Origin of the sequence: Planktothricoides raciborskii GIHE-MW2 (genome assembly GCF_040564635.1) — a bacterium.
Lineage (GTDB): Bacteria > Cyanobacteriota > Cyanobacteriia > Cyanobacteriales > Laspinemataceae > Planktothricoides > Planktothricoides raciborskii.
On record NZ_CP159837.1, the window covers coordinates 4,615,536 to 4,673,206 of the forward strand.

Annotated in this window: 48 protein-coding genes and 1 pseudogene (2 of these 49 cut by a window edge); 23 read left to right on the forward strand and 26 right to left on the reverse strand. The window is 43.5% G+C overall.

What is annotated here, in order from left to right; all coding sequences use genetic code 11:
- The 5 genes from ABWT76_RS19885 to ABWT76_RS19905 form a co-directional block, all read right to left on the reverse strand.
- Window positions 1–179: the beginning of a DNA phosphorothioation system restriction enzyme gene (locus tag ABWT76_RS19885; RefSeq protein WP_197285233.1), read on the reverse strand. The gene continues 1,204 nt to the left of window position 1, outside the view; 179 of the gene's 1,383 nt are visible here — the first part of the coding sequence; the start codon lies at window positions 177–179; its stop codon lies off the left edge, out of view.
- Window positions 180–614: 435 nt separating this feature from the next.
- On the reverse strand, window positions 615–803 hold the full coding sequence (locus tag ABWT76_RS19890) for a hypothetical protein (RefSeq protein ID WP_354634842.1): 189 nt from the start codon (window positions 801–803) through the stop codon (window positions 615–617).
- Between the two features lie 10 nt (window positions 804–813).
- Window positions 814–1,065, reverse strand: coding sequence for a hypothetical protein (locus tag ABWT76_RS19895; protein ID WP_354634843.1), 252 nt, complete (start codon window positions 1,063–1,065; stop codon window positions 814–816).
- On the reverse strand, window positions 1,066–1,191 hold the full coding sequence (locus tag ABWT76_RS19900) for a hypothetical protein (protein ID WP_255353158.1): 126 nt from the start codon (window positions 1,189–1,191) through the stop codon (window positions 1,066–1,068).
- Between the two features lie 47 nt (window positions 1,192–1,238).
- Entirely contained in the window at window positions 1,239–1,481 is a 243-nt protein-coding gene (locus ABWT76_RS19905; RefSeq protein WP_156331580.1) for a hypothetical protein, read from the reverse strand.
- Window positions 1,482–1,563: 82 nt separating this feature from the next.
- On the opposite strand from ABWT76_RS19905, the gene ABWT76_RS19910 reads away from it, so the two are divergent.
- A complete protein-coding gene (locus ABWT76_RS19910) occupies window positions 1,564–1,878 on the forward strand; it encodes a caspase family protein (RefSeq protein WP_190877268.1) in 315 nt (104 codons plus the stop codon).
- Between the two features lie 649 nt (window positions 1,879–2,527).
- Here the strand turns inward: ABWT76_RS19910 and ABWT76_RS19915 are convergent.
- On the reverse strand, window positions 2,528–3,595 hold the full coding sequence (locus ABWT76_RS19915; protein WP_354634845.1) for a glycerate kinase: 1,068 nt from the start codon (window positions 3,593–3,595) through the stop codon (window positions 2,528–2,530).
- Window positions 3,596–3,599: 4 nt separating this feature from the next.
- On the reverse strand, window positions 3,600–3,932 hold the full coding sequence (locus tag ABWT76_RS19920) for a DUF565 domain-containing protein (protein ID WP_054465282.1): 333 nt from the start codon (window positions 3,930–3,932) through the stop codon (window positions 3,600–3,602).
- A gap of 368 nt (window positions 3,933–4,300) precedes the next feature.
- On the opposite strand from ABWT76_RS19920, the gene ABWT76_RS19925 reads away from it, so the two are divergent.
- Window positions 4,301–6,178, forward strand: a complete 1,878-nt coding sequence (locus ABWT76_RS19925) for a glycosyltransferase family 39 protein (RefSeq protein ID WP_354634846.1) — start codon at window positions 4,301–4,303, stop codon at window positions 6,176–6,178.
- Between the two features lie 58 nt (window positions 6,179–6,236).
- On the opposite strand, the gene ABWT76_RS19930 is transcribed toward ABWT76_RS19925, so the two are convergent.
- From ABWT76_RS19930 to ABWT76_RS19945, 4 genes are all read right to left on the reverse strand, one after another.
- A complete protein-coding gene (locus ABWT76_RS19930; protein WP_354634847.1) occupies window positions 6,237–7,022 on the reverse strand; it encodes an ABC transporter ATP-binding protein in 786 nt (261 codons plus the stop codon).
- A 56-nt stretch (window positions 7,023–7,078) separates the two neighbouring features.
- A complete protein-coding gene (locus tag ABWT76_RS19935; protein WP_054465279.1) occupies window positions 7,079–7,894 on the reverse strand; it encodes an ABC transporter permease in 816 nt (271 codons plus the stop codon).
- Window positions 7,895–8,106: 212 nt separating this feature from the next.
- Window positions 8,107–9,141 carry an ABC transporter substrate-binding protein gene (locus ABWT76_RS19940; RefSeq protein ID WP_354634848.1) on the reverse strand — a complete coding sequence of 345 codons (1,035 nt, stop codon included), beginning with the start codon at window positions 9,139–9,141 and terminating at the stop codon, window positions 8,107–8,109.
- A gap of 291 nt (window positions 9,142–9,432) precedes the next feature.
- Window positions 9,433–11,019 carry a phosphate ABC transporter substrate-binding/OmpA family protein gene (locus ABWT76_RS19945; RefSeq protein ID WP_354634849.1) on the reverse strand — a complete coding sequence of 529 codons (1,587 nt, stop codon included), beginning with the start codon at window positions 11,017–11,019 and terminating at the stop codon, window positions 9,433–9,435.
- Between the two features lie 856 nt (window positions 11,020–11,875).
- On the opposite strand from ABWT76_RS19945, the gene ABWT76_RS19950 reads away from it, so the two are divergent.
- Complete coding sequence (locus tag ABWT76_RS19950) at window positions 11,876–12,874, forward strand: NF038130 family PEP-CTERM protein (RefSeq protein ID WP_054465277.1); 999 nt, start codon at window positions 11,876–11,878, stop codon at window positions 12,872–12,874.
- Between the two features lie 307 nt (window positions 12,875–13,181).
- Here the strand turns inward: ABWT76_RS19950 and ABWT76_RS19955 are convergent, their stop codons facing one another.
- Both ABWT76_RS19955 and egtD read right to left on the reverse strand, forming a co-directional pair.
- Window positions 13,182–13,433, reverse strand: coding sequence for a hypothetical protein (locus ABWT76_RS19955; protein WP_322096541.1), 252 nt, complete (start codon window positions 13,431–13,433; stop codon window positions 13,182–13,184).
- Between the two features lie 679 nt (window positions 13,434–14,112).
- Complete coding sequence (gene egtD / locus ABWT76_RS19960; RefSeq protein WP_190877276.1) at window positions 14,113–15,135, reverse strand: L-histidine N(alpha)-methyltransferase; 1,023 nt, start codon at window positions 15,133–15,135, stop codon at window positions 14,113–14,115.
- 460 nt (window positions 15,136–15,595) lie between these two features.
- On the opposite strand from egtD, the gene ABWT76_RS19965 reads away from it, so the two are divergent.
- Window positions 15,596–16,423 carry a DUF4058 family protein gene (locus tag ABWT76_RS19965; protein ID WP_190877278.1) on the forward strand — a complete coding sequence of 276 codons (828 nt, stop codon included), beginning with the start codon at window positions 15,596–15,598 and terminating at the stop codon, window positions 16,421–16,423.
- 136 nt (window positions 16,424–16,559) lie between these two features.
- On the opposite strand, the gene panD is transcribed toward ABWT76_RS19965, so the two are convergent.
- Both panD and ABWT76_RS19975 read right to left on the reverse strand, forming a co-directional pair.
- Entirely contained in the window at window positions 16,560–17,039 is a 480-nt protein-coding gene (gene panD / locus ABWT76_RS19970) for an aspartate 1-decarboxylase (RefSeq protein WP_054465274.1), read from the reverse strand.
- 251 nt (window positions 17,040–17,290) lie between these two features.
- A complete protein-coding gene (locus ABWT76_RS19975; protein WP_190877280.1) occupies window positions 17,291–20,581 on the reverse strand; it encodes a HEAT repeat domain-containing protein in 3,291 nt (1,096 codons plus the stop codon).
- A 750-nt stretch (window positions 20,582–21,331) separates the two neighbouring features.
- Between ABWT76_RS19975 and ABWT76_RS19980 the strand changes: the two genes are divergently transcribed.
- Entirely contained in the window at window positions 21,332–21,817 is a 486-nt protein-coding gene (locus ABWT76_RS19980; RefSeq protein WP_054465272.1) for a YbhB/YbcL family Raf kinase inhibitor-like protein, read from the forward strand.
- Between the two features lie 262 nt (window positions 21,818–22,079).
- Here ABWT76_RS19980 and ABWT76_RS19985 read toward each other — a convergent pair whose 3' ends face one another.
- Window positions 22,080–23,042, reverse strand: a complete 963-nt coding sequence (locus ABWT76_RS19985; protein WP_054465271.1) for an N-acetylglucosamine kinase — start codon at window positions 23,040–23,042, stop codon at window positions 22,080–22,082.
- A 222-nt stretch (window positions 23,043–23,264) separates the two neighbouring features.
- Here ABWT76_RS19985 and ABWT76_RS19990 point away from each other — a divergent pair, with 222 nt between their 5' ends.
- Window positions 23,265–25,877: a M1 family metallopeptidase gene (locus ABWT76_RS19990; RefSeq protein WP_354634851.1), complete on the forward strand. Its 2,613-nt coding sequence runs from the start codon at window positions 23,265–23,267 to the stop codon at window positions 25,875–25,877.
- A gap of 60 nt (window positions 25,878–25,937) precedes the next feature.
- Here ABWT76_RS19990 and ABWT76_RS19995 read toward each other — a convergent pair whose 3' ends face one another.
- Entirely contained in the window at window positions 25,938–26,921 is a 984-nt protein-coding gene (locus ABWT76_RS19995) for a WecB/TagA/CpsF family glycosyltransferase (protein WP_354634852.1), read from the reverse strand.
- 453 nt (window positions 26,922–27,374) lie between these two features.
- Here ABWT76_RS19995 and ABWT76_RS20000 point away from each other — a divergent pair, with 453 nt between their 5' ends.
- A complete protein-coding gene (locus tag ABWT76_RS20000) occupies window positions 27,375–28,043 on the forward strand; it encodes a CDP-alcohol phosphatidyltransferase family protein (RefSeq protein ID WP_054465269.1) in 669 nt (222 codons plus the stop codon).
- 253 nt (window positions 28,044–28,296) lie between these two features.
- Here ABWT76_RS20000 and ABWT76_RS20005 read toward each other — a convergent pair whose 3' ends face one another.
- Window positions 28,297–30,018, reverse strand: coding sequence for a hypothetical protein (locus ABWT76_RS20005; protein ID WP_054465268.1), 1,722 nt, complete (start codon window positions 30,016–30,018; stop codon window positions 28,297–28,299).
- Window positions 30,019–30,069: 51 nt separating this feature from the next.
- On the opposite strand from ABWT76_RS20005, the gene ABWT76_RS20010 reads away from it, so the two are divergent.
- The 3 genes from ABWT76_RS20010 to glmU all read left to right on the forward strand — a co-directional run bounded on the left by ABWT76_RS20010 (window position 30,070) and on the right by glmU (window position 33,772).
- The gene (locus tag ABWT76_RS20010) at window positions 30,070–30,990 is read left to right on the forward strand and encodes a tRNA (5-methylaminomethyl-2-thiouridine)(34)-methyltransferase MnmD (protein WP_054465267.1); all 921 of its coding nucleotides are present in this window, start codon (window positions 30,070–30,072) and stop codon (window positions 30,988–30,990) included.
- A 200-nt stretch (window positions 30,991–31,190) separates the two neighbouring features.
- Window positions 31,191–32,183: a two-component system response regulator gene (locus ABWT76_RS20015; RefSeq protein ID WP_054465266.1), complete on the forward strand. Its 993-nt coding sequence runs from the start codon at window positions 31,191–31,193 to the stop codon at window positions 32,181–32,183.
- A 164-nt stretch (window positions 32,184–32,347) separates the two neighbouring features.
- On the forward strand, window positions 32,348–33,772 hold the full coding sequence (gene glmU, locus ABWT76_RS20020) for a bifunctional UDP-N-acetylglucosamine diphosphorylase/glucosamine-1-phosphate N-acetyltransferase GlmU (protein WP_054465265.1): 1,425 nt from the start codon (window positions 32,348–32,350) through the stop codon (window positions 33,770–33,772).
- Between the two features lie 438 nt (window positions 33,773–34,210).
- Here the strand turns inward: glmU and ABWT76_RS20025 are convergent, their stop codons facing one another.
- Both ABWT76_RS20025 and ABWT76_RS20030 read right to left on the reverse strand, forming a co-directional pair.
- A complete protein-coding gene (locus ABWT76_RS20025; RefSeq protein ID WP_054465263.1) occupies window positions 34,211–35,158 on the reverse strand; it encodes an isoaspartyl peptidase/L-asparaginase in 948 nt (315 codons plus the stop codon).
- A gap of 92 nt (window positions 35,159–35,250) precedes the next feature.
- Window positions 35,251–35,430 carry a DUF2256 domain-containing protein gene (locus ABWT76_RS20030; RefSeq protein WP_072160690.1) on the reverse strand — a complete coding sequence of 60 codons (180 nt, stop codon included), beginning with the start codon at window positions 35,428–35,430 and terminating at the stop codon, window positions 35,251–35,253.
- Between the two features lie 527 nt (window positions 35,431–35,957).
- Between ABWT76_RS20030 and ABWT76_RS20040 the strand changes: the two are divergent.
- A pseudogene (locus tag ABWT76_RS20040) lies at window positions 35,958–36,390 on the forward strand (transposase); the annotation flags it as partial.
- A gap of 323 nt (window positions 36,391–36,713) precedes the next feature.
- On the opposite strand, the gene rpiA reads toward ABWT76_RS20040, so the two are convergent.
- Window positions 36,714–37,424, reverse strand: a complete 711-nt coding sequence (gene rpiA, locus ABWT76_RS20045; RefSeq protein WP_054465262.1) for a ribose-5-phosphate isomerase RpiA — start codon at window positions 37,422–37,424, stop codon at window positions 36,714–36,716.
- Window positions 37,425–37,583: 159 nt separating this feature from the next.
- Window positions 37,584–38,297: a class I SAM-dependent methyltransferase gene (locus ABWT76_RS20050; RefSeq protein ID WP_354634853.1), complete on the reverse strand. Its 714-nt coding sequence runs from the start codon at window positions 38,295–38,297 to the stop codon at window positions 37,584–37,586.
- 66 nt (window positions 38,298–38,363) lie between these two features.
- On the opposite strand from ABWT76_RS20050, the gene ABWT76_RS20055 reads away from it, so the two are divergent.
- The 9 genes from ABWT76_RS20055 (at window position 38,364) to ABWT76_RS20095 (ending at window position 50,099) form a co-directional block, all read left to right on the forward strand.
- Window positions 38,364–39,617 (forward strand): glycosyltransferase family 4 protein, encoded by a 1,254-nt coding sequence (locus ABWT76_RS20055; protein WP_354634854.1) that lies wholly within the window; start codon window positions 38,364–38,366, stop codon window positions 39,615–39,617.
- Between the two features lie 198 nt (window positions 39,618–39,815).
- The gene (locus ABWT76_RS20060) at window positions 39,816–41,501 is read left to right on the forward strand and encodes a glycosyltransferase family 4 protein (RefSeq protein ID WP_354634855.1); all 1,686 of its coding nucleotides are present in this window, start codon (window positions 39,816–39,818) and stop codon (window positions 41,499–41,501) included.
- Window positions 41,498–42,328: a substrate-binding domain-containing protein gene (locus tag ABWT76_RS20065; RefSeq protein ID WP_054465259.1), complete on the forward strand. Its 831-nt coding sequence runs from the start codon at window positions 41,498–41,500 to the stop codon at window positions 42,326–42,328. Before ABWT76_RS20060 ends, ABWT76_RS20065 begins: the two co-directional genes overlap by 4 nt.
- 41 nt (window positions 42,329–42,369) lie before the next feature.
- Entirely contained in the window at window positions 42,370–44,457 is a 2,088-nt protein-coding gene (locus tag ABWT76_RS20070; protein ID WP_354634856.1) for an ATP-binding protein, read from the forward strand.
- Between the two features lie 418 nt (window positions 44,458–44,875).
- Window positions 44,876–46,063 carry an ABC transporter substrate-binding protein gene (locus ABWT76_RS20075; protein ID WP_190877289.1) on the forward strand — a complete coding sequence of 396 codons (1,188 nt, stop codon included), beginning with the start codon at window positions 44,876–44,878 and terminating at the stop codon, window positions 46,061–46,063.
- A gap of 432 nt (window positions 46,064–46,495) precedes the next feature.
- On the forward strand, window positions 46,496–47,446 hold the full coding sequence (locus tag ABWT76_RS20080) for a branched-chain amino acid ABC transporter permease (protein ID WP_054465257.1): 951 nt from the start codon (window positions 46,496–46,498) through the stop codon (window positions 47,444–47,446).
- Window positions 47,447–47,555: 109 nt separating this feature from the next.
- On the forward strand, window positions 47,556–48,503 hold the full coding sequence (locus ABWT76_RS20085) for a branched-chain amino acid ABC transporter permease (protein WP_190877291.1): 948 nt from the start codon (window positions 47,556–47,558) through the stop codon (window positions 48,501–48,503).
- Window positions 48,500–49,330 (forward strand): ABC transporter ATP-binding protein, encoded by an 831-nt coding sequence (locus tag ABWT76_RS20090; RefSeq protein WP_054465255.1) that lies wholly within the window; start codon window positions 48,500–48,502, stop codon window positions 49,328–49,330. The genes ABWT76_RS20085 and ABWT76_RS20090 overlap by 4 nt, the downstream gene beginning before the upstream one ends.
- Before the next feature lie 16 nt (window positions 49,331–49,346).
- Window positions 49,347–50,099, forward strand: a complete 753-nt coding sequence (locus tag ABWT76_RS20095) for an ABC transporter ATP-binding protein (protein ID WP_354634857.1) — start codon at window positions 49,347–49,349, stop codon at window positions 50,097–50,099.
- Between the two features lie 419 nt (window positions 50,100–50,518).
- Here ABWT76_RS20095 and ABWT76_RS20100 read toward each other — a convergent pair whose 3' ends face one another.
- Window positions 50,519–51,883, reverse strand: coding sequence for a bifunctional cobalt-precorrin-7 (C(5))-methyltransferase/cobalt-precorrin-6B (C(15))-methyltransferase (locus ABWT76_RS20100; RefSeq protein WP_054465254.1), 1,365 nt, complete (start codon window positions 51,881–51,883; stop codon window positions 50,519–50,521).
- Between the two features lie 297 nt (window positions 51,884–52,180).
- On the opposite strand from ABWT76_RS20100, the gene ABWT76_RS20105 reads away from it, so the two are divergent.
- A complete protein-coding gene (locus ABWT76_RS20105; protein ID WP_322096540.1) occupies window positions 52,181–52,648 on the forward strand; it encodes a DUF2358 domain-containing protein in 468 nt (155 codons plus the stop codon).
- Window positions 52,649–52,719: 71 nt separating this feature from the next.
- The gene (locus ABWT76_RS20110) at window positions 52,720–53,562 is read left to right on the forward strand and encodes a carbonic anhydrase family protein (RefSeq protein WP_354634858.1); all 843 of its coding nucleotides are present in this window, start codon (window positions 52,720–52,722) and stop codon (window positions 53,560–53,562) included.
- A gap of 226 nt (window positions 53,563–53,788) precedes the next feature.
- On the opposite strand, the gene ABWT76_RS20115 is transcribed toward ABWT76_RS20110, so the two are convergent.
- The 3 genes from ABWT76_RS20115 to ABWT76_RS20125 form a co-directional block, all read right to left on the reverse strand.
- Complete coding sequence (locus ABWT76_RS20115; RefSeq protein ID WP_054465344.1) at window positions 53,789–54,556, reverse strand: YebC/PmpR family DNA-binding transcriptional regulator; 768 nt, start codon at window positions 54,554–54,556, stop codon at window positions 53,789–53,791.
- Between the two features lie 188 nt (window positions 54,557–54,744).
- A complete protein-coding gene (locus tag ABWT76_RS20120) occupies window positions 54,745–55,722 on the reverse strand; it encodes an adenylate/guanylate cyclase domain-containing protein (RefSeq protein ID WP_054465252.1) in 978 nt (325 codons plus the stop codon).
- 189 nt (window positions 55,723–55,911) lie between these two features.
- On the reverse strand, window positions 55,912–56,658 hold the full coding sequence (locus ABWT76_RS20125; RefSeq protein ID WP_054465251.1) for a DUF3120 domain-containing protein: 747 nt from the start codon (window positions 56,656–56,658) through the stop codon (window positions 55,912–55,914).
- Between the two features lie 129 nt (window positions 56,659–56,787).
- Here ABWT76_RS20125 and ABWT76_RS20130 point away from each other — a divergent pair, with 129 nt between their 5' ends.
- Window positions 56,788–57,671, forward strand: the 5' portion of a protein-coding gene (locus tag ABWT76_RS20130) for an undecaprenyl-diphosphate phosphatase (protein ID WP_082348766.1). It continues 199 nt past the right edge of the window; the window shows 884 of its 1,083 coding nt (coding positions 1–884); it begins with the start codon at window positions 56,788–56,790; its stop codon lies off the right edge, out of view.

Here is a 57,671-nt window from a genome sequence, read left to right on the forward strand (position 1 = left end):
AGTTCGGTGGCGATCGCTAATGCGGTGATGGTTTTGCCGCTGCCGGTGGCCATTTTTAAAGTGCCACGACCCTGGTTAGCAAACCAACTGGCAACCGCTTGTTTTTGGTAATTTCTTAATTGAATTGTTTCAGGAATTTGTGGGCATCCTTGGGGGGGATTAACTGATGGTTGATTCACGGGTATATTGCCTGATTGATGAGGGAAGATGCAAGGGGTTATTTCATGGTACTGTAAATTAGGCAAAGAAACCGGGGCAAGAAACCCGGTTTCTGGGGGCGGGGTTTTTGGGTTGTTTGACTTCGGCAAATAAGAAACCGGGGCAAGAAACCGGGGCAAGAAACCGGGTTTCTATGACATTTGTTTGTTGGTGGCTTTCGATGGTCTAAAGAAACCCGGTTTCTGGGGTTGGGTGGCAAAGTTTGACGCAAGAAACCCGGTTTCTGGGGTTGGTGGCAAAGGTTGTCGCAAGAAACCCGGTTTCGGAGAAGAAGAAACCGGGTTTCTATTTTAATGTGGGTTTTCCGCAAAGTTTGTCGCAAGAAACCCGGTTTCTGAATTCTCGGTTAAATCGCAATAAGACAAATGTCACGATAGAATTTCCTCCATCAGTTGTTAGGGGGTCACAGGTTGACACTTTCCTTCAGCAAATTCTTTTTGTGCTTCTTGAACATCTTTTACTTTCTCGGATCGGCGCTGTTCTCTAATCCGATTTTGTAAAATATTAATCAGATTTTCTTGGTCTTCTAGGGGAAGGCGATCGCAGGCTTCCAATATGTCCGCAAAGGTTGTTTCTCTCATCATATTGGGTAAGTTATATTTTTTCTTCTGGTAGGGGTTCAAAAAACGCATCTCCCAGTTTTCCTGGAAGGATTCCAGGGGTACGCGGTTCGACTTCGCTTACCGTAAGTGTTTGGGGATTCTCTGAGTTTAATCTTAAACGGAAGTTATGAATAAAATCATAAATTTCTGTGAGATTTTCTGCGGGAATATCTTCTAGTTCTTGGATAATTTTGTCTATTAACATAAAGAATAAATTATTTTCTGTTTTTTTGAATATTTTCATTTAGCTGGTTTTTTTACCATTTCCGATTTTGTAAATTTGTAAAATATTAATCAGATTTTCTTGGTCTTCTAGGGGAAGGCGATCGCAGGCTTCCAATATGTCCGCAAAGGTTGTTTCTCTCATCATATTGGGTAAGTTATATTTTTTATGATAGCCGAGAAATCAATATTTTTCTAGTTTTGGCGATCGGCCAAGAAAGGCGATCGCGCATCCGTTGCCCATCCGTTGCCAATTGCCCATCCGTTGCCCATGACGCAAAGAAACCGGGGGAAGAAACCGGGGCAAGAAACCGGGTTTCTATGACATTTGTTTGTTGGTGGCTTTCGATGGTCTAAAGAAACCCGGTTTCTGGGGTTGGTGGCAAAGGTTATCTGAAGAAACCCGGTTTCTGGGGGTGGGTGGCAAAGGTTAAGCAAAGAAACCCGGTTTCTGAATAGTTGTAGGCAATATCAGAAAAAAATGACACTATATATATAAGGTGTGATGGAGCAAAAGACAATGACAGCAATTTTCCAGCAAGGTTTTGCCCTCGTGGTGGGGGTGGGCGGAGATTTACCGAATACCATCGATGATGCCAAAGGTTTGGCGAACATTCTCAAAGACGAGGGACGATGTGCCTATCCTACAAACCAAGTCAATTTATTAGTCAGCGAAGCCGCAATTCGCGAAAATATTCTCTCTGGATTAGATAATTTAGCCCAGACCAGCAACCCAGACGCTACAGTAGTGATTTATTTTTCTGGTCATGGCTATCACGTCGAGACATCCATCGGTAGTCAATATTATTTAATGCCTTTCTGGTGTCAGGACTGAGAAAAAATCATCCTCTTACTCAAACTGTTTGGCGGAATTATTTGCGGTTTTTGCAGCAGGTGGTGAGTGAGAATCGTTAAGGGGAGTTGTCAGCAGGGAGTTTGGCGATTATGGCGGATATGGAGGAGTGAGGAGGTGTGGGGAGTGTGGGAGGCCGCCATCGAGGTGTGGGAGGCCGCCATCGAGGTGTGGGGAGGTGTGGGGAGTTCATGCAAAGAAATCGGGTTTCTATTTTAATGTGGGTTGGGTGGCAAAGGTTGACTGCGTAAACCACACCCGTCGGGGATTAAAATCCCCGCCTCATAGCGTAAGTCGGTTAAAACCGACTAATCATGCTTGTAGCGATGAAAAGTTCAGTCGGTTTTAACCGACTTGCGCTATTAGCCAGGGAATTTATTCCCTGGCGGTTAATGTGGTTTATTCATTTAAAAAACGCTGTAAGAAACCGGGTTTCTATTTTAATGTTGGTTGGGTGGGAAAGGTTGTCGCAAGAAACCCGGTTTCGGAGAAGAAGAAACCGGGGCAAGAAACCGGGTTTCTATGACATTGGTTTGTTGGTGGCAAAGGTTATCTGAAGAAACCCGGTTTCTGGGGTTGGGTGGCAAAGGTTGACCAAAGAAACCCGGTTTCTGGGTTTGGGTGGCAAAGGTTAAGCAAAGAAACCCGGTTTCGGAGAATAAATTTGCCCGATGGATCGATCGCGATTAATGGTAATGACTAAATCCACCCATTGCGGATTTTTGATTAAGGGTTCAATAAATAACTCTGGATGTAAGGCTTGCCAAAAATAGTAAACAAATTGTTCAATTTCTGCATCACTCATCCCCGATTTACCGCTGGCAATCATCTCATGTTCGGCCTGTTTTCGCCATGCTAAACTTAAGCGATAATCCACCGGGTAGAGGACAATTAAACTATCTAACCGCTGCCAAAGAGGTAAATATTCTCGTAGTCTTTGATTATTATCTTGGGCAAAAAGGCGATCGCTTTCTGTAATAATTGGCCACGGGGCATTGTGCCAAATATCGCCCTCTACGGGACGAACTCCCACAAACCAACCCTCAAATAAAATAATTTCTGCACCATCAATTTTTTCAGGAGTGGTGCGATCGCCTGCCCCTTGATAAGCTGACTTATCAAACCGAGGAATCTCTATAAAATTTGGCGAATTTGTTTCTAATTTTAAAGGTTGCTGACGCAGTTTATCCAGCACTTGCAAACCCAATTCTACATCGTGGGTTCCTGGGGGGCCACGCCAAATTAATCGGGGGTCTAATTCCCGCAATTTTTGCCGTTCTGCATAAGTTTTATATAGGTCATCAATGGATAAACTTAAGGTGCGATTGCCTAATTCACGGAGAATCAAACTCAGCATTTTGCCCATTGTGGTTTTGCCCGTCCCCTGACCGCCTAAAATGCCTTGAATTAAGGGACGGTTTAATATTTTTTGCTTTGCCGCTAATTGCATAGCCAAAGGAATCCACAAATACCATAAAGTAGTCACGGGCAAATAGCCAAGAATATGGCCAACTTCTCCCACCACTGCCTCAAATAAATGCGATCGCTGCTGAAGCAGTTCCGTAATATTTTCTGGATCGATTCCCAACCCTAAACAACGTTTTTCATCCTGCAATTCCCAGGCTTCTAGCTGTTGCCATTCTTCCGGGTTGGGGCGGCGTCCCAGGGTCGCCCAATTTTGCAGAATTTGTGACCCCACTTTCTCAAGATGCAAGTTTAAAAGCCTCCAAAAATAAACAATACATAACACCAATTTTAAACCAGTTTATGGTTTGCAAAAATAAAGATTTAGTCCATTCGCTGTTAGACCGATAAATCAACCGACTATAGCTTTCAATAATAATCAAGAAAACCGCCGCCATTGTTACATCCAAATTTGCCCTTTGACCGGCGATACTGGCAATAAATTGTCCGGCGATAAAACCCAATAAAAACGCCAATAATTGTATAGAAGTTCGGCGCCAGGGATTCTTTAACCATTCATCTAAGCGATTTAAAGTTACATCTACCAGTGTATTTAGACGAGTGTTTTGCATAATTGGCGATTCCAGCATTGACCTAAATTCAATTCACCTATATTATACTATATTTATGGCATCCAGAGATACAGCCTGCTCAGAAATAATTCTATCGAATCTCAAAGTCCCTCTCCCTTTTTGGGGGAAAAATTTAGGGTGAGGACAATGTGTTAAGTAGGGGCGAATGGCCATTCGCCCCTACTCGTGAACAAGCTGTAGTCCGCTTTAAAATAGTAGTAGCGCATCTATTCTAAATTTGTCCGTTGGGTTTCGTGGACGGTGAACCCAACCTAAGATTACTATGGCAACCGTATTTGGTATGATAAAATTAAAGGTCATGGTGGGCATTGCCCACCCTACTATCTGAAGTAATTTCTAAAATAAGTATGGTTAAACACAAAAAAAATATCGGATTAATTTTAGCAATAATCTGGTTAACTGTGATTGGGGCGATCGCTTTTTTATGGAATTTAGGGGCGATTAACTTAATTGATGAAACTGAACCATTATTTGCTGAAGCCTCTCGCCAAATGATTGTCCGGGGGGATTGGATTACTCCTTATTTTAATGAGCAAACCCGGTTTGATAAGCCGCCATTAATTTACTGGTTACAAGCGATCGCCTATCTGTTAATTGGGGTGAACGAATGGGCGGTAAGGTTGCCCTCTGCTTTATCAGCGATCGGGCTAATTATTCTACTATTTTATACCCTAAATAAATTTGCTAATTCTGAGAATAAAGCCAGGTTTTTCCAGAAAATTTTACCCTTTTTCGGGTCAGGAATGCTGGCTTTTAATCTAGAAACTATTGCCTGGGGTCGTAGCGGTGTTTCTGATATGCTGCTCACGGGCTGTATGGGCGGTGCTTTATTAGCATTTTTCCTGGGATATGCAGAAACAAAACCGGCAACTATTCACCATGAGAATAAACCCGAAAAGTCAGAGGTAAATTTATGGTATTTAGCCTTTTATATTTTAATTGCTTTAGGGATTTTAGCCAAAGGTCCGGTGGGAATTGTCTTACCCGGACTTATTATTAGTTTATTTTTACTCTATCTCGGTCAGTTTAAGTCAGTTTTAGCCGAGATGCAAGCGATTCGAGGACTGCTGATTATTTTATTCATTACCCTGCCTTGGTATATTTTAGTCACCTGGGCAAATGGACAAGAATATATCGACAGTTTTTTTGGTTATCATAACTTTGAAAGATTTACCAATGTGGTCAATCGACATAGTGCTCCGTGGTATTTTTACTTTATAGTTGTGTTACTTGGATTTGCCCCTTGGTCATTATATTTACCCTTAGCGATCGCCCGTTTGAAGTGGTGGCAAAGAAATTATTGGCAGCGACAACCCCGCATTCAACAGTTAGGTTTATTTGCCCTTTGTTGGTTTGTGGCGATTTTTGGTTTCTTTACCGTTGCGGCGACAAAACTGCCTAGTTATGTCTTGCCTTTAATGCCTGCGGCAGCCATTTTAGTCGCTTTGTTGTTCACTACAAATTACCCGGATAATAAAGTTAGTGAGTCTTCAGAAAAGTTAGCTTTTCCCAAATCTATTCTAATTAATGGTTGGATTAATTTAGTATTTTGGCTGCTGTTAGCCCTTGCTTGTTTCTGGGTTTACAGTTTCCTGAATACTGACCCAGCGATGCCCAATTTTCCGCAAGCTTTACAAGCATCAGGAGTCCCAACTGTAGGAGCAATTATTTTAGGTGCGATCGCCTTGATTATTGGCTTATTTTTGCTATTTTCAAATCAGATAATTGCTGCTACTTTACAGCAATTAAAAAAACAAAAAACATCGGTTTCAGCAGGACAGGGGCTTTTACCCGGTTATGGACTGTGGGCGATTAATTTTATCGGCTTTTTGGCATTTTTCATCTTTGCCCTGATGCCCACTTTGCTGATATTTAATGCAGAAAGACAGCAACCTGTCCGAGAAATCGCGGCTATTGTAAAAGAGATTAGGCAGCCCGAAGAAGAAATCGTGATGATTGCCTTTGAAAAACCAAGTTTAGTTTTTTATAGTCATCAGCCGGTGACATTTTTTCGCCGGTCTACCGACGCCTTGAATTACTTAAAAGCTAAAGGGAAAAAAGCAGTAACTCCCACCTCAGTATTAATCGTCGGCTGGCCGAATAAACTCAATGGGGCGGGGTTGCGATCGCCTCACTATAAAGCCTTTTATGAAATCACGCCGTATCAGTTAGTTCGCGTAAATCTAGAGATATTTCGCCCGCTGACAATTAGCAAGGAAAAATAACAATTAGTAGGGTGGGCAATGCCCACCCTACTAATTGTTGGCAATTAATGAACCCTAACTATCGATCGCCAAAAAACAAAGCTTCTTGGGCGTTACTCATCAAACAATCAGCGATTTCATTTTTATACTGTTGAAATTTTGATTGTCGCTTAATTCGATATGGGCGATCGCCGGGTAAGTTAATCGGAAATTCTTGTTGAATTGTCCCCGGTCGGGCGGTGAGAACATATATTCGCTGGGAAAGAAACACCGCTTCCTCGATATCATGGGTAATCATTAAAATGGTAATCCCCGTTTGTCGCCAAATTTGCAGCAAAAATTGTTGCAAAATTTCTTTAGTTTGGATATCCAACGCCCCAAATGGTTCATCCAAAAGCAGGATTTTCGGGTGACAAGCTAAAGCCCGCGCGATCGCTACTCGTTGCTTCATTCCCCCGGATAATTCCTTGGGATAAGCATGGGCAAACTCAGACAAACCGACCATATCCAAATAATAAGAAATGCGATCGCGCCGTTCGGTCTTAGGTAGTCCTTGTAATTTCAATCCAAACCCCACATTATCGGCGATATTCATCCAAGGATAAAGAGTATAACTTTGAAAAACCATGCCGCGATCGGAACCCGGCCCAGTCACCGGCAATTGTTCCACCAAAATATGCCCAGCAGTGGGTATTTCCAAACCGGCAACCAGTCTTAAAAAGGTTGATTTTCCACAACCCGAAGGGCCAACCACACAGACAAATTCCCCAGTTTCTATGAATAAATTAATATCTTTCAAAACCAAGAGAGAATCTTGCCGTTTGACAAATTTTTGATAAACGTGAGATACTGTTAAAACTGTCATGTTTTTTGTGCTTTTTTAAAATTGGCGAAAATGAGATATTCAACAATGGGTGATTTTTAACTAACCCATTGACAAGAAACCTTGAGTAATAGACGAAATGATAAATCTAGACTCAAGCCAATCAGACCTAAAACTATCAAGCAGGCAAAAATTTCATCGGTCTGCATAAACTTTTGGGCAATCAGGATCCGTTTCCCCAATCCAGTCTCAGCGGCAACCAGTTCCGCGACTACCACTAAATTCCAAGAAGTCGCAATATTAATTCTGAATGTATCAATAATGCTGGGGAAAATATAAGGGGTAATCACCTCCAATAAAACTTGTTTCCGACTACCTCCTAAAGTATAGGTAGTTTCAATCATTTCTTTGGGAACAAACTTGACCGCATCCATCACCATTAAGGTATTGTAAAAAACTGTGCCAATAAAAATCAGCATAATTTTCGGCGCTTCCCCAATTCCTAAATAGAGAATTAAAAGGGGAATAAATGCAGCGGCAGGCATATATCTTAAAATGCCCGCGATCGGTTCCATAATGGCTCGAATGCTGGCAAAAGCCCCCATTAAAATACCAATAGGAACAGAGGCGATCGCGGCTAATAAAAAACCCACTCCTACCCGAAAACAACTAGCGGCAATATCCTGAGTTAAAAAGCCTTTTTCCCAGAGACGAATCAAAGCTTGTCCTACCTCCAATGGACTGGGCAAAAAAACCGAATCGACCCCAGGTAAATTAGCCGCTAACCACCAAAAACCCAGCGGAAATATTACCGCCATAGCGATCAATACCCCATGTAGGGATTTCGGGATACTTTGAGCAATTCCCCAAAATATACTGGGTTTTAAAGATTGATGATATTCTGGTTTTTTCATAACTTTTTGTAATTTGCTGGTAGTTCAGGAATTACGGATAAACACTATCCGTAGGGTGTGTTAGCGAAGCGTAACGCACCAATACCCCATATATAGATTCGTTGCTTAAGTCATATAGTTGTTAGTTGTTAGTTGTTATTTAACTTAAGCTAACACCAAGAAACTAATAACTAACAACCAACAACTAACAACCAATAACTAATAACTAACAACTAAGAACGAGAATTAGCATAAGCCTTAATAAAGCGATCGTCAAAAAGCTTAGTCAAATCCGCTGCCTGTTTAATTAAGCCAACCTCTAACATAAAATTAGTCATCTCTTGGGCGGCATAAGGCATATTTTTCATCGTATTTCCGGGGGCAAAAGCTTCTAGGTTATCTTCCACTGTAAAGAATTTTGTTCCTTGTTTAAACAGTTGAAATTCCTCAACAGTGACATTCGCTCGTTTGGCCATAATTGCATCGGCTTTTTCGGAATTTTTTTGCATAAACTCCCGAATATTAAACCAAGTTTTTACCAGTCCTTGCACCACCTCCGGTCGTTCATTCACCAGTTTTTGACTGACTACTAATAGATCGGGAATGGCGCCAGGGAATTCCGCTGAACTTAACAATTCTTTACTACCTTTCCGTTTAAGTGCAGTTAACCAAAACGGAGGAAAAGCTCCCACTGCGTCTACTTGACCCGCAGCAAATGCCGCTGCTGCTGCCCCAGTTTCTAAGTTCACTACTTGGATATCTTTGCGGGACATTCCATTTTTTTGTAAAGCTAAACTAAGTAAAAAATCGTCAACCAGTCCTTCTTCTAAGGCCACTTTTTTGCCTTTTAAGTCTTGGATGGTGTTAATATTTTCAGCGACAATTATTTTGTCATTTCCCGCCGAGTTGTCGTTGACTAATACTACAACTTGGCCATTAATTGAGTTGGGGGCAAAGGCAATCGTATCGTTGAGAGTTTGACAATTTGCATCTAATTGACCGGCACTAAATGCTTGTAATGATTCCAAATAGCCGTCAAACCATTTTAATTGAACATTTAAGCCATTAGCCGTAAATATTCCCTCTTCTTGCGCGATCGCCCAGGGCCACCAGCCCGCCCAACTACTATATCCTAAAACCACAGGGCGATCGCTGGTTATTGGGGATTCAGAGTTGGGCGAATTTTGGCTAGATCCACAGCTTACGGCTAGGGTTAAGCTGAATAAAAATCCCGCCGAATAAACAAAAAATTGGCGACGTTTTATCATGGTGTTTTACCTTATATATAAATGTTTTTGTTGTCATGTTATGTCAATTTGGGCGAAGCATTCGGGTAAGTATATTAACTGTTATAACCGATAATTTATCCACCGAATGCTTTGCCCCTACGCATTTATAAGGGCGAAGCATTCGGGTAAATATATTCACTGTTATAACCGATAATTTATCCACCGAATGCTTTGCCCCTACGCATTTATAAGGGCGAAGCATTCGGGTAAATATATTCACTGTTATAACCGATAATTTATCCACCGAATGCTTTGCCCCTACGCATTTATTTAATTTAACTCATTAATTCTAACTAGGCGAATTTCCGTCCGTTGTTGACGAGAGTCTTCAGGGGGAATACCCGAAAGTGGCAAATAAAACCCTTTGCCTTCCGCAACTAACTGATGTTTTAAACCCAAGCTGCGGAGATAATTCACCACCGCTTGAGCCCGTTGTTCGCTAAGTTGTTGATTGAAGTCTGGGGAACCAGTTTTTGAGGTATGACCAATAATACGGACGGCTACGGTTTGCGGGTTAAATTCGCCAATTTCTTGGCCTAATTTCTGCAAAGTTGCCTCAGAGTCCAAAGTTAAATCACTAGATCCTACGTCAAATTTTACCTCCCCCCTCACGGTTAAATTACCGATATCTGGGGCGTTTTTTACTTGATTAACGGTGACGGTATTCGCTGAAGCGGTAATAGTACCTTTGCCAGCTAATTTATCTGCCAGTTCGGGATTATCTGCCCGGACTAAACTAATTAAGGTTTCCGTATTTGCGGCAGCTTTAGTGATTAATTGGGAACTATATAATTGATTAGGATTAGCTGGAACATTATTTAATTTTCCCGATAAAACTAAAACCGCAGCAGTGGAACCAATGCGCGTTTCTAAGGTGCCATTAGTCATCCATTCTTTTGCTTCGACGGCGGTAAAAAAGTCAATGCCATCTAAAACAGCCGTAGCTTCTTCTTCTGATAAATTACCATCCTCAGCAATTTGCTTGAGTAATGCCACTGGTTCTCTAACATTCGCATCAATCCGACGATAGTAAACTTCTAGTAAATTAGAGATTTTTTCCGGTTGAGATTGGATTAAATTATCGGAGGCAACCAGCACATCTACAATGGCAGTGGGGGCATCCTGACTGGATAAAACTACAGTATATCCTTGTTGTTTTGCTTGGGTGACGAATGGTTCCCAAAGCACCGCTACGGCAACATTTTGCTGCGGGTCTTGTAATAGTTGCCACGCTTCCGAAGCATCGGCGACGGTGTTAATATTAAAGTCGGATAAATTGAAGTTATCGAATTTGGTACTGAGGACTAAGGCTAAGTATTCACTGGGGGTATCTCCCGCATAAGCAATGCTGAGTTTTTCCCCTCGCGATCGCGCCTCTTTGACCAATTGATTTAGGTCTAAAAGTGATTTGAGTTGGGGATATTTTTGAGTATTTAATACCACCGCATCTGCCCCCACAGTGCGATCAAGCAAAGCCACAATTTTGCCTCTGGGCTGTTGTTTAATAAATTGATCCAGGGTGGTCACTAATAAATCCGCTTGTCCTTGGTTCAACAAATTAGCCCGTTTCCCTTGATCGAACTCATCTTGATAAGTTAAAGTTAATCCAGCTTCTTTCAGGGCTGCTTGAAACTCTGGGTTTCTAAATGTACTATAGCCACTAAAGGTATCTCCTAATATTTTTAAATTGTCCCGGTTAATTGTATCCCGTTGACCTGTGACCACAGGATTGTTATTTTGACCAGAGTTCGTCTCAGTTTGAAATATGCCCCGCATTGACTGCACCAGGGCAATCATCAAACCACCTGTGATTAGAATTGCGAGAATTAAAACTATGGGATTATCGCGCTTACTCATTTTTATGTTCTTCCTGGGAAAACTTATTCAAAAAAATTATAAAAATTATCAAAATTCTATGCCGTTAAGCCTATTTGAGTGAATCAGCTAAACTCTAGATTAATTCTATGGATTGGCGGCTGAATTATGGTCGAAGCATCGGCGTTTCTTCAAAAATCCACCTAGATTTAAGTATATCGCACTTATTATTTTAATTGTAGCAAATACAGCACATCCCAAAGGCGATGTCCCAGAGGCGATCGCTCCCTGATTTGACTGGTTTTAGTCGGCACTCTTTTATTCGGCACTCTTCTTAATAAATCTTTATATTCCTTTATATCTGGCTAAAATTTTTTCCCATCGAGCATCGTCATCGAGCATCGTCATCGAGCATCGTCAATATTAGAGCGGAGCGTTGCGGATATCGCCTATGGTCAGCTTCCACGATTGCCAGAAAGCAAGGGTATGACCAGTTTAACCATTTTTTGCCCGCGATCGATTGCCTGCAAACAACCCAGAGACTCACGAACCCCTAGTCGCATAGAAAAACAACAATGGTTTAACAATCCGGTTGTTTACTTTAAAAACACTTCATAATTCTCTCAGTAATTTCACGGATAAACCCCTTAAATGTCCCTTTTGCCTGAATAGATCGAGCTCGTTTCCAGGCATTCAACTTTAACAACACTTCATATTTTTATCCGTACCCTCACCGATGACAAACCTATGGCCATGAGGAGATGATGGTTACAGAGTTAAAAATGATTTCTGCACAAAAAACCAACAGAAACATAAATTGACTGCTATTGAGTGCATCTAAAGTTGAATCGTTTAAATCAATAAATAAATCATCTAGAATGATCGAGGGGAGATAATAATGAAAGGTCTGAATCAAAAATTCCAACCAATTATTGCCACTAGCGAACAACTTTTTATCGGTGCCTCAGTAGCAGTTGGCATGAGTGCAGCAATTACTCTACCGGCAACCGCCGCTGGTTTAACTGGCGCTACAATTTCCGGCAATGACTACTACAAATATGATGTCAATGGTAGTCAAACCTATTTGAATCAAAGCGCCAGTTTAGATAGTATTTTACAAGGAAATAGCAGCAACCCTGGTGGCAACATTGAGTTATTTGCCAGCAGTGAAAAGCAATCCGGTCTAACTGCATTTATGTCCGGGCAAACCACGAGCATCAGTGGCAAAATTGGCGGGCAAACCCTGACTCTCAGCAGCTTAAATTTTAATGATTGGTTCTGGGATTGGGATCACAAAAAGATTGACACCAGCTATGGTGCTAATAATTTGGCGAATGAGTGGTTTGCAGAATTTTGGGACAAGGGAGCAACCGAAACTGTTAAAACCAAGGGGATATCGGTTAAACAAACTGTTAAAATTGGACCAAAAACGCAGAAGATTGACGTAGCTTTAACCGCTGCCGAAACTCGTAAATTTGCTTTTGATAAATTCAACTCAATCGGCGGATTTGCTGGCTCCAGTGACCCCAATATCTCATATATCTACGAAGACAAGAATGATATTAACATTGGTTTAGCTGGTCACTACGATCTGAAAGCTTTCTATACCCAAGATTCGCAATATGCCTGGTTAGCGCCATATCTTGTTGATGGTTTCCAAGCCAGTGAAGTGCTCAAGTACACCTATGGTGATACCACCGACTATCTTTACAGCTTTAACGCTACAAAATCTGGTTTATTAGAAACAGATGCCTGGTCGCACAATGGCAATTATGAAGTGAAGATTGCTGGTGCCATACAGTCCAAAGACGTTCCCGAACCGATTACTGGCTTAGTTGCTGCCGCTGGACTGGGAGGGGCTGCCCTGCGACGGATGAAGAAATCTCAGAAAAGCTAAGTGAGTTGAAATATCGGGTAATACCGACAAAAATATCTACAAAAGTATCGACAAAAATATCGACAAAAATATCGACAAAAATTAAATTAGAATTGGTTGGGGTGGGATGAAATCTCACCCTATTTTATTTTGGTTTATTTTGGTTTATTTTGGTTTATTTTGGCTTATTTTCCCGATCGCATTAGATAGTCGCCCAGAAATCAAACGCCGATAAAATAAAAATCAGAGCGCGATCAATGCCCTGATTCTTAAGAAAAAAATTGGATAATTGCTTTCAGAGAGAATCTCCGAACTGGGTTAAACAGGTTTAAAGAGCTTGTCGAGAAACATATTTTTCAAAGTTCGCCTGAGTCTGTTGTAACAACTGCTCTCGGCTATCTTTAGTTTGAATTAAGGTGGGAATCAAGTTCCGGGCTTGTAAAGTCATGTGAAGCTGTAAGTGAGCCACATACTCACCGATATCTTCACGCATCAAACCAGCAGCTTGTTGATTCAGTTGTGAAGTCAAAGTGTTCTCCATCCAAAGATTCTCGGCATTGGCAATATTTCTTTGAACCATACCATCTTTCGAGACATCAGGTTTTATTTTGTAATGAAGCTTAACGATTTACCCCAGGGTTTGTAAACAAATATGAAGGTTTCGGCCTGGGCGTTCGCGAAAGCGTGCCGGAGGCATCTTGCCCTTGCGCCCTGGGGAAATTAGTCAGCACCCCCGTGGTGGCGGGGTGCTGCCCCCAGGTTTTCTGGCGGAATTTTAATGAGTCTTATGGAGCGGTTAGAAACCGGGTTTCTTAATTTAAGTTTTGGCTGGGTGACAAGAGTTATCGCAGAAACCCGGTTTCTTGTTCCTGGGATACATAAACCTGGGTCACAGAAACCGGGTAATTAACGTTAACCTTTGCCACCAACCAACAACTCTTATAGAAACCCGGTTTCTGGGAAAGCCGAAGTCAAGTAGCCCCAAGAGAGAAGGAAAATTGACCGCAGCGGGTTAGAGCCAAATTCAGAGCCAAATTCAGAGCCAAATTCAGAGCCAAATTCCGATAGCAACCTATCGCTAAACTGTAGCTGAAAAGCTGCTTTGCGCTCTTCCAGAGCGACACCGGGTTTGTCTTTCAGTAGCCTCTATATTTTGTGGTCTAAGAAAGCCACGAAGAAAGCAATAAAGAAAGCCACAAAGAAAGCAACCCGGTTTCTAGAATAATTAACTTAGTTGAGAACAGAGCAGTGCCTTGTCCTTACTTTTGACATAACAACAAACCAAACCATTCTTTGGGATCTGTCCAAGCTTTGACTAATTTTAGTCCCCGGTCTTTTAAATATTCTTGCTTGTGGGCAAAATCAAATTTACGAGAAATTTCCGTTAAGATACTTTCTCCGGCAGAAAACTGAACGGTAAAGTCCAGTTTTTCCAGCCGAACTTGATGAGATTTATGACAATTTAAGTACATTTCAATCTGAGATGCTTCTTGATTGTAAATGGCTTCATGGCTAAATAGATTTAGATTAAAATTCCCCCCAAAGCGCCAGTTTAAATGGGAGAGCATATTCAGATTGAATTCGGCGGTGACTCCTTGGGCATCGTTATAGGCGGGTTCGAGAATATGATGCGGTTTTTGTAAGTCAACCCCCAATAAAAAGTAATCTTCTTCTCGCAAAGCGATATGAATTTCTTCAAAAAAGCGATCGCACTCTTCGGGAGTAAAATTCCCTAAACTGCTGCCCAAAAATATAATCACTCGCGATGCAAATTTGGTGGGAGGAAGATGTAGCAGGGCTTGTTCATAAGTGCCGACTAAACCGCGAATGTGTAATCCCGGATATTCTTGCGCTAACTGTTTGGCACTGGCTTCGAGAATGCCCCCACTGACATCAATGGGGACATACATTGATGGATGTCCTAATCCTTGATAAGCGTCTAATAATAGACGAGTTTTGCTGGAACTGCCACTACCTAGTTCTACTAATTCACTCGGCCCGGTGATCTGGGCAATTTCCCCCGCATATTGGGCGAGAATTGCCGCTTCGGTGCGAGTGGGATAATATTCGGGCAACTCACAAATTTGTTCAAATAAATCTGACCCGCGATCGTCGTAAAAGTATTTGGGGGGTATCGATTTAGGGTTTTGGGTCAGTCCCCAAACGATATCTTCACCATGATTGCTGGTGATTTCGGCAGCGGATGGGCGATCGCTGGCGATTCTCACAATCTCTAAAGGGTTTGCTTTTAATACATTCAAGGGGGCTGTTACGGGAATCATGGGGTTAAATTTAATCTCAATGAAATTTATTCGCAAGGGAGGTTTAGTTCACTTCAGACTCGTTTTGAGTCAATCTGAAATCTGAAAAACACGGGCTTATTGCTCAGAGTGGTAATTTTATCAATAATTGGGGACTAATTGGGAACTGCTGACATAAAATTTCTGCATCAAGCGAGAAATTCCACCCCGGACAGTCGATTCAGCCCTGTCGATCCAGCCGGGGTGATTTCGGGCATTTCCGCCCAGCCTGGGCTGTTAAGTGTAAATTCTTATCAACCGCTGATTAAGCACCAGGGCATATTGTATAAATATTGTATGATTTGGGGATGGGGAAAGTTTTTGCGGAATTTTGTGGGGACAAGTAAAGGGGACAAGTAAAGGGGACAAGTAAAGGGGACAAGTAAAGGAGACAAGTAAAGGGGACAAGTAAAATAGAGGAGAGAACAACGGAGAAAATGTTATGCCGAATAATCCTTTTCCCGGAATGAACCCATATCTGGAACATCCAGAACTCTGGCCGGGAATTCATTTATTACTGATTGGTCAGTTAACTCAGGTTCTAGCACCCCAACTGCGTCCTAAATATCGAGTGGCGGTTGAGGTGAGAATGTATGAAGATATTGACGAGCGATCGCTTGTAGGGTGCGTTAGCGGTAGCGTAACGCACCAATGTGGTATTCCAGATTTAGCGGTGAAAAGGGTTCAAACAACGGCCAAACAGCCTGCAAGTAATGTGGCTGTTGCCCCATCTCCCACAAAGCTACAAAAAGTGGCAGTTCCCGTTCCCGAAACCATTAAACAAGGGTATTTAGAAATCCGAGAAGTAGCGACCCAGGAAGTAATCACCGCCATTGAAATCCTTTCTCCGGTGAATAAACGCCCAGGGGAGGGACGAGAAAAATATCAAATTAAAAGAAATAAAATATTCAGCAGTGCCACTCATTTAGTGGAAATTGATTTATTGCGGCGGGGAGAACCGATGCCGGTTTATGGGAATAATCTTGAGAGTCACTATCGAATTTTAGTTAGTCGCAGCGACTGTCGTCCAGAAGCCGATTTATATAGTTTTAATTTGCCCGATCCAATTCCGTCATTTCCTCTACCCCTGAAGGCAGAAGATAGTGAACCAAGGATCGATTTACAAGCATTGTTGAATCAGATTTACGATACAGGAAGTTACGATATGGCGATCGATTATACCCAAGCACCTGTACCGCCATTATTAGAAGCAGAAAAGCTTTGGGCTGAAGATTTGTTAAAATCCCAACAATTGATAATTGATAATTGATAATTGATAATTAAGTATATTAACTATCAACCATCAACCATCAACCATCAACTATCAACCATAGAATCTCTACCCATCAACCATCAACTATCAACTATCAACCATAGAATCCCTACCCATCAACTATCAATAATTGTTAATTATCTGCGGAAAGAGGCTGATTTAACGGCCCATTCACCCAATTGGTTGGCGCGATCGCACTCTGGGCAGAGCGAAATTCAACGTAACCTTCGGCGGGAATTAGCTGTTGATAAAGAAATTCTTGACAGCGGTTGTGTTCGTCGGCAATAATCACTCTGGCAGTATGTCCATGAAGCAGCACTTCATCGCGATCGCACTCTTGATAAGCGGCAATAATCACCGCATCTCCAGGATTACATAAATGAGCCGCCGCGCCATTAATACAAACCATACCGCTGCCCGGTTCTCCCGGTAACACATAAGTGGACAAACGCTGACCATTGTTCACATTCCAAATGCAGACCTCCTCTAAAGGTAAAATCCCCACTTTTTCAATTAATTCCCGGTCAATGGTGACACTGCCCATGTATTCTATATTTGCCTCAGTCACCCGCACCCGATGCAATTTAGCGTGCATCAGCTTAATTTTAGACATTTATTGCTCCCGAAATCAGTCCACGATCAGTGATAAGAATTACCAGATAAAACTCAGGAAAAAATCGATCGACTATTCATAGATAGTTGTTGTAGACAATAACATAGATGTTTGGAGACATTTCTCTGATTTCACCATTTGCCCAAAATTTAAATGAGATATTTTTTCAGGATTTCTCTAAAAATCCCTAGCTTTTTGGCAAAGCTGGGGATGGACAGCTTTTAATCACAGTGATTAACTTTTAGGTTATCTTAAATCATCTGACTAGATCCAGACAAGCAAGTGAGCAATCGCGGACAAACCTCAATTAATTGCTCAAATTTGTTTCTCCCCAAGGTCAATAAAATCGTGTCAGTTTCCGCCACCACCGTCATCAGAAGGGGTTCATCTTGTAAAAGCGCCATCTCACCGATACATTGAGTCGGCATCACTTGGGCTGTTGCTAGGGAAGAATCGGGCTTCTCTGAGATTAAAAGAAGACTGCCCTGATAGACAATGTACATTTTGTTGAGGATTTGTCCGGGATGACAAATCTGTGTCCCTGACGGAAATTCTTCTCTGGTCAAAGATCGGTGAATCAGTAACAGTTCGTCCAGGAAAAGGCGACTAAACAACAGAACAGTCTTGAGAAATAAAACTCGATTGATGAAAAAATCAATGGCCGCTTCCGGTGGTTGGGGTGCAGAGGTGACATAACCGAGGACATCTTGGACTAAAGAATCGCTAAATGTATCCTGCTGCTGGATATCCGGTAGGTTCTGGACAATAAATTCTGGGTTGGCCATTAATAAAGCGCCAATCATAATCCAGCGATCGCCTGATTTGAGGATTTCCAGCCAGTGTAGGGGCGTAAGCCTTACGCCCTGATCGCTAATTCCTGGGGATTTTACTGGCTTCGGTTCTTCTGTATCCAGTTGTTCTAATAAGGGAATAATCGGCAGGACAAAGCGGCGATGTCGCCCAGAGGCTAAGGCTTCTACGGCGGCGGCTTTAGCCCGCACATCGGTTTTATGGAGGATTTGCCGCACATAACTGAAAGTTCCCGAATGGTCGAGACAAGAAAGCACATAGAGTACCCGATGGGTGAGTCGGTGGTGGTAATCTTTAATGGCAATCTCCAAGGGTTGACCAGTAAGATTGGGGTTGCCCCTTAGATTTTGGTTAGACTGCTGCCATTGAATCGTGCGACCCACCAGACGATAATCTGACTTGAAATACTCATAGAGGATATCTTCCGCATGGGTAGTCCCCACTTTGGCGATCGCGGAAATAGCCGCTTCCACCACTTCTAATCGCGGTGACTGCAACAAATCCTGTGCCAAAGGTAAGCTGGCTTCCCCATACCTCGCCAGGGCTTCAGCGGCTTGTAGTCTGACCGCCAAATTGCGATGTTTTAAACCCGTCACCACCTGATCGATCGCTTGGGGAGAATGCAGCACCCCTAAAAGATTAAAAGCTGCTGCCTGCACTAAACTATTGCGACTATTTAATTGCTGCACCGCCAAATCCGCTAGGTAGGTATCTTCTGGCAATGCCAATTCAGACAAAACTTCCAAGCCGTCCCGTTTCACTCCATCGCTGGCATCTTTGATAATTTGAATCAGTAACGGAATCAAAGCTCGATTTTTGGTGCTTCTAATTGCCCGAATCACCGTGATTTGAGTTAAGCTATCGAGTTTTGACCCCCAAACCCGTTCGCAGACCGCTTGAATTTCAGGATTCTGGTTGCCGCCCCTTTCTAGGTTTTGAACCGTGGCGGCTAAACAAACCAAGGCTTGAATTTGGGATTTTTCCCGCAGGACTTGGCGGAGTTGGTTTTCTGATTGCGGGCTGTGGTTGGCTTCAGAGATCGTGGCAATAGTTTTGAGGGGAGTATTCCGCAAAATGCGGCGGATTTCGCTGTTAGTTAAAGATTGCTGACTGGCGATTAAGGCTTCTAGGGCAATAAGTTGCAAGGGAAAATTATCGCAGGTGAGCAGACTGCCTAGGTAACGGCTAATATCTGGGTGCCGGACACTGAGGAATTTGACGATCGCCCGTCGGGCGATCGCATCTCCTTGAGAGATCAACTCATCCACTTGTTCTAATACTTGGCTGGGATTATCTAAGCGACTGGCTAATTCTAACCCTAAAATCCTTCGGTCAAAATGAGGACTACTGAGCAGTTCGCGGACTTCTGATAAATACTTCGCCGGTAACTGCGTCAGTCCATCTCCGAGATCGTCGAGTTTGATCGATTCTGAACGTAGCAAGGTCAATAAAGACTGTAAATAACTCTTGCCCAGTTGGTAGCGCACCCCCAGAAATAAGCCACTGAGGGTAAGACCCAGCACGGTGATTTGGAATGGGTTGAGCAATGATTGGCAGATCCAAAGCAGTCCCCCGGCAAAACTCAGACCCATGCCACTAAATAACCCTTCGTTGAGGGCGCGAATTCTGCCCACAAAACGGTAGGGGACCGCGTTGTAATTTAAGGTATAGATCGGCTTGTTGATGCTAAATTCCAGGGGTTCTTTGTTGACATGAGAGGCGATCGCCGCCGGTAAACGAAAATTAATCGCTAATCCCAAAAAAGATAATACCGTTGTCAGGGGATAAGCTAAATTCATTGGCCCGACTCCCAGACGTTGGACTAATGGCTGAGTAAAGAAGTAGAGCACCAAAAACTGCACCAGATTATTAATAATCCGCATCTGACCCATAAAAGCGGTGAGTTTTTGCTCGTCAGGAAATGAAGTAGAGTAAATGCTGAAAAACTGAAACTCCGAAATCGTGGCGAGGATAATCACCAAAAAGGCACTGGTGGCTAAATAAATAATGATGGGATAGCGTTTAACTAAATTGGGAAAGGTTTTTAACTCAGCCAGAAATCCTCCCTGGGTATCTTTATATTTATTTCCCCCCCCTAAAAAAAAATTGAACTGCTGAAAGGAATTGTCCAGATAAGCGAGTTGAGCGATCGCGATCGCGCAGACCACCGGAACAGCCAACAAGATATCCTCGGTGCTGAAATATTTTGCCAGCAAACTGGTCATTCCCCCACCGATCAATCCCCCAGCGGCCATCGCCATCGCCAAAAAACTGGCATAACGTTTATAATCCAGAGTATTAAAATAGTCAGAGACTAAGCTGGGAAATAAAATATCCGTGTGCATTTCCCACTGGAAATAAAAGCCAATAAACATCACATAGTACAGAGACAAACCTCCAACTTCTGCCCCAACCCCCGCATTCAGCAAGAAGCGCAGCAGCAATGAAAATACCATTGTAAACAGCAGCATATAGCGAAATAACTGCGCCCGGTTAAAACGGTCAACCACTTGAGAAAACCAGCCATAAATAGGAATGGATAATACACCCATCAAAATGTAGGAAAAAGGCAGATTTTCTGGGCCAGCATGAGTTAAGAATAAAGAACTACCCACGGTAAAACCCAGACCATTCAGGGTCATAATCGATGCGGCGATCGACAGAAACAGAATCAGCAGTCGATTTTTCTGATTTATACTGCTTTCTCTGGGTTTAAATAGGCGGTTCTGCATATAGTTGACTATGTGATTGTTGTATGGCGATAAAATTTTACTATCAAAAGCCGGAAAAACTTATCGGCGATATTGCTCCGCAAAGATCCTGCGCGTTCGCGCTCTTTGCCAGCCTAATTTGATAGTTAGCAAAACAGCTTTTTCGAGCATCATCCGCGATCGCCTCAGCTATAAATGTCCCGTGGCAAGGTGACTCTTTTGGTAATCTGAAATAAACGGGCGAAGCATTCGGGTAATTGCCTTAACTGTTACAAGGGATAATTAACTGCCCTTAGGCGAAGCCTTCTCGAAGAGTATGCTTCGCCCCCACCCGATGATTTTTTTTCATATTGTAATTCTATTTACCGAGTTGTCAAGTTGACTGGGCATCAAATTAGACACTCCTGGCATAATTCAGGAGCAATCCCCCCCTAAACCCCCTTGGCAGCGCCACTCGGAGCGATGATAATTTTGCCCTCTTGTCTATTAAATTTATCTCCTGGGGAATCCGTACCGCAAATCTGACTGATATTGATGTTTTCATCTGGGTAAAATTGTCCTCTAGGCTGCCCATTTTTCCGCAAGATTCGGTAAGTTGACCATAAACGCCATGAATGATTGACCTTGGGCGGCAAAATTTTTCACCATAGAGACTTAAAATCATCAAAAATTAAGAAAAAGTAAAAATATAATAGTGGCCAATTTTTAGCTAAAATTTAGGATATAATAGGGAAAGATGTCCCTAGGAAAACATGACTGAGGGAAAACACTATGAAACTTGAAAGTTCGGCATTTTCAGCCAACGGTTTAATTCCACCGATCCACACTTGCGATTCCCATAAGGGATCCGCTCTCGCGAATCCCCAAGATATTTCTCCGGCTTTGATTTGGGATGAACCACCGGCAGGAACTCAAAGTTTTGCCCTAATTTGTGATGACCCAGATGCCCCTGGGAAAACTTGGGTTCACTGGGTTCTGTACGATTTGCCTGCCACCACTCGTGAGTTAGTAGAGTCGGTGCCACCCACCGCTACCCTGGAGAATGGAGGAATTCACGGTATCAATGATTTTGGCAGTTTGGGGTATGGTGGCCCTTGTCCTCCCAGTGGCACTCATCGATATTTTTTTAAGCTTTATGCTTTGGATCGAAAGTTGGGCTTAAAACCCGGTGCCACCCAAGCGAAGTTATTAACAGCAATGGCAGGTCATATTTTAGCGGAAACTGAGCTTATGGGACGCTATGCCCGACAAAAATAGTCCAAAAATAGTCCAAAAATAGTCAAGATAAATCAAAACAGCGATCGCCTGTTTACCTTAATTAAGAAAAAATACTGACAACCATCAGAAACAAACGTTCTTTTATCAATCAAAAAACGCCACTTCAAATTAAAAGTTAAACGGAGTGAAACGCGGTCGATCGCAGATAGTGTGAGGGAGCAGCTAAAATTGTCTTCGATATTTCCGCGATTCCTGGTAGAAGCCACCCTTAATTGATGATTAATTGACGATTAATTGACGATTAATTATTGTGGCAGGATATAATTTGCTCCCAGGCTAATATTCCCGCGCCATAAGCCGGTTCATGGAGCGGCCAAATAATTTTAGCCTGGGGATATTGGCGGGTAATTTCTTGCTCAAAGCGATCGCGAATTTTCGCGGTTCCGGCCCAAACGCCGCCCATTGTCACGATTTCAAAGGAGCTATCCTTAAACAAGGACTCACATAAAATCTCGGTCATCGAAACCAATTCGGCCACGGCGCGATCGATAATTTGATTCGCCACCGGATCCCCCGCCACTGCTGCCGCATTCACCCACGGCGCTAATGCAGCAATATCTTTAGGCTTCCAGTTGCCTCGGTAGACAATAGCAATCAAATCTTCTACGGTCTTTAATTCTAGCTGCTGCATCAAATCCGTGGTCAAACGAGTCGGTTGCTGACGACCATCAAATGCCCGCATCACTGCTCGCAACCCTTGGATGGCAATATCATAACCACTGCCTTCGTCCCCTAAAAGATAACCCCAGCCGCCGACTCGTCCGGTGACACCCTCGTGGTTGCGTCCGTAAGCAATGGAACCAGTCCCAGCTACGGCGACAATGCCCACATTCTGATGGGTGCCCCCAGCGAGGGCGATCGCGCAATCGTGACTGACATACACGCATTCGGGGGGCAGGGCTAACTGAACCGGGTCATCGTTTCTGTAGGGCAACTGCTGCACCACACTATGAACCACCACTTGATCTTCGGGACGACCGACTCCCGCTAACCCCAAACCAATGGCTGCGATATCGGCAAAATCCATCTCTGGGGGAACCGCCCGTTTAATGGCGATCGCGATCGACTGACCGGCAGCATCCAGTCCCACGGTTTGATAATTAGAAGGCCCCGCCTCTCCGCGTCCGCAAACTTCCCCCGCTGAGTTAATCAGCACGCAAATGGTCTTAGTCCCACCGCCATCAATTCCTAGAACATAACTCATATCAACCTTGGAAATTTATTAGACCTATTATTAGACTTAAATGTATAAATTTTCCCTTAATCAGGCGATCGAGCGATCGCCTGTTCCTTTCTCTGGCCGATCCGTACATCTACGCAAGATTTTACCAAGGCAGCCCACTGAAGCGCTAATCTAAAATCAGTAGCTTAGATAGCGTACCTAGACACTTTCACTTTTCAGTCTTAGAGATTCACTATTTTGACCATGTTGCAATTTTACTTTGATGACCACGACGATCCCCGATCCTTTGAGTTACCAGGGGCAAAACCCCACTACAACCCAGATCGGCCCGGTCAAGTTGAGCATATTGCCTTAAATTTAGCCCTAAATATTCCCCAGCAAAGCTATGAAGGCACTTGTAGTATTCGCCTAAAACCCGTCCGCAATGGCATTCAATCCTTAACTTTGGATGCGGTCAGCCTGAATATTAAATCCGTCAAGGTAGACAAAAAGAAACTATCCTTTGCTTATGATGGGGAACAACTAAATATTAAGCTCAATGAACCCACCAAAGTAGACCACCCTTTCACGATCGCGATCGCCTACAGCGTAGAAAAACCCCAACGGGGCATATATTTTGTCGGCCACGATCGCCACGATCCCTATAAACCCGTGCAAGTTTGGACCCAAGGGGAAGATGAAGACTCGCGGTTTTGGTTTCCCTGTTTTGACTACCCAGGACAACTCGCCACTTCAGAAATAAAAATCAAAGTTCCGAAGCAATTCATGGCCATTTCTAACGGTGAACTGATTGCCGTTAAAGAAGAAGGTGAATCTAAAATTTATCACTGGTATCAAAAAGAAGTTCATCCGACTTATTTGATGACTTTGGCGGTAGGGGATTTTGCGGAAATTCAAGACGAGTGGCAAGGAAAACCTGTCACCTATTATGTAGAGAAAAACCGTCAAGAAGATGCGCGGCGCAGCATGGGCAAAACGCCGCATATGATTTCATTTTTTAGCCAAATTTTTGGCTATGCTTATCCTTATCCTAAATATGCCCAAGTTTGTGTGGCAGATTTTATCTTTGGCGGGATGGAAAATACCTCAACCACCCTGCTGACCGATCGCTGCTTATTAGACGAACGGGCTGCCTTAGATGACCAGCGCACGGAAACTTTAGTTGCCCACGAATTAGCCCATCAATGGTTTGGGGATTTAGTGGTAATTAAACATTGGTCTCATGCCTGGTTAAAAGAAGGCATGGCTACTTATTCTGAAGTTCTCTGGACTGACCATGAATATGGGGCTGATGCGGCAGCTTACTATCGTTTAATTGAAGCCCGCAACTATTTTAGTGAAGATAAAAATCGCTATCGGCGGCCAATTGTCACCCATGTTTATCGGGAAGCAATTGAACTTTACGATCGCCACCTTTATGAGAAAGGCGGTTGTGTTTATCACATGATTCGGGCAGAGTTAGGGGACGAGTTATTTTTTAAAGCGATCGCCACCTTTGTCCAAGACAATGCTCACAAAACCGTAGAAACCATTGACCTATTACGGGCGATCGAAAAAGCCACCGGACGGAATCTACTATTCTTATTCGATCAATATGTCTATCGGGGTGGACATCCTGAATATAGAGTTTCCTATTCTTGGGATAACAATAATTCTTTTGCCAAAATCACCGTCACCCAAACTCAGGTGAAAAGCGACAAAAAAAATCCCCATCCTCATAAAGAATTATTTGACCTAAAAATTCCCATTGCCTTTGGGTATGTCCATGAAACCGAAGGCGTAAAACTCACCACCTTTACGGTGCGGATCCACGAACGGGAACAGAGTTTTTATTTCCCCTTGCCAGAAAAACCCCGATTTATTAGTTTTGATGCCGGAAATCACTATCTCAAAACCGTTCAATTAGACTATCCGGTGGCGGAACTTAAAGAACAATTGAAATTAGATCCAGACCCTATTTCTCGGATCTATGCCGCTGAAGCCCTCGCCGTCGGCCCGAAAAAAAATGGGGGCAACTTAGAAGCAGTAAAAGCTTTGGCAGAAGCCCTCAAACAGGAGCCATTCTGGGGGGTGCGCCTGGAAGTGGCTAAAAATCTCGGCAAAATTAAACTGGATCAAGCCTTTGATGCCCTAGTGGAAGGGTTAAAAGATGAAAATCCCTGGGTGCGGCGATCGGTGGTGGACGCTTTAGGCACCATTAAAACTGCTGAAAGTTATAAAGCCCTGAAACCTTTAGTAGAAAAAGGCGATCGCAGCTACTATGTGGAAGCCGCCGCTAACAAAGCCATTGGGTCAATTGCCGCCGCCAAATTAGACGAAAAACCCAAAGAAAGCCGGGTGATTAAGTTACTCAAAACCGTGCTGGAAGAACGGGCTGGTTGGAATGAGGTAGTTAGAAATGGCGCGATCGCTGGTCTAAGTGAACTCAAAACCTCCGAAGAAGCACTAAATATTATCTTGCACTACACCCAAGCCGGAGTGCCTCAACCCTTACGCTTAGGGGCAATTCGGGCATTAGGCACCATTTCCACCGGCCAAAATGCCCCCGCCCTGGAACGCATTTTAGAGCGGTTATCAGAACTCTCCGCAGAAACCTTTTTTCTCACTCAAGTAGCGGTAGTCACTGCCTTGGGACAAATGGAAACCCCAAAAGCGATCGGCATTTTGCAATCCTTAGCGGATCAAACCCCAGATGGTCGTGTCCGTCGGATCGCCGAAGAAGCCATCCACAAAGTTGAGAAAAAAATTGGCTCCGATAAAGCCTTAAAACAACTCCGTGACGAATTACAGCAATTGAAAAAACAAAATCAAGAACTGAGAAGTCGTCTGGAAACTCTAGAAGCCAAATCTCAATAATTCACCTTCGTCCACATACCGTTCACATACCCGTAGGGGCGAAGCATTCCGGCAGATCCGTTATGGCTTAAAAGCAGAGATTTTATCCCGGAATGCTTCGCCCTTTGCATTCCGGCAGTGGTAGGGTGGGCAAATACTTGCCCACCCTACTAACTTGGTATTAACAAACCCACCAACCCCAAAGCCAGGGCAAAGCATTCGGGTAATACATTCTCCGTTTTTACCCAAAATTAATCGCCCGAATGCTTTGCCCCTACAGGTTTTTATCGCGATCGCTTCCCACCCTGAGTGGTAGGGTGGGCAAATACTTGCCCACCCTAGGGGCGCAAGCATTGGGCCCCTACTAACTACTAATTCCCCGAAATATTCACCAATTTCAAATGGGTTGCGATACAGACCCAATTGTTCCTTAATAATCAACCAAAGAAACGGGATATCTTCAATCAAATATCGTTTCCAAAGCCGTTTGGGGCCTGAAAGTAATCGATGAATCCACTCAATCCCTAAATTACTCATCCAAGCAGGCGATCGCTGAACATACCCGGCTTCAAAATCAATCGTCGCCCCGATCGCCAAGAACACCTTAATATGCTTAAACCGATCTTTATATTTATAGATCCATTTTTCTTGTTTTGGTGCGCCCACACCCACCGCCAAAACCGTAGCCCCTGATTCATTAATCATCTCGATAATTTTTTCGCATTCCGCCTCATTTTTTTCAAAGCCATAAGAGGGTGAATGCGCTGCAATGACCATTTGGCGACCCACTTTGCGATTAATCTTTTCTTGAGCGGTTTCTGGCACTCCCGGACCACCGCCCAAAAGAAATATGGTCATGGTTTCATCATCTTTATAATAGTCATAAAATCTAGGAAATAAATCTGACCCAGACACTCGTTCTTTCAGGAGTCGATTAATTAACCGCGAAATAAAAATCAGAATTTGACTATCACAAGTGCGATAGTCTGCCTCTTGATAAATCTGATAAAATTCTCGATCTTTTTGCAACTTAATGATATGATCTACATTGGGAGTTACTACCATACCGCCATGTTTCAAATTTTCCAATAACTCCACTATCGATAAATTATCAATTGGCAAGTTTAAAATATTGACCCTCTTCATAGCCTGAATAGCCCCAAAATAATTATTTTGGGGCTATTCAGAGCGAGTAAAATTATCCTGAAATATTATTCTATTTCCAATCATAAACCTTAGAAACATATTTCCATGATAAAGGTTTTTGTCAAAATCCCCGATCGCGTAAATCAACGCAATTAAATCGATAATTTCGTTGATTTATTCTATAAAAATCGGTTAATTTACAAGTGTCATGCAAATTTAATAACTTTTGGGCAAAATTGTCAAGTTTTTGTTACAAAAGCATCATCATTGAGCCAATGAGGTTGCCCAATTTCTGTAGTGCTTGTACATCTCTGAAGCTAATTGATCGTTAAGCTAGATATCTGTAATTTGCCAAAAACCAAAAACTCTGACATGGATATAAAATCTCACCAAAGAATAAATCAAACTCTCTTGACCCCATTAGAAAAGCCGGTCTTGCAAATTTTAGCCGCTCAAATGCCCCGTTGGGTGACACCTGATGTCCTCACCGCTGTGGGCATTTTGGGAGCAATGGTGATTTTTATCAGTTATTGCTTGACCAACATCGATCGCAATTTTTTGTGGTTAGTTGACCTCGGTTTTGCGATCAATTGGTTTGGGGATAGTTTAGATGGAACTTTAGCCCGGTATAGAAAAATTGAGCGCCCCAAGTATGGTTTTTTTCTCGATCATACGGTGGATGCGTTTAATGAGTTTATCATCGTCATGGGATTGGGATTATCCCCTTATGTCAGCTTTGCGATCGCCTGTTTAGGATTAATTGGTTACTTACTGCTTTCCGTACTGGTTTACGTTCGCACCGCAGTAGATGGGGTTTTTCAAATTTCTTATGGTCAACTTGGGCCGACGGAAGTGAGAGTTATTTTTATTTTGCTGAATACCATCATGTATTTTATGGTATTCCCGAAAATTACCCTGCCCTTCGGTGTCCTATCGGTTTATGATGTGATCTTCGCAATTTTAGCGGCGATCTTAATTCTGATTTTCATCGGATCTAGTGTCAAATCTGGCATTGAATTATCCAACGTGGATCAAAAATAGGAGCAGAGGAGCTTCAGGAGCAGAGGGGATGAGGGGATGAGGGGATGAGGAGCAGAGGGGAGAGTGAATAGTGAATAGTGAATAGTGAATAGTGAATAGTGAATAGTGATAATTCTTTTGTACGGGCTTTTCACTTTCCCCCGCACCCCCGCACCCCACACCCTACACCCTACACCCTACACCGATGGCGGCCCTACACCCTACACCCTACACCCTACGCCGATGGCGGCCTCACACCCCGTTCCCTGAAACCTCAAGAATTTAATCTTTCTTCTAATTCCCTTAAGATTCTTTGTTTTTCTGAATTTCCCATCATAAAATTACCCATTAGTCCACCTAAACCCCTCTGATTAAGTCGGGTTGGGGCTATCTGGTTGGCGATCGGTAATTGGGGGTAAATCATGCCATCTAATAGGGTCATAATTTGATCGTAAATTTCTGAGGGAGGTAAAGTTTTATGCCCAGATGCGGGCGTTTCCGGTGGCGTAATGCCGAGGTAAATTTTGGCTTGAGTTTCCATTTCTGAAACCGCAGCGATCGCCCAAAATACCGCTGCCCGAATCAAGCCTATCCCCATCTTAGGAAATGCCGGTTCTCCCAGCAGTCCTAACTTTCCTTCCGCCACCGAATTTCCCGAAAACGTACTCGCTCTTTGCAAGGGTTTTACGGGTTTATTTAGATCATGGTCATCATTAAGATTGGCCGCATTTTCCTGGACAAACTTCACGGCTTTTTGGTACTTCTGAAAAGCCGTTAAAAAGTCGGGAATCTCAAAGTCATCATCGGCTTCATGGAAGCGATCGCCAGCTAATTTGTAAATCACTTTGCTGGCCAGGGGAATATCCGCAGCCCCAACCAAAGCATCTAACAAACTTAAAATTTCTGGATCATCCACCGCCTCACCATCTCGGATCTGGTGGTAAACTCCCAGATATTTTTTCTGCTCTTTTTCTGATACTGTACTCAGAATCTCCGGTTCGAGCCAAGCATCTAGAGCTAAAGCCGATGAGGTAGCAGCGGCTATCAAATACTGATGGATTAATTCTGGAAATAAATAGGAATTGAGAACGATCGCATTTAGCTGATGTAAAGCGGTAAAATTCACCACGGCTTCTCCAGCCCGAATAAACTGATAGGTCGATTTAATCAAGCGTTTTTTAGCTTCGGTGAGATAAGCTACCGCTAACGCTTCCTCCAAACATTCCTCAATTGCCCTAAGCCTGGAATTTTGGCTACCAATAATATATCGATCGCGAATTTCCCTAGGTAAATTAGCGGATAACACAATAAAGTCTAATAGGTCTAAAGCCGGTAAATTTTTCACCGCTTGTCCAGCATTAAGTACCCCATAGGCTTCTGAACATTGGCTTTTACTCAGACTTTCAATCGGAGCATGAGCCACTTGCTGATTAATTTGACGATAAATATTGAGTCCTTCATGGAAGAGGGTATGAAACACCACAAAAGCGTCATTGTCCTGAATGCCACATTTCTTCAAACGCCGTTTACAAGCATTTTCTAAACCCGGGGAAATCTTAATGTCATAACTTTTTCCCGACTTTAAAGTGACATTTTGGGAACCGCCTTTTTCAGCAATTTCATAACCGATAAAAACATGATAGACTTCTTCAGGAAGTTCTGATGATCCCGTTGATTTGCCGGAATTAACTTGGGAAATCCAGTTTTGGGTGCTTTGAGTGGCCGAATTAGAAACCTTTTGGGCTTTCTGGGTAATCGCTTGACCCGCTTGAGAGGCTTGTTTAGCGATTCCGCGCAGCGGATCGCTAACGCGAATCGCCTCACTCAAATTATGCGCCGCATCAGAAGCTTGATTTTGCAGTTGATCCTTAACATCAGCGGCTTTTTTACTGATGGCTTGACCCGCTTGGGATGCTTGCTTGGCGATCGCCTCTTTCATGCCCTGGGTCATTTCATTAGCAGCTTGCCAAAAAGATGATGGCTGTTTTTTACTCATGCCACAACATTAATTTTTTCTTTAATTTCGTCGGAGATATTACTTCCTAGTATGACCCAAAGCGATCGCTTTAAACCACAACCCACAGCAGATGGTTCTTTTACCTTCTTTTCCCCGGAGTTTGGCGAAACCTTTCATAGTCACTTTGGGGCAAAGGAAGAAGCCCAGCGTAAATTTGTGGAACCCACCCAGTTATTCCGCAAAGCCCAACAACCCAACCTAAAAATCCTGGATATTTGTTATGGCCTTGGTTACAACACAGCCGCAGCCTTAGCAACCATTAGGCAAAGAAATCCTGATTGTGTGGTGGAATGGGTGGGACTGGAGTTAGACCCCCACGTTCCCCAATGCGCGATCGCGGAAAATCTTTTAAATAGCTGGCCACCGGCAATTGTGCAAATCCTAACTGAATTAGGGAACCATCACCAATTAGATCAACCCAATCTTAGCGCTCAACTGCTGATCGGCGATGCCCGTCAAACGATTCAACAAATCTTAAAGCGGGGATTTGCAGCGGACGCGATTTTTCTCGACCCCTTCTCTCCCCCCAGTTGCCCGCAGTTATGGACAGTCGAATTTTTCCGGTTAGTGGCACAATGTTTAAATTCCAGGGGATATCTTGCCACTTATTCTTGTTCAGCCGCCGTAAGAACTGCTTTAATAGAAGTAGGACTAACAATTGGCTCCACCCCTCCGGTAGGTCGGCGATCGCCCGGTACAATTGCTTGGTGGCCTGATACCAGTGACTCTGATTTTCTCTTATTAGATGAAACCGGGAAATCCGTAGATATTCGTTTGTCTCAACAAGAGCAAGAACATCTACAAACTCGTGCAGCTATTCCCTATCGCGATCCTACCCTCTCTGACTCCGCTGAGTCAATCTTAAATCGCCGAGTTCTGGAGCAGAAAAATTCTGCTCTACCACCTACTTCTCAATGGAAAAAGCGATGGTGGACTAACATATCTATTTGAATGTTTACCACAGAAACGCAGAGAAACACAAAAAATACCCAGATATAACGCTAATATCTTACTTAAGCTAAAAATAGATGCGTTATTACCATTAATTCAAGTAGACAAAAGCGTAACTACCTTCTTGTTACGGCCAACAAACTGACAACAAGTGGTGCGCTATAAAAGATTGTATCATATTTACGAAAAGGTGCTTCAAAGTGAACTTTCTTGAGACAGAACGATCTAAAATTCTAGTGGTAGACGATCATCCAGCCAGCCGGATGACCGCAATGGCTTTATTGTCTGTGGAAGGCTATGAAATTCTAGAAGCAGACAGTGGCCCTGCCGCCTTGGCACAGGTCAAAGAAACCAATCCAGATTTAATTTTACTGGATGTAATGATGCCGGGAATGGACGGATTTGAGGTCTGTCGCCACTTAAAACAAAGCGAAGGAACTCGGTTAATTCCGATTGTATTTGTCACCGCCCTCAATGACCGGCGATCGCGCATCCGAGGGATCGAAGCGGGAGGAGACGATTTTCTCACCAAACCCTTTGACCATTTAGAACTTTCTGCCAGAGTCAAATCCCTAATTCGACAGAAACGGCTAAACGAAGACCTCGACCATGCGGAGAAAGTCCTATTTTCCATTGCCAAAACCGTAGAAAGCCGCGATCCGAATACCGGCGACCATTGCGAAAGGCTGGTAGAACGAGGGCAAGAATTTGGGGAATATCTGGGTTTGCCCCGCAACCAAATTCGGGATTTAATGTGGGGCGGTTATCTCCACGATATTGGCAAAGTGGGGATTCCTGATTCAGTGCTGCTGAAAACAGGTCGCCTCACAGAGGAAGAATGGGTGATTATGCGACAGCACGTGATTATTGGGGAAAAAATTTGTAAACCTCTGCGAACAATGCGAGGGGTGATTCCCATTATTCGCCACCACCATGAACGCTGGGATGGAAGTGGTTATCCCGATGGTTTAATCGGTGATGAAATTCCCTATTTAGCTCAAGTCTTTCAAATTATTGATATTTACGATGCCTTAACCAGTGAACGACCGTATAAAAAAGCGTTCTCTCCCCAAACCGCTTTGGAAATTATGCAGGAGGAAACCGATAAAGGTTGGCGAAATCCTAAACTGATGCAACAGTTCAGAGATTTTATGTTCCAAGTGAGTGCAGAAATTCACTCCTTAGCGAGTTAAATAGTTGTTTGTTGTTTGTTGTTTGTTGTTTCTCCTCTTCAAATAATAACCAATAACTAATAAACAATAAATAATAACAAACAACAAACAACAAATAACGAATAACAATCAATGGTAAAATCTCCTGATGTAGAGATCCCCAAAAAAATAAAAGAAAAAAAAGCATGGTAGCAGTAGCAATTTTAGCGGCTGGACGAGGGACACGCATGAAGTCTGATCTGCCCAAAGTTTTACATCAGTTGGGAGGGCGATCGCTCATAGAAAGAGTGTTAGAAGTAGGGGCGCAATGCTTGCGCCCGCAAGCATTATCCCCCAAGCCCTCGGACATTGAGCCATCCCATTGTTTTGTCATAGTGGGATATAAAGGAGAATTGGTTCAAGCGGTTTGTGAAGCGAGATTTTCCCGGCAGCAGCAGTCGGGACAACTACCTCCCTTAACATTTGTGCAACAAACCGAGCAACTCGGGACAGGTCATGCCATCCAGCAACTACTTCCCCACTTGCAAGGATTTGAGGGAGATTTACTGGTTTTGAATGGGGACGTGCCGTTGTTGCAACCAGAAACCATTAAAATGCTGCTGGAAACTCACACTACCCATAAAAATGCGGCCACGCTGTTGACCGCACAGTTGCCAGACCCCAAAGGATATGGCCGGGTATTTTGCGATCGCGATAATTTCCTGCAACAAATCGTTGAAGACCGAGACTGCACCCCGGAACAAAAGCAAAATCGCCGGATTAATGCGGGGGTTTATTGCTTTAATTGGCCTGCTTTGGCCAAGGTTTTGCCAGATTTAAAGGCGAACAATGACCAGCAAGAATATTATTTAACCGATGCGGTGAATTTTCTGGCTCCAGTGATGGCGGTAGATGTGGCCGATTATCAGGAAATTTTGGGGATTAATGACCGCAAACAGTTGGCGAACGCTTACAGCATTTTACAAGAACGCCTCAAAGATCGTTGGATGCGAGCCGGTGTCACCCTGGTCGATCCGAACAGTATCACCATTGATGATACGGTGCAATTCGATCGCGATGTAATTATTGAACCTCAAACCCACCTCCGGGGTCATACGGTGATTCGTTCTGGGGCGAGGATCGGGCCTGGGAGTCTCATTGAAAATAGTGAAATTGGTGAAAATGTCCGGGTTTTGTATTCGGTCATCACCGATAGCCAAGTAGCTGCGGACAGCATTGTTGGACCTTATGCCCATTTGCGGGGTAAGGCGAAAATTGGTCAAGGTTGCCGGGTCGGTAATTTTGTGGAGATTAAAAAGAGTACCGTGGGCGATCGCACCAATGTAGCCCATCTTTCTTACCTGGGAGATGCCACCTTGGGCGAACGAGTGAATATCGGTGCGGGAACCATTACTGCCAACTATGACGGGGTGAATAAACATCAAACCATTATCGGTGACGGCAGTAAAACCGGGGCAAATAGCGTGCTGGTGGCCCCTGTCACCCTGGGAGAAAATGTCACCGTAGCCGCAGGATCGACCATTACCAAAGATGTGGAGGATAACGCTTTGGCGATCGCTCGCTCCCGTCAAGCATCGATCGCGAATTGGCAACCCTTAAAAAAAGATTAGTTGGTTGTTGATTGTTGGTTGTTGATTGTTGGTTGTTGGTTGTTGGGTAGGGAAAGTGAAAAGTGATGCATTGAAAAGTCCTAGGGGCGAATGGCCATATAGCCTGACGGCATGGGCTTCGCAAGGACGCCCGTACAAAATAAGTATCACTATTCACTATTCACTATTCACTATTCACTCTCTCCTCTGCTCGATTGGCGGCTCGATTGGCGGCTCGATTGGCGGCTCGATTTGCGGCTCCCCCGCACCCCCGCTCCGGAGCGACCTCGGGGGGATCGCCCCTACAGCCGCACCCCTGCACCCCTGCACCACTGTTCTCTGTTCCCTGTTCCCTGTTCCCTGTTCCCTGTTGGTTGTTGATTGTTGGGTAGGGATTCTTTGACTGTAAGGACACGGGCTTTCGCCGTGTCCTTTTTTTTTGGTTATACTTTTTTGCTTTTAGGCCAAGAAAACCTGAGTATCTTTGCCCATTTCTAAACTATCTCCCATGCGCTGACCGTCGTGAAACGCGGCCAAAATCACCTCAGAAGTTTTCCCCCAGGCGATCGCCCCTGTCGCATCAATGCCAATAGCGCCTAAATCGCGCTGATGCTCGTGAGACTCTGCAAAAGACCGCTCAAAAGCTTGTTTCAGAGAAAACCCATCCGTTACCCGGATCACAATCTTAGCCGCCAAACACTCGTCAATAATATCTTCCCCAATGCCGGTACAACTCACCGCTGCATGAGGACTGGCATAATTTCCCGCAGGCATAGCCGAATCACTCACCCGACCAATCCGTTCAAATCCTTTACCCCCGGTGGAAGTTCCCGCAGCGAGACGACCTTGGTTATCTAAGGCAACCACGCCAATTGTCCCCCGACCGGCTTCGCTGGGTTTACTCTCTGCCACCACATTCGCCATTGTCCGCGAAAAATTATCTTTGCGTTCTTCGATCCATTCGCCCAAGCGTAAGTCCGTCAAGGGGTCATGGATGGGGATATTTAATTCTCGTAATAAATAGGCAGCGCCATGATCGGACAACACACGGTCGGGACTTGCTTGTAGAAACTGAGCCAAATCAATGGGATTTTTCAGCCGAGAGACATTAATCACCCCACTGAATTTTTGAGTTAGCCCATCCATTAATGAAGCGCTCATTCTAATTTGACCATCAGATTGGAGAACGGAACCAGTCCCGGCATTAAAACGGGGATCGTCTTCGAGCATCCGACAGCCGTGGACGACGGCCTCTTTTGCAGTGGCACCCTCTTCTAGCATCTGATAAACTTCACCGAGAACCTTGTAAAGAGACTGGCGCACCGCTGCTACGCCTCCCTTTCCTTGTAAAGAACTTCCTGCCCCACCGTGAATGATTAGCTTGGGTTGCACCTGACCAGTTGACATGGGTTAATCTTTTGAGGAATGTTTTAAATCTTGCGATAGCCCATTTTACCGTGTTCTCGGTGACATTCATTATTTTTTTGCCATCATTGCCATCATCTCGGTGGCGGTTCGTCCTTGAAAGATGATGCCTGAGAACGACGCCGCCGACACCGTTCAGAGCAATATTTCACCTCATCCCAACAATCCGCCCATTTTTTCCGCCAACTAAAAGGACGTTGACACACGACACAGATTTTTTCCGGTAAATCAGACTTAGATCGCGATCGGCTCATATTCATTATTAATGTTCTTATCAATTAAGGCTCTTACGGTAAATAGTTCTCCAGTGGATTAGGGGTCGATGGGAGAATCACTCCTCCCACCTCCCATTCAGAACCCCCTAAGTGCCACTTTCACGGCAATAGGCTCCTACCTATGTTGACGTTGGCGGTCATAGGTACGACTACCAGAGTGGTAATTCTTCCTCCTGATATCCTTGGGCGCTGCCGTCACATCTTGTCTTTAAGTCGTGACAGTGTGCGTACACAATTGCAGGTTTTTCTATTCATCGAACCCGCCTTTGCTTTTGGGAATGGTTTATGTGATCTACTTCTAGCAGGTCGCTGCTTGTGAAGTATTGTCCGCAATATGGACATTTACCATGCATGCTTTTTCAGCAGTTTTGCCACTCTTGTAGGGGTTTCTATATCATTTCCTCGCCTGGTACTCCAGTAAACAAAGTCTCCGTCGAATGGTGATTTGTCAGGTTGTATCAAGGTGTGTCGTTTGATTTCGACATCCCCTTGCTTCAAGAGGGGAAAGACCGATCGCTAATGTCAATTGGAAATTTAAGTGGTTATGGTTGTATGGTTTTGTTCGTCCTCTAACGGGAGAAACCTACTGGTGGATTCTTCCATTAGTGAACACTCAATTGTGCGGATTTTGCCCGGGAATTGGGTGTCGGTCGGGACAAACAGATTGTGTTAGCAGTAGATCAAGCCGGATGGCATCGGAGTCAGGATTTAGAAATTCCCGTGGGACTACATTTAATTTTTTTACCTCCTTATTCACCGGAATTACAACCGGCGGAAAGGTTATGACCCTGAGTCAATGAACCCATTGCTAACCAATCTTTTGAGAGTCTGGATGATTTAGAAGATGTCTTATTTGACCGTTGTCAAAGTTTATTAAAACAGCCCGATTTAATTCAAGGATTAACTGGTTTTCAGTGGTGGCTTGAAATGGGGGTTTAATTATAACTGATTAAACGGACATGATATAAGAGAAGCGATCGCCTCTTTCCCCCGGAAAAGAAACCGGGTTTTTTTTGGTGGAACTAACAGTTAACTGTGGCCGCAAAAAATCGAGTCCCGGTTTCTGTCTACTTGGTTTCTGTGCCAAGAAGAGATCGCTATTTTATTTGCTAGAAAGGCGATCGCATATTCCCCAAACATAATAAACCAGGTTTTTTCTGTGCTTTATCCAGAATTGCCGGGAAAAATAGTAAAAACCCGGTTTCTGGTTGCTGGAATCCCCCCAACCCACCTAAAAAAGGGGGCAGTCAAAAGACTAATTTTTACATTTCTCTGACTACGGGCTGGCCATCTTTGATTTCGCCAATTAAGACCACATCAGTAACATTCACAAATAGGCCATTTTCTAATACTCCGGGCAGGTTATTCAGGGTTTTTTCTAATTCAGCCGGGTTATCGATTTTGTCAAATTTTACGTCAATGACAAAGTTGCCTTGATCGGTGATCACGGGGCCTGCTTTTTTGATGCCCATCCGTAGTTCCGGTTTGCCCCCAAGTTTGGCGATCGCCCGCATGACCGGGGTCATTGCCATGGGCAGCACTTCCACGGGTAACAAAAATGTCGAACCCAGTTTATCCACCAGTTTGGAACTATCAACCACCACAATAAACTGATCGGCGAGGCTATCCACCACTTTTTCACGGGTATGGGCGGCACCACCCCCTTTAATTAAGTTCTTGTTTGGATCCACTTCATCGGCACCATCGATCGCCACATCAATATGATCCACTTCATCAAGAGTGGTTAAAGGAACGCCATATTTTTTCGCCAGCACTTCCGCTTGAAATGAGGTGGGAATCCCTTTAATATCAGTCAGTTCCCCGGACTGAATTCTTTCCCCAATATACTGAATCGCATAAGCAGTAGTCGAACCTGTTCCCAGTCCGACGATGGAACCAGATTTTACCCGATCCGCCGCTGCTTTGCCCACTTGTTGTTTCATTAATGTGACCGCATCTGTTGCTGTACTCATAGTAAATACTCCGATTAATCCGATTAAATTCTCATAACCTTGGGTATTATATGCCTTTAGGGTAAGTTAATTTAAATTTTTTTTACTCCGGGGTAAACCAAGGGTTACATATCCCTAAAGCGAGATTCATCTTGAGAAAAGGCAACATTTAATCAACATTTAATCAATGGCGGGATTAGATTTTCTGAAAATGACAAAACCCTGATAACCTGTATCGATTAAAATATGTTGATATATTTTTTGCTCGATTAATTCATCAATTACTTTTTTGACGGGAGAATTGTTTTGCTTCTGGGCATCATACCAGCCAAAATAATCATGTAAGATAAAATATCCACCAGGTCTTAGACATGGGGTATATTGAACTACATCCCTTTTACAGCCTTCATAGCTGTGGTCGCCGTCAATAAAGATTAAGTCCGCTTGTCCTTGAACGGTGACAGTCTGAGAGGGGCGATCGATAAATTCTACATATTGATTCAGTTGCGCTTCGTTAATTAAGTCTCTGGCTTCTTGAGTGGGAAATGGGTCAATAGAAAATAATTTTCTAGTTTGGGGTTTTTCTAATTTTTCATAGTTACTATCCGGTCGTTGTTTATGTTGGGCTGGTTCCTGCCAACCAATATCGATAAATTTTAAAGCACTGGCTAATGATAAGGTAGAAAATCCCTTGAATCGTCCGATTTCGATGATGGATGCGGCGCGAATACTTACCGCTAAGGAAAACAAGGTCATGCCTACCCCAAATTCAGATCCTCCCGCAACTAAGGAACGTCGCAGTAAGCCGAAAAATGAGCCAAAATAAGCATCGATCGCCTGATGATTTTGGGGTAAAAATTCTGTTTCAAAGATGGAGTGATTTAGAGGTGACATCGATTTACAATGAGAATTTAATGCACAAATCAGTATATAATAACCGGAAATGTAGATGTTTGACTGATGAAAATTGCTTTTGCTGACCCGATCGCCTGTGATTATACGATTGAAACTCCTTACCAACAACCTCTCGGCGGTTCTCAGTCTGCTTTGTGTTATTTGGCAGAAGAATTGGCAAGTCAAGGCCATGAGGTGTTTTTGCTGAATCATAGCAAGACCCCCAGGATCTCTCGTGGGGTACTCTGTTTGCCCCTGCCTTTGACGAATTTGGATCCGGAAAAACTTCAAGGGTTAGATGCTTTGGTGGTGTTGAATTTGGCTGGATATGGGGCAAAATTGCGCTCTCACCTTAGCGAACAGACTCAGTTAATTCTCTGGACGGGACATACTCACCATAATCGAGATATGCAGGCATTGCAAAATCCCGCAGAATTGGCAATGTATGATGGGTTTGCTTTTGTGAGTGAGTGGCAGCGCGATCGCTTTTGTGAGGAGTTTGCCATTGCCCCAGAAAAAACGGCGATTTTAAGAAATGCGATCGCCCCAGCGTTTACGGGATTATTTCCGCCAAATCCCGATATTTTATCCCATATTTTATCTCATATTTTATCTCAAAAAACTTGGCCGCCCATCTTGGCGTATACCAGTACCCCATTTCGGGGATTAGATTTATTATTGGAGATTTTTACCCGCATTCGCCAAGCCATCCCAGGCACTCGTCTCAAAGTATTTTCTAGTATGAAAGTTTATCATGTCAGTGATGCCGCTGACCAGGAAAATTATGGTGAACTTTATCGTCAATGTCAGGAAATAGAGGGAGTAGAATATATTGGGGCTATTCCCCAAAAAGATTTAGCCAAAGAGTTACAAAAAGTCACTGTTTTAGCCTATCCTAATACTTATTTAGAAACCTCTTGTATTGCGGTGATGGAAGCAATGGCTAGTGGTTGCTATATTGTCACCTCTGATTTGGGGGCATTGCCAGAAACTACCGCCGGATTTGCGCGGTTAATTCCGATTACTCCTGACCGCGAAAGGTATAAAATCCAATTTGCCAATGGGGTAATTTCAGCACTTCAGCAGCTTGATGAATCGCACCTTCGGGCAATGGTTAATTATATTAATCAGGGGTTTACTTGGTCGGTGCGATCTCATGAATGGGTGGATTGGTTGGAAGGTTTGAGGCAACAGGGAATAGGGAATAGGGAACAAGAAAGCAGAGGTGCAGATGTGCAGAGTTGCAGAGGTGCAGAGGAGAAAAATTCTCGATGGCGGCTTCTCCGCTCCTCTGCTCCCCTGCCCCCCTTTTTAAGCTAATCTTGTAGGGGTTTATATATAGCACTTCCAGGTTGGCAGGGACTCCCCGAAGTGGTCGCCCCGCACCCCCAGATGAACCTATCGAAATAACGATTTTTCCGAGCCGGCAAAAACCTCTACAAGATTAGCTTTTTAAGAGGGGGGATCCCCGTTCCCAGATTAAACATAATTGATAGAAAATTTCAAGCAGAAAGTAAAATGAAAATTGCCTTTTTAGATTTTTCTGATTGGGAATACCAAATAGATAGCCCTTATAAAATGCCTTTGGGAGGTTCCCAATCCGCTTTATGTTATTTAGCGGCAGCTTTAGCGAAATTAGGCCATGAAGTTTTTTTATTAAATGGGATTAGTAAGGAGACTAAATCCCTGGGAGTGAATTGTTTACCTTTTCAGCAAGTTTTTGCCCCTAATTCTGCTTATCAATCTGTCGTAAACTCCTGGGATGTGGTGATTGTTTTAAGTCACGCTGGTGCCGGAATTAAATTACGACAAATTTTAGCAAAACATACTCGGTTGGTGTTATGGACGCAACAGGTTCCCAGTCTGGGTGTGATGCAAGGATTGCAAGATAAAAATGAGCAAGCGGTCTATGATGGGATGGCGTTTGTGAGTAGTTGGCAGCGCGATCGCTTTTTTGAGGCTTTTGCCATTTCCCCAGAAAAAACCACGGTTTTAAGGAATGCGATCGCCCCAGCTTTTGCCCAACAATTTAACAGCGGCGATCGCATTGTTCAGCATAAGTTAGAACCGCCCATCTTGGCTTATACCAGTACCCCATTTCGCGGCTTAGACTTACTGTTAGATATTTTCCCAAAAATTCGCCAAGCTTATCCCGGTACTCGGTTAAAAGTGTTTTCCAGTAAAAAAGTTTATCAACTGCCGCAATCCGTGGATGAATCAGAATATGGTACTCTTTATAATCAATGTCGGCAAATGGCAGGAGTGGAGTATCTTGGTTCGATTTCTCAGCCGGAATTAGCCCAAGAATTGCGATCGGTTTCCGTGTTAGCTTATGCGAATACTTTTGAGGAAACTTCTTGTATTGCGGTGATGGAAGCAATGGCTAGTGGTTGCCATGTTGTCACCAGTGATTTAGCCGCTTTACCCGAAACCACTGCCGGATATGCTTCTTTGGTGTCCGTGGCCGATGTTCAGGGGTTTTCCGCCGTCCGGGATTGGCGATTTTCCCAGCGGCAAGACTGGAAGGCTTATGGTGAAAGGTTTGTGGCGGCAACTTTGGCGGTGTTGCGGAATTATCAGAGTCAGGAAGCCCATCTGCGTCAGATGGTGGACTATGTTAATCAGGCTTGTACTTGGGATGTCCGGGCCGAAGAGTGGGTGACTTGGTTGCAATCATTGGTGGCAGCGGATATGGCAACGGATAGGATAAATCGGTCTTTACCCCCTACACCCTACACTCTACACCCTACACCCCAAAAAGCGGAGGGGGTAACGGATGAGCTAAAGTTATGTCAGCAGGGTGAACAATTATTTCGTGAAGGAAAATTAAGCGAAGCTTTGGCGATTTGTCAGCAATTGATTCGGATGCAGCCTAATTTTGCACCAGGATATAAATTGTTGGGCAATGTATTGCAGGGGAACGGAAAAATTGAGGCGGCAATTCGGGCTTATGAATCAGCGATCGCGCTAAATCCTGATTTTGTTGAGGCATTAGCGAATTTAGGCACGATGTATTACCAAAATGGTCAGGGACAAGCGGCGATCACTTGTTATGAAAAAGCGATAAAATTACAACCAAAGTTAGCGGGACTTTACTGGAATTTAGCCAAATTATTGGCAGATCAAGGGCAAGGGCAAGCAGCGATCGCTTATCGGCAAAAAGCCTTAGAATTACAACCTTTTTTAGAGGATATTACGAGATGAAATTTGTTTGGATCAGTGGGTTGGTAGTGGGGGCAATGCTGGTCTTGACCAGTTGCACCCAAAGTGAACCTATAACAGGCGATCGGCAAACCATTAAAATTGGCGGTTCGTCAGAGGCTTATGAAGTGATGGAAATTTTGACGGAAGCTTATGCAGCAGAAAAGAAAACCATCGACTTTAAATTTCTTCAGTCAAGTCAAACCAGTGGTGGGGTTCAAGGGGTCAAAGATGGAGTGATTGATATTGGGTTAACCAGTCGAGAACTAACAGAGTCAGAAAAAGATTCTACGATTCAATACCGAGCGATCGCTCATAGTCCGATGCTATTGGCAACCCATGAAATTGTCTCTATTCAAAATTTGACCACGGAACAAATTAAAGGCATCTACAGTGGGCAGATTAATAACTGGCAAGAAGTCGGCGGACCTGATGCAGAAATTATCCTCTTGGATTTACCGGAAGATGAAGCAGACAAGCAGTTATTGCGGCAGCATTATTTAGGCGATATTACAATAGATTACCGGGCAATCGTTTTTTCAGAAGACGATCAAATTATTAAAGCTTTGTTAAGCACACCTTATAGCATCGGCACCGTGGCCAAAACCGAGGAATTTTCCCAAGGGTATATAAATATTTTAAGCATTGATAGCATTTCTGCATCTCCAGAAAATATTGCCCAGGGTAAATATGAGTTATTGTACACAATTGGCATGGTTTTCCCGGATCAGCCTAACCCAGTTACGCAAGATTTTATTAACTATATTTTCAGTGAAATAGGACAGAAAAAATTAGCCTCGTCTGGCTATGCAGTGATTCAGCAGCCATGACCTCAAAACAGCCGATAAAAATAGATGGAGAAATTCAAGTAATGTCACTAAAAAATTATCCAATTACAGGCAATCCCATCACCGTGTCATCCGATAAAGACCAGGATTCTGAACCCAATGGCGAGGCCAATAAGAATAATCATCGGCGGTTTTGGCTAAATCAGGTTTATTCGCAAATGTCAATCCGCCAGAAAATTAGCCTGCCTTTTATTGTGATGTTTTTAGCCACATGGTTTTTAGGATCGAGTGCTTTTGGCTATTACTTTTCACGAAGTTTAGAAGAAAAGAAAAGTGATGAAATAGAAGCTTTAGGTCAAATAATTTTTAGAGATTTTGAAAAAACCAAAAATCAATTAGAGATTCATGCTCGTTTAATATCAGAAAACCATCAAATAATTGAAGCAATAAAATCAGAAAACACGCCAGATTTGTTGCAGAATGTGTTACCGTTAAAAACCTCTTTGTCTTTAGATTTGATTAAGATTGTAGATCAAGACGGGAATAAGTTGATCGATTTACGGGTGCCACTGTTGACCCATGCGACTCTCTTCGATCAAATTGCGATTTCCCAGGCAATTCATGGAGTCAATTTATCAAGCATGATTGCCACAAAAAGCCCGGTGGTTTATGTTTTGGTGGGAACCGCACCGATTAAATCCCAGGAAGGGATCGTGGGTGGAGTTATTGTCGGCCATGCCATTAGTAATGATTTGTTAAAAGAGATTAGTGAAGGACTAGATAAAGATATTGTCGCGCTGCATCAGCAACAGCAAATCGCCTCTACGTTGCCCAATGGGAATCAGATTCAATGGCACAATGTGTTAAACGGTAAAAATCGCGATTCCCCCAAAATATTCCCTTCACGCCCAAAGACTCAAGAACTGTATATTAACCAGCAACCTTATATGGCCAAACCTATCGTAATACATGGATTGGCTAATACAAAATTAGAGTTATTATTACTGAGTCCGCTTCAGAGTTTGCGTCAGTCACAGCGACGGTTATGGATCGCCGTGGGAATTTTTTCTTTGCTGGGAGTGGCGATCGCCTCTACGATGGGTTACTTAATTGCTGGGGCAATTTCCCGACCGATTAAAAAAGTCACTGATGCCAGCACACAGTTAGCGGATGGCGATCTCACTATCCGAGTGCCGGTGATCTCTCGTGATGAATTAAGCCAACTAGCCCAAGGGTTTAATTTCATGGCGGAACAAATCCAACAACGCGATCGCGAACTCAAGCTAAAAATGCAAGAATTACAAGATACCTTGGAAAAACTTTCTGTCACCCAACTTCAACTGGTTCAAAGCGAAAAAATGGCGGGTTTGGGGCAAATAGTTGCGGGAATTGCTCACGAACTCAATAACCCCGTCACCTTTATTTATGGCAATGTGGAACACGCTTTCGATTATATTGAAGACCTGCTAAATTTGATTTCAGCCTATCAACAAGAATATCCCGAACCGACAGAAGCGCTGGCTGAAACCATTGAGGAGATTGACTTATATTTCTTGATTTCTGACCTGAAAAAAATCCTCCAATCGATGAAATATGGGGCGGAACGGATTAAAAGCATTATCTTAGACTTGCGTAATTTTTCCCGCTTAGATGAAGCGGATTTAAAGTCCGTGAATTTGCTAGAAGGATTAGAAAATACCTTAAAAATTCTCCAGTATCGCTTTAAGCCCCAAGCCAATCGTCCAGAAATTCAACTGGTTAAAGATTATCAGAATTTACCGCTGGTTGAGTGTTATGCTGCCAAAATGAATCAGGTATTTATGAATATCTTGAGTAATGCTATTGATGCTCTAGAAATGGTTGCCAATCCCATGATTAAAATTAAAACTAAGTTTGCTGAAAATCTTCAGCAAGTTCAAGTGGCAATTTATGATAATGGCTGTGGAATTACTGAAGAGATTATCTCCAAAATATTTGATCCTTTTTTTACGACAAAACCTGTGGGCAAAGGAACGGGAATGGGTTTGGCTGTGAGCTATCAAGTTATTGTAGATCAGCATGGGGGTTTGCTAGAATGTGTTTCTAAACCTGGTCAAGGATCTGAATTTTTGATTACCTTACCAATTCGCCATCAACAGGGGATTTCCGATCATATATCTGATAAAGTTTAATCGGGGAGCCAGGGAGCCCAGAAGCGAGGGAGCCGGGGAACCGGGGAGCCAAAGTCAGCAAATCCGTAAAAAAACTTCAGACACAGGCACTTGGAACCATTTTTCCAGCATACTTTAATGTAACCCACATTCCGCACTTCTTAACATTTAATGAATTATTTTTACTAATATATCGCTTGTAATCTTTATCCTGTAAGCATTCTAGTTATCAGGATTCATTGCCCATAATATGAATAATTGTAATAAATTTTCTCATAAAAATTAGCTATTGAGAAGTTTCATTATTAAGTATTCCTGTAATGGCAGTTTTTCGTAAAAACATCCTGAATAGAGTTAAGATATGTAACGATATATGAAGATGTGCGGAATGTGGGATGTAAGATAGCCATACACATACTTATATTTGCTCTGGCAGTTTATGAAAAAGCATACCGCTTGTACCTCAGCCTTATTTGGTACTCTCGCTCTCCTGCTGACAGCCTGCGCTCAAACTAACAACACTTCTACATCAAATACTATTCCCCTGGGCATTGCCTTGGCACAAACCAGCAACGTAGCTTTGATTGGTCAAGAAGGCATTCAAGGAGCCAAAATTGCTGAGAAATATTTTAATGACAAAGGCGGAATCAATGGGAAACCGATTAAATTAATTATTCAGGATACAGGAGGAGAGGAAGCGGGGGCGATCAATGCCTTTCAAACTTTAATTACTCAAAATAAAGTGGTTGGCATTGTTGGGCCAACTCTTTCCCAACAGGCTTTTAGCGCCGATCCGATCGCCGAACGAGCCAAAGTGCCTGTGGTTGCTGCCTCGAATACCGCCAAAGGCATTCCGGAAATTGGGGATTATATTGCCCGTGTTTCCGCACCCGTTTCGATCGTTGCCCCCAATTCACTGAAAGCAGCGCTGAAGATCAACCCCAATATCAAGAAAGTTGCGGTTTTATATGCCCAAAATGATGCTTTTAGCAAGTCAGAAAGCGAAATATTTCAGCAAGTTGTCAAAGATTTAAAACTTGATTTAGCCACGGTACAAAAGTTCCAAACCACAGACACAGACTTCCAATCCCAAGCCACGAATGTCATCAATCTTAAACCAGATTTAATTATTATTTCTGGCTTGACCACCGATGGCGGCAACTTGGTGCGGCAACTGCGAGAACTGGGTTATAAAGGACAGATTGTTGGCGGAAATGGATTTAACACCTCCAATATTTTTGCCGTATGCAAGGATCTTTGTAATGGCGTGATTGTCGCTCAAGCCTACAGTCCCGAACATCCGGGAGAAATTAACCAAACTTTTCGCACGACTTACCTAAATCAGTACAAAAAAGAACCGCCTCAGTTTAGTGCCCAAGCATTTACAGCCGTTCAGGTATTTGTAGAATCTCTCACCGCACTCGATCAAAAAAATCCCGTTAACCAAGTACCTTTAGAGCAACTACGGACAGAACTAAATAAACAAGTCCTAATTGGTAAGTACGATACTCCCATTGGGGAGATTTCTTTTACCCCAGTTGGCGATGTAGTTCAGCAGCAATTTTATGTATCACAACTCAAAGTAGAACCCGATGGAAGCAACGGTAAATTTGTGCCTCTGAAATAGTTAAGTAATAGTTAAGTTAATCAATATTAAAGTGCCAACAACTGTCGGGTTTTTGCTGCGGTTTTCCGATCAATAGAATACTGTATGGGCGAAGCTTATGTGCTAAAAATTTTGATTTTTACTCAGAATTTTACCATGTAACGGCGTGATATTTTCGGCCATAAATATGAGCGTTCAAGCAATAACTTATCTGCCGTAAAAATCGCGCCCTTACTGCCAAAATTATTCGCCCCTGCTGACTGCTGATAGCTGAAGATTGATTTCAGTCGGTTGCAAGATATTGCACCCCAAATCAAGCACACCCAATCACCCGACAGAGGTGAAAACCCCTGTGTAATAGCTTCCATTCGGTTAAAACCAAATGATTACCAGATTCTAGAGACGCGATTAGGAAGTTTTACAGCAAATTAAACCTTTGAAGCTTAAATATCAATGGACATCACCCTATTTTTTCAGCAATTTCTTAACGGTTTATCCATCGGCAGTGTATATGCCATCTTTGCCTTGGGCTACACCCTTATCTTCTCGATCTTGGGGATTATTAATTTTGCACATGGGGCAATTTTTACCCTCGGTGCCTATTTCACCTATGCGATTATGGGAAATGCCTTTGGCTTTAATGGATTGTTGGCCAATAGCCAATTGCCAATCAAATTACCCTTTCCTATTGCCTTAATTCTAGGGAGTATTCTGGCGGGTTTAGTCGGGGTTGGGATTGAGCGCCTTGCCTTCCGTCCGTTGCGGCGAAAAGGGGCTGATTCTTTACTGACGGTTGTTTCTAGCCTGGGTGTGGCCTTGGTCATCGTCAATTTGATTCAATATTTAGTCGGGGCAGAAAACTATACATTTCCCGGAAATACCTATGGAAATTTACCCGCAGCGATTAACTTTGGTACAGAGGAGCAACCGATTCCGATTCGCAGTGTTCAGGTGGTAATTTTTGGGGTTTCTGTGGTGATTTTATCCATTTTGACCTATTTTATTAATTACACGAAATATGGCAAGGCAATGCGGGCAGTTGCCGAAGATCCGATCGCGGCTAATTTATTAGGAATTAATACAGACGGCTTTATCGTTCTGACCTTTTTCATCAGTAGTTTCTTGGCTGGGGTCGCCGGAACTTTGGTGGGATCGAGTGTCAGCATTGCTGGCCCTTATTTTGGCATTGCCTTTGGATTAAAAGGTTTAGCGGTGATTGTACTCGGAGGGTTAGGCAGTATTCCGGGAGCAGTGTTGGGCGGTTTGGTGATTGGATTAGCGGAGGCGTTTGTGCCCGCAGATTACTCGGCTTATAAGGATGCAGTGGCTTTTGGCATTCTGTTTATTATGCTATTGGTTAGACCTCAAGGTTTATTGGGTCGGAGGTTGATCCAGAAAGTTTAAACCAGAAAGTTTAAACCAGAAAGTTTAAACCAGAAAGTTTAAACCAGAAAGTTTAAAATTTGCCCAGGCTTCTCTGAAGAAAATTTACACAATAGAATCAATAGAATCAATGGCTGATTTTTTCAACACTTACGGGCCGCTCATCGTCTCAATGGTACTAGGGGCATTGCTAGGGCTATCCCTGTATTTGCCACTGATGACCGGACAGCTATCTTTGGCTAGTCCTGGTTTTTATGCCTTGGGCGGATATATCGCGGCAATTTTATCTACTCAAGTTTTTCCCTCCAGTGATAGTTTGTTTCCGATTCATCTGCTGCTATTGGAAATGCTGATTGCCGCCTTTGTGTCTGGGTTATTGGGTCTTTTGGTGGGAATTCCCGCCCTGCGGCTAAGAGGAATCTATTTAGCGATCGCCACCATTGCCTTTGTGGAAATCCTGCGGGTTATTTCCCTCAACCTAGAAATCACCGGAGGGGCAGTCGGGATTTTTGCCATCCCCCAACCTTTTGCCACACCCATTGAGTATTTGTGGGTGGCGCTGCCTTTACTGCTGATTACTATGGTGATACTCTACCGCCTAGAGCGAATTCGCGTGGGACGAGCCTTCATCGCCATCCGGGAGGATGAACTGGCGGCGGGGGCAATGGGCATTAACCCAACTTACTATAAGGTATTAGCTTTTACCCTGGGTGCAATCTTGGCGGGAATTGTGGGTGCATTGAGTGGCCATTTTCTCAATACCTGGAACGCCCGTCAAGGTACATTTGATGCCAGTATTGTCTATTTGACTTCTGTGTTGATTGGGGGCAGCAGAACTTTTGTCGGGCCAGTGTTAGGCGGGATGGTATTTACCGCTTTACCAGAGATCCTGCGGGCGATCGCCGATACCCCAAACTTACCCCTCTGGTTAGCCCAATTCCTCCGCGATGGTCGCCTAATCTTTTTCGGATTACTGATTATTTTAGGAACCATCTTCTTTCCTCAAGGTCTGGTTACGCCAGACTTATTCAAGAGACGGCAGCACAGTCTAAAACACGAAATTAAACCAGACCCATGACCAGCGAAAACGTAGCCATCACGAAAACAGATCCACCCTTATCTAACAGTCACCCTTTTTTAGAAAGCAAGGGTCTGACCCGGAATTTTGGGGGGCTGGTAGCAGTGAATCAGGTATCTTTTACCGTCAATGCCAACGAAATTTTTGGTTTAATTGGCCCCAATGGGGCGGGAAAAACCACTTTATTTAATATGATTACGGGGCTGGTGCCGCCGTCTAGTGGACAGCTAATTTATCAAGGGGAAGAAATTACTCAGTTACGGGCTGATCAAATTGCCGCTAAAGGCATTGCCCGCACCTTCCAAAATATTCGTCTGTTTGGCGATCTATCTGCCTGGGAAAATGTGATGATTGGTCGGCATATTAAAAGTCGCCACACCTCTGAGGCAACGGCTCTTTTCAGGGGTTTATTCGGATTGCCGCCAACTCCTACTGACGAGAAAGAAACCAAACAGAAGGCTTTAGAATTACTGAATTTAGTGGGATTAGGCGATCGCGCCTTAGAAAAAGCCAAAAACTTTGCTTACGGCGATCAGCGTCGCCTAGAAATTGCCCGTGCCCTGGCCTTAGAACCGCAAATCCTCCTATTAGATGAACCCGCTGCGGGCATGAATCCCAACGAGAAGCATCAATTAAGTGAATTTATCCGAGACATTCGCCACCAGTTTAATTTAACGGTGATTTTGATTGAGCATCATGTCCCGTTGGTGATGGGGTTATGTCACCGAATTGCCGTTTTAGATTTTGGTCAATTGATTGCTCTAGGTGAACCCAGTGAAGTCAAAAATAATCCGGCTGTAATTGAAGCTTATTTGGGTGATGAATGAGGATTTAAAATCACAAATGAATATAGATCAAACCAGCAACTTAGCTCAACCAGAAAAACTAATCCCGCTCCTAGAAATTAACAACCTTTCTGTTAACTACGGCGGCATTCAAGCTTTGCAAAGTATCAATCTCACCGTTAACGTGGGTGAGGTGGTGACTTTAATTGGGGCTAATGGTGCAGGCAAAAGTACCACCTTACGGGCAATTTCTCGACTGGTCAATCCTCGCAGCGGTGAGATTATTTATCAGGGGCGAAATATTACCCGTCGTCCCCCCCATGAAGTGGTCAGACTCGGCATTGCCCATTCCCCTGAAGGACGGCGAGTGCTCGCCAGACAAACGGTGCTAGATAATTTGGAATTAGGCGCTTATATTCATTCTAATTCCGCAGAAATCAAGGCCGATATTTCTCGACAATTTGAAGTGTTTCCCCGGTTGGCCGAACGCCGCCATCAACTAGCAGGAACTCTCAGTGGTGGAGAACAGCAAATGTTGGCGATCGCACGTGCGGTAATGAGCCGACCGAAACTGTTACTATTGGATGAGCCTAGCCTGGGTCTTGCCCCCGCGATTGTGCGGGAAATTTTCTCGATTATCCAAAATCTGCGCGACCTCGGCGTTACGATTCTGATCGTTGAGCAAAACGCCCATTTAGCCCTGCAAATTTCTCATCGGGGATATGTGTTAGAAGCCGGTCGCATTACTCTGACGGGAAAAGCCTCAGATTTGTTGAATGATGACCGGGTAAGACAAGCCTATTTGGGTTAAAAATCCTCTTTTTTATGGCATCAGACAAAGGGTAAAACTATCAATGTGAAGCCGGACGGAAGGCAAATTGATGCATTTTGGCCGATCACGAAGCGTGCCGGATGGCATGACGCAAAGACCCGAATAAATAGGGCAAACCAGCAGAAATCGAGAAGTTCACATAACCAATTTTTGCTGGTTTGCATACGGCGGTTTTCGATTGAATAGACCACAGATATTGCGGGGTTCGATCTGGGCTTGTAGGGCTGTTGACCCAACTTGACCCAATGGCTGTTGACCCAATTTTTTACGGAAATGCTTCGCCTGAATCCAAGATTTGTGGTTCACTAATCAGACAAATGCTGTAAAGTTCAGAAAACCGATAGCTATCTGATTTTTGGTGGGAATCGAAATAAAAAACCACAAAAAATCAATATTAATTATTTTTGATTCAAAGTAACAATCGTGACCGGATTTAGGGGTGATAACCGGGTAAGTTCGGCAATGGGAACTGAGCGATAAAGATTGACTTGTAATAGTTGATATTGCCAGCCGGATGTTTGCGCCCAGGCGATCGCAATATTCAGATTTTCTATAGAGGTAATCGTTAATACAATGATGCCATGATGAGCCATGTAGCTACTACAAAGACTCAGAATTTGCCGCAGGGAACCCCCGGTTCCCCCAATAAAAATTCGGTCGGGAACTGCTAGGCGATATAAAATATCTGGGGCGCTGCCATAAATTGAAACTACGTTAGACAAATGAAACCGTTGGCAGTTTTGTTCAATTAGGGCAATTCCTTCCGCACTTTTTTCAATGGCATAGATATTAGACGTGGGAAATAACCGGGCGATTTCAATGGCAACTGAACCAGTTCCTGCGCCAATATCCCAAATTGTTTGGTTCGGCTTGAGGGCAAGTTCTCCTAAGATTAGCAGGCGAATTTCTCGCTTAGTAATTAATTCGGGGCGTGAAGCGAAGCTATCCCGAAGGGAATCGCGAAAACTGACAAAGTAATGATCAGGAATGCCGATTTGCGGTAATTTATTTAAATCAATGGGCTGAGTTTTTTCGGGAGATTGGCGGATTAATAAAACGACATTTAATTCGCCTAATTCGCCCAAGGTTTGTGGTTTTATTTCGCTGAGGTCTGAGAAACATTGGACTTTTTCTTCCTGACTACCCAGGTTTTCACAGACCCAAAATTGATAGGAAACCGCTAAATCTAAGGAAAGAATGAGCCGGGCGATCGCGCTGGGGGTATTGCGATCGCCCGTGAGAATGGCAATTTTTTCCACCCCTTTTTTTACCGCGTTAATTAATTCATCCCCAGGACGACCGGACATACTAATGAATGTAGCATCTTGCCAGGGAATTTTGACTCGGTTAAACGCAAGTTGAATACTACTTATATGTGGATGAAAGGTGAGATGTTCCGGGGGAAATGATTCCAGCAGCAGTCGTCCCAAGCCAAAAAATAAGGGATCGCCAGAGACTAAAATCACGATACAAGGCAGAGAAAGCGGATTCACTGAGGAAATTTCCCGCCCCGGTTCCCTATTGCCGAAATTTTCCTGAGTGATTTCCTGAGTGAGATAATTTTCCAGTCGGCGGCGCAGTTTCCGCAAGATAATATTAATTATATTCATTGAGCCAATGACCAGCCGTTCTGCCGGATGGTCTGGGAAATAACTCAGGTGGCGATCGCTCCCCACTAAAATAGTCGCTTGCTCCACAATTTGTCGTACAGGTGCGGTCAACCCGGCGACTCCATCTAAACCAATTCCCACTACATGAATCATCAGTAATTTATTCGGCAACTATCAAGTCTATTAAAATCTCTGACAATTCAATTTAACTTATGTGATGACCATTTCCAAATTTTTCTTTCGCCAAAATTGCTCAATTAACTGTTCACCGTTGACCGTTCACGACGATCATTTATGTGTTGTTGGTTATTTGTTATGTGTTGTTGGTTATTTGTTGTTTGTTGTTTGTTGCTTGTTGTTTAATAATGGTCAATGGCGATCGCCGCATTGAGCATAAATTTGCCTAAAATAAGAAAGAAGTCAATCCGGAGTAAATTCTCCTTCCTACCAGTGAGCGAAAATCCACAACAAGTACAAACAGCGGTCAGGGCAGCTATCCCGAAGGCGATCGCCACCCTGCAACAAGAGTTACCCACTTTATTTGAACGAGATTTATCTTACGATATCTACGCTGAAGATATTTTTTTTAAAGACCCGGTAAATACATTTAAAGGCAAATTTAACTATCGGATTATCTTCTGGACACTGCGATTTCATGGCCGGCTATTTTTTACCGAACTCTATTTTGATTTACATAATGTCCAGCAAACTAAACCAGAGAGTGAACCAGAAATTATCTTAGCCAACTGGACTGTGCGGGGAATTTTACGCTTGCCTTGGAAACCAACACTCTTGTTTAATGGTTATTCCACGTACAAGCTAAATCATGCTGGTTTGATTTACGAACATATTGATACCTGGGATCGTTCACCAATAGATATTTTAAAGCAGTTCTGGGGAGGATCTGATATTTCTTAACGGCTGCTGTTCAAGGTTTTTTCTGTTTTTAACAGTGATATTTTTTAGCGAAAAAATGTGCGATTTAATCTATGATTAAATTTATAAAAAATAATTTTTTGCTTGGTTCTCTAATTCTCGTATATTGTCTGTTTGTTTTGCTTTTACAAGTTATCATTAATCCAAATCCGAGAGCAGAAACACATGAGGCAATCGCCGAAAATCATTATTTAGTCCATTGGAGTTATGGCGGTTCGAGAAACCCTAGCCGTTGGGGGAAAATAAGTGCAGAATATGTCTTATGTAAAACCGGACAATATCAATCACCAATTAATTTCGATTCAGATAATTTTGAGCGAAAAATAAATTCTGAGTCTACTCCGAAGCCGCTTAAATTTAATTATCAGAGAATTCCTTTAACGGTTAAAAATAATGGTCATACGATTCAAGTCGATTATTCTGGGGGCAGTTCTGGGGGCAGTTCTATGGAAATTGACGGAGAAACTTATCGGTTGCTTCAGTTTCACTTTCACACCCCTAGCGAACATACGGTTGACGAGATGGCTTATGGGATGGAACTGCACTTAGTTCACCAGAATCAGGCGGGAAATTTTGCCGTTGTGGGAGTCTTTATTGAAGAAGGAGCAGAAAATTATTTTCTCCAGCAAATTTGGGATCATTTGCCGGAAAGTGAAGGAGAAAAAACCCTGGAAAAATTGATGGTTAATGCCTATAATTTTTTACCAGAGAATCGGGAATACTATAGTTATGACGGTTCTTTAACCACCCCTCCTTGCAGTGAAGCGGTGAAATGGTATGTGATGACAACGCCCATCGAAGCTTCGGCAGAACAAATTGAGCAGTTTATGGAAATTTATCCGATGAATGCGCGACCAGTGCAACCTTTGCATCGGCGCAAAATTCATCATCATTGATTCTGATTAATATTAGTAGAATATTAGTAGAATAATGAGCTAGTCAAGCTAAAAACCCGGTTTTTTTGAAAAAAACCGGGTTTTTCACGCAGCTATTATAGCGCTTTGGGATGTAATAAGGTACATCTCGACCCTCCCAACCCGATCGCGGTGAAAGGGGGAGATCAAAGGGGGGGTGGAGGAGCGAAGTGTATCCCATAGCAGAGGAAACTGCTGTAAACAAAAATTACAGGAAACTTAAAGACATTAATTCATCCGCTAGATTAAAGTTGGCGGTGACATTTTGCACATCATCTAAGTCTTCTAATGCATCCATTAATTTGAGAAGCGATCGCGCCACATCTGGATCGGTTACTTCTATATTATTGCCCGGAATCCAACGCAATTCTGATTCGATTACTGCATAGCCTTTTTGCTTTAAGATTTGAGTCAGATTTTCTAGATTGCTAATTTCTGTAAAAACTTCCGCCCCTGGGATATCGTCCACGTCCGTTAATTCATAAGATTCAGCCCCAGCTTCTAGCAAGACTTCTAGTAACTCATCTTCATCCACTGAACCTTGGATAATACAGACTCCTTTTTGTTCAAACATCCAACTCACGCAACCTGTTTCTCCTAAGTTGCCGCCATTTTTACTAAATGCCACCCTTAAATCTGCTGCGGTTCGATTCCGGTTATCGGTCAATGCTTCAATTAATATTGCCACTCCCCCAGAACCATATCCTTCATAACGAATCGCTTCATAGTTATCGCTGCCAGAGTCCCAAGTTCCGGCACCTTTGGCGATCGCTCGTTCAATATTATCATTAGGAATTCCGGCAGCCTTGGCTTTTTCGATCGCCGTCCGCAATTGAAAATTACCCTCCGGATCTGGAACACCCGATCGCGCTGCCACGATAATCTCTCGCGAGATTTTCGTAAACATCTTGCCTTTTTTCGCATCTACTCTAGCTTTTTGGCGCTTAATATTTGCCCACTTACTATGTCCAGCCATAAAACTACTATTTTTTTTAGGTTTCACTGAAATAGGATAAGGCAAATCAAACCAATCGCCTAAATCCCTCAGAAAATCCGGTTCTAAGTTGCGTAAGTCCTGGACAGCACAACAATAATATTCGCTCTGGAAAATTGGCAAATCACCAGAAAATTCTAGAGCCAAGTATCTTTAGTTAAGCATTTTAGTTAAGAACTTTTTATCTGGACAAATTTTTCCAAATCCACAAAAGATCCCCCGTAAGTCACGGTGGGTTTATCGTAGCCTTTTAAATGCACCGTATGCTGTTGGAATACTTGCTCATTCGGTTCCCAAGCGGAGAGGGCTTTATAAGTGGTTTCCCCAAAGGCAATATCACAGCCAATTTGTTTCGTGGTTGTTTCTAGGCGAAATGCCGCATTCACCGTATCCCCCAGGGCGGTATAGTCTTGGCGATCGCCCGTCCCGGTATTGCCAACCATCGCATAGCCCGTATTTACCCCGGCACCAATCCGTAATGGAAAGGGCAGAGGATATTTCTGATTCAGTTTTTCGGTGATCTGGGCTAAACCAATCAAAGACTGACAAATTTGCAGCACTTCTTCTGAACTCACTTGATTGCTGCGATGAAACCAAACCGCCATCACCGCATCGCCAATATATTTATCCACCCAACTACCATGAGTTCTAATAATATCACCGGCATAGCGAAACCAGGTGCCAATCACTTCTGACAGAATTTTCTCGTCCAGTTGCCGAGTCAGGACGGTGAAATTGCGAATATCCACCACCATCACAGAAATTAAACAGCGTTGATATAAGGCGGCGGTTAAATCCTGGGAGTCTTGGTCATCGACAGACTCCGTAGGTTTGTCCATCCCTGAGTAAAAATCAATTTCCGTTTCCCCAAAGGTGATGCGATCGCCATTTTGTAAAGTGACAGGAATCGTCACCCGTCGGCCATTCACAAACGTACCATTACGGCTGCCCAGATCGATTAAGTAAAATTCACCCCCTTCTGTCCGCTGCATCATGGCATGGTTTCGGGAAATCCATCGGTCTGGCAACACAAAATGATTATCGTCACTGCGACCAATTGTCCAGCAGCTTGTACCGATCAGGGGAAGATAGCGCTCACCGGATTCAGTTCGCAGAATCAAATGAGGATTTCGTTGCAAGTTCACTATGAGCCTCCCAGTGCTGCCAGACCTCGCCCTCTGATTCTACCCTGGTCTTTATGGGGTAAGCCTAAAGGACAGAGGTGGCAATTTTTTTACAGATGTTTTACATAATTGAGCCGAAGATTTTGATGATCCGGAAATTTTTGGCGATCGCAGGAATCGGCGCCATCTATTTCGGCCTATCCGCATTTTCTTTTAAGCCGCCAAAGCCGCCAACCAAAATAGGCCATCCACCAAAATTGTACTGAGAACTGCACCTGAAAATGCCCACCAGTGTAATGTTTCTGATGGGCTGCTTCTACGATAGCCTAAAGGAAAAAAACCGACGACCAGAAGAACCGTAGCGAGGACTGCCGCACAGCCAATTCCCCAAGGGGTATGGACTTGAGCGATCGCACTGCGGAAAATTGGCATCGCTAAATCTGATTCAGCCAGCATCAATTGGCGCCAGTGGGGAATCAGATCCACTAAATAAAAATAAATATCCGTGACCGCAGTGCCAAATAAAGAACCCACATAAAACCAAGCACCCACCAGCCATTGATTGCGACGGATACACCAAATCGCCATCGGCAAGGCGATCGCCTCCACGGGCAAATGTAGGGTCGGTTCCCAACGCAACCCCCCCCAATACAAAGAACCCGCCAACCAACTACCCGTAAAGCCCATCAACAAATCGCCCCAAACCGCCGTAGCAGACTGAGACATTAACCACCGACTCAGCCAAAACCAGCCGCCGGTAAGAATCAAGCTCACTAAAGGCAGATATCTCACCAAAGGAGCTTCAAAAAATACCGGCACCGAAACCAGAAACACTGACGCCGCAAAGACCAATCCCGGTTTGGCGACCCCAATTTTGCCTAGAACAAAAGTGAGCAAATTAACCGGAGACTTAAGCAAAGATGCGGTGACATCCCTAACAGACCAAGTATCGTTAAACAACGGATTTTAATATTCTTTACTTAACTTCATCTTATTTAATATACCAGACTCAAATCCTTGCCAAGTAAATTTAAAGAGCTTTTTCAGATCAATATATTCAAGATATTCAGGGGAACTGATTCAATGTGAATGAAAGAATGTCTATGGTCTGTTCTATGGTCTGTAAGTTGCCCAAAACAAGAGTTGCCCAATACAAAAGGAGGAATCGTGGGTTTATCTAAATTAAAAATATCTAAATCGAAACTATCAAACTGGAAATTATTAAGCGGATTCGGGTCTGGTGTCACCAGTGCGCTATTGCTTTCTAGTCAGGCTTTGAGCAACCAAGTCACGGAAACCAGCACCTCGGCAACCGATGCCCAGATAACATTCTGGGAAGCCATTGTCTTGGGAATGGTTCAAGGACTCACAGAATTTTTACCCATTAGTAGCACCGCTCATTTAAAAGTTGTGCCGGTTGTCCTCGGTTGGGGAGATCCCGGTGTTTCTTTTACTGCGGTGATTCAACTGGGTAGTATTGCCGCCGTCTTGTGGTACTTTTGGGGAGACTTGATCGGATTGACTAAAGGTGCATTCAGTGCTTTACGGGAGCAGAAATACAGCGATCGCGACCTAAAAATCGTCATCGGCATTGCCCTGGGAACCTTGCCCATCGTTATTTTAGGACTAGGGATTAAATTTAACGCCACCATTGCGGATTTTTATGACACAAAAGTCAGAAGTTTATTAGTAATTGCCATTGTTTCCATTATCATGGGGCTATTATTAGGAGTGGCAGAAATATTGGGCAAACGCCAGCGCAACTTTGAGCAATTGAGCCTCAAAGAGGGGGTCTTAATGGGTTGCGCCCAAGCATTAGCCATTATTCCTGGGGTGTCGCGTTCCGGTTCCACCATTACGTCCGGCTTATTTATTGGCTTGGAACGGGCTACCGCTGCACGATTTTCTTTTTTATTAGGAATTCCCGCTATTACCTTAGCCGGGTTAGTTGAGCTTAAAGACTTATTAAGTGA

What these genes read in the sequence shown, in the direction of transcription:
- ABWT76_RS19890 (WP_354634842.1), bottom strand. Translation starts at nt 803, where the DNA reads ATGATGAGAGAAACAACCTTTGCGGACATATTGGAAGCCTGCGATCGC.
- ABWT76_RS19895 (WP_354634843.1), bottom strand. Translation starts at nt 1,065, where the DNA reads ATGAAAATATTCAAAAAAACAGAAAATAATTTATTCTTTATGTTAATA.
- ABWT76_RS19900 (WP_255353158.1), bottom strand. Translation starts at nt 1,191, where the DNA reads ATGATGAGAGAAACAACCTTTGCGGACATATTGGAAGCCTGCGATCGC.
- ABWT76_RS19910 (WP_190877268.1), top strand. Translation starts at nt 1,564, where the DNA reads ATGACAGCAATTTTCCAGCAAGGTTTTGCCCTCGTGGTGGGGGTGGGC.
- ABWT76_RS19920 (WP_054465282.1), bottom strand. Translation starts at nt 3,932, where the DNA reads ATGCAAAACACTCGTCTAAATACACTGGTAGATGTAACTTTAAATCGC.
- ABWT76_RS19925 (WP_354634846.1), top strand. Translation starts at nt 4,301, where the DNA reads ATGGTTAAACACAAAAAAAATATCGGATTAATTTTAGCAATAATCTGG.
- ABWT76_RS19930 (WP_354634847.1), bottom strand. Translation starts at nt 7,022, where the DNA reads ATGACAGTTTTAACAGTATCTCACGTTTATCAAAAATTTGTCAAACGG.
- ABWT76_RS19935 (WP_054465279.1), bottom strand. Translation starts at nt 7,894, where the DNA reads ATGAAAAAACCAGAATATCATCAATCTTTAAAACCCAGTATATTTTGG.
- ABWT76_RS19940 (WP_354634848.1), bottom strand. Translation starts at nt 9,141, where the DNA reads ATGATAAAACGTCGCCAATTTTTTGTTTATTCGGCGGGATTTTTATTC.
- ABWT76_RS19945 (WP_354634849.1), bottom strand. Translation starts at nt 11,019, where the DNA reads ATGAGTAAGCGCGATAATCCCATAGTTTTAATTCTCGCAATTCTAATC.
- ABWT76_RS19950 (WP_054465277.1), top strand. Translation starts at nt 11,876, where the DNA reads ATGAAAGGTCTGAATCAAAAATTCCAACCAATTATTGCCACTAGCGAA.
- ABWT76_RS19955 (WP_322096541.1), bottom strand. Translation starts at nt 13,433, where the DNA reads ATGGTTCAAAGAAATATTGCCAATGCCGAGAATCTTTGGATGGAGAAC.
- egtD (WP_190877276.1), bottom strand. Translation starts at nt 15,135, where the DNA reads ATGATTCCCGTAACAGCCCCCTTGAATGTATTAAAAGCAAACCCTTTA.
- ABWT76_RS19965 (WP_190877278.1), top strand. Translation starts at nt 15,596, where the DNA reads ATGCCGAATAATCCTTTTCCCGGAATGAACCCATATCTGGAACATCCA.
- panD (WP_054465274.1), bottom strand. Translation starts at nt 17,039, where the DNA reads ATGTCTAAAATTAAGCTGATGCACGCTAAATTGCATCGGGTGCGGGTG.
- ABWT76_RS19975 (WP_190877280.1), bottom strand. Translation starts at nt 20,581, where the DNA reads ATGCAGAACCGCCTATTTAAACCCAGAGAAAGCAGTATAAATCAGAAA.
- ABWT76_RS19980 (WP_054465272.1), top strand. Translation starts at nt 21,332, where the DNA reads ATGAAACTTGAAAGTTCGGCATTTTCAGCCAACGGTTTAATTCCACCG.
- ABWT76_RS19985 (WP_054465271.1), bottom strand. Translation starts at nt 23,042, where the DNA reads ATGAGTTATGTTCTAGGAATTGATGGCGGTGGGACTAAGACCATTTGC.
- ABWT76_RS19990 (WP_354634851.1), top strand. Translation starts at nt 23,265, where the DNA reads ATGTTGCAATTTTACTTTGATGACCACGACGATCCCCGATCCTTTGAG.
- ABWT76_RS19995 (WP_354634852.1), bottom strand. Translation starts at nt 26,921, where the DNA reads ATGGTAGTAACTCCCAATGTAGATCATATCATTAAGTTGCAAAAAGAT.
- ABWT76_RS20000 (WP_054465269.1), top strand. Translation starts at nt 27,375, where the DNA reads ATGGATATAAAATCTCACCAAAGAATAAATCAAACTCTCTTGACCCCA.
- ABWT76_RS20005 (WP_054465268.1), bottom strand. Translation starts at nt 30,018, where the DNA reads ATGAGTAAAAAACAGCCATCATCTTTTTGGCAAGCTGCTAATGAAATG.
- ABWT76_RS20010 (WP_054465267.1), top strand. Translation starts at nt 30,070, where the DNA reads ATGACCCAAAGCGATCGCTTTAAACCACAACCCACAGCAGATGGTTCT.
- glmU (WP_054465265.1), top strand. Translation starts at nt 32,348, where the DNA reads ATGGTAGCAGTAGCAATTTTAGCGGCTGGACGAGGGACACGCATGAAG.
- ABWT76_RS20025 (WP_054465263.1), bottom strand. Translation starts at nt 35,158, where the DNA reads ATGTCAACTGGTCAGGTGCAACCCAAGCTAATCATTCACGGTGGGGCA.
- ABWT76_RS20030 (WP_072160690.1), bottom strand. Translation starts at nt 35,430, where the DNA reads ATGAGCCGATCGCGATCTAAGTCTGATTTACCGGAAAAAATCTGTGTC.
- rpiA (WP_054465262.1), bottom strand. Translation starts at nt 37,424, where the DNA reads ATGAGTACAGCAACAGATGCGGTCACATTAATGAAACAACAAGTGGGC.
- ABWT76_RS20050 (WP_354634853.1), bottom strand. Translation starts at nt 38,297, where the DNA reads ATGTCACCTCTAAATCACTCCATCTTTGAAACAGAATTTTTACCCCAA.
- ABWT76_RS20055 (WP_354634854.1), top strand. Translation starts at nt 38,364, where the DNA reads ATGAAAATTGCTTTTGCTGACCCGATCGCCTGTGATTATACGATTGAA.
- ABWT76_RS20060 (WP_354634855.1), top strand. Translation starts at nt 39,816, where the DNA reads ATGAAAATTGCCTTTTTAGATTTTTCTGATTGGGAATACCAAATAGAT.
- ABWT76_RS20065 (WP_054465259.1), top strand. Translation starts at nt 41,498, where the DNA reads ATGAAATTTGTTTGGATCAGTGGGTTGGTAGTGGGGGCAATGCTGGTC.
- ABWT76_RS20070 (WP_354634856.1), top strand. Translation starts at nt 42,370, where the DNA reads ATGTCACTAAAAAATTATCCAATTACAGGCAATCCCATCACCGTGTCA.
- ABWT76_RS20075 (WP_190877289.1), top strand. Translation starts at nt 44,876, where the DNA reads ATGAAAAAGCATACCGCTTGTACCTCAGCCTTATTTGGTACTCTCGCT.
- ABWT76_RS20080 (WP_054465257.1), top strand. Translation starts at nt 46,496, where the DNA reads ATGGACATCACCCTATTTTTTCAGCAATTTCTTAACGGTTTATCCATC.
- ABWT76_RS20085 (WP_190877291.1), top strand. Translation starts at nt 47,556, where the DNA reads ATGGCTGATTTTTTCAACACTTACGGGCCGCTCATCGTCTCAATGGTA.
- ABWT76_RS20090 (WP_054465255.1), top strand. Translation starts at nt 48,500, where the DNA reads ATGACCAGCGAAAACGTAGCCATCACGAAAACAGATCCACCCTTATCT.
- ABWT76_RS20095 (WP_354634857.1), top strand. Translation starts at nt 49,347, where the DNA reads ATGAATATAGATCAAACCAGCAACTTAGCTCAACCAGAAAAACTAATC.
- ABWT76_RS20100 (WP_054465254.1), bottom strand. Translation starts at nt 51,883, where the DNA reads ATGATTCATGTAGTGGGAATTGGTTTAGATGGAGTCGCCGGGTTGACC.
- ABWT76_RS20110 (WP_354634858.1), top strand. Translation starts at nt 52,720, where the DNA reads ATGATTAAATTTATAAAAAATAATTTTTTGCTTGGTTCTCTAATTCTC.
- ABWT76_RS20115 (WP_054465344.1), bottom strand. Translation starts at nt 54,556, where the DNA reads ATGGCTGGACATAGTAAGTGGGCAAATATTAAGCGCCAAAAAGCTAGA.